Origin of the sequence: Streptomyces sp. NPDC004732, assembly GCF_040609235.1 — a bacterium.
Lineage (GTDB): Bacteria > Actinomycetota > Actinomycetes > Streptomycetales > Streptomycetaceae > Streptomyces.
Window position 1 is genome coordinate 166,318 of sequence record NZ_JBEXJR010000010.1, and the last position, 55,920, is coordinate 222,237.

Annotated in this window: 51 protein-coding genes; 18 read left to right on the forward strand and 33 right to left on the reverse strand. The window is 71.3% G+C overall.

The window, feature by feature from the left end:
• Positions 1 to 84 precede the first annotated feature (84 nt).
• Positions 85 to 2,829, reverse strand: a complete 2,745-nt coding sequence (gene ppc, locus ABZV77_RS29530) for a phosphoenolpyruvate carboxylase (RefSeq protein WP_356263113.1) — start codon at positions 2,827 to 2,829, stop codon at positions 85 to 87.
• A gap of 290 nt (positions 2,830 to 3,119) precedes the next feature.
• Between ppc and ABZV77_RS29535 the strand changes: the two genes are divergently transcribed.
• Both ABZV77_RS29535 and ABZV77_RS29540 read left to right on the forward strand, forming a co-directional pair.
• Entirely contained in the window at positions 3,120 to 4,157 is a 1,038-nt protein-coding gene (locus ABZV77_RS29535) for a fatty acid desaturase (protein ID WP_356263116.1), read from the forward strand.
• A complete protein-coding gene (locus ABZV77_RS29540; protein WP_356263119.1) occupies positions 4,154 to 4,840 on the forward strand; it encodes a TetR/AcrR family transcriptional regulator in 687 nt (228 codons plus the stop codon). The genes ABZV77_RS29535 and ABZV77_RS29540 overlap by 4 nt, the downstream gene beginning before the upstream one ends.
• Positions 4,841 to 4,972: 132 nt before the next feature.
• Here ABZV77_RS29540 and ABZV77_RS29545 read toward each other — a convergent pair whose 3' ends face one another.
• Both ABZV77_RS29545 and ABZV77_RS29550 read right to left on the reverse strand, forming a co-directional pair.
• Positions 4,973 to 5,347 carry a VOC family protein gene (locus ABZV77_RS29545; RefSeq protein WP_356263121.1) on the reverse strand — a complete coding sequence of 125 codons (375 nt, stop codon included), beginning with the start codon at positions 5,345 to 5,347 and terminating at the stop codon, positions 4,973 to 4,975.
• Entirely contained in the window at positions 5,347 to 6,168 is an 822-nt protein-coding gene (locus ABZV77_RS29550; protein WP_356263124.1) for a trans-aconitate 2-methyltransferase, read from the reverse strand. Before ABZV77_RS29550 ends, ABZV77_RS29545 begins: the two co-directional genes overlap by 1 nt.
• Before the next feature lie 96 nt (positions 6,169 to 6,264).
• Between ABZV77_RS29550 and tamR the strand changes: the two genes are divergently transcribed.
• The gene (tamR, locus tag ABZV77_RS29555; protein ID WP_356263126.1) at positions 6,265 to 6,762 is read left to right on the forward strand and encodes a MarR family transcriptional regulator TamR; all 498 of its coding nucleotides are present in this window, start codon (positions 6,265 to 6,267) and stop codon (positions 6,760 to 6,762) included.
• Here tamR and ABZV77_RS29560 read toward each other — a convergent pair.
• On the reverse strand, positions 6,721 to 7,506 hold the full coding sequence (locus tag ABZV77_RS29560) for a response regulator transcription factor (protein ID WP_356263129.1): 786 nt from the start codon (positions 7,504 to 7,506) through the stop codon (positions 6,721 to 6,723). The two genes, tamR and ABZV77_RS29560, sit on opposite strands and share 42 nt — an antisense overlap.
• A 263-nt stretch (positions 7,507 to 7,769) precedes the next feature.
• On the opposite strand from ABZV77_RS29560, the gene ABZV77_RS29565 reads away from it, so the two are divergent.
• Entirely contained in the window at positions 7,770 to 8,225 is a 456-nt protein-coding gene (locus ABZV77_RS29565) for a GNAT family N-acetyltransferase (protein WP_356263610.1), read from the forward strand.
• Between the two features lie 22 nt (positions 8,226 to 8,247).
• On the opposite strand, the gene ABZV77_RS29570 is transcribed toward ABZV77_RS29565, so the two are convergent.
• From ABZV77_RS29570 to galT, 4 genes are all read right to left on the reverse strand, one after another.
• On the reverse strand, positions 8,248 to 8,595 hold the full coding sequence (locus tag ABZV77_RS29570) for a DoxX family protein (protein ID WP_356263132.1): 348 nt from the start codon (positions 8,593 to 8,595) through the stop codon (positions 8,248 to 8,250).
• 141 nt (positions 8,596 to 8,736) lie between these two features.
• Positions 8,737 to 9,891 (reverse strand): galactokinase, encoded by a 1,155-nt coding sequence (gene galK / locus ABZV77_RS29575; RefSeq protein ID WP_356263135.1) that lies wholly within the window; start codon positions 9,889 to 9,891, stop codon positions 8,737 to 8,739.
• A 20-nt stretch (positions 9,892 to 9,911) separates the two neighbouring features.
• Positions 9,912 to 10,865: a UDP-glucose 4-epimerase GalE gene (gene galE / locus ABZV77_RS29580; RefSeq protein ID WP_356263138.1), complete on the reverse strand. Its 954-nt coding sequence runs from the start codon at positions 10,863 to 10,865 to the stop codon at positions 9,912 to 9,914.
• The gene (galT, locus tag ABZV77_RS29585; protein ID WP_356263141.1) at positions 10,862 to 11,923 is read right to left on the reverse strand and encodes a galactose-1-phosphate uridylyltransferase; all 1,062 of its coding nucleotides are present in this window, start codon (positions 11,921 to 11,923) and stop codon (positions 10,862 to 10,864) included. Before galT ends, galE begins: the two co-directional genes overlap by 4 nt.
• A 213-nt stretch (positions 11,924 to 12,136) precedes the next feature.
• Here galT and ABZV77_RS29590 point away from each other — a divergent pair, with 213 nt between their 5' ends.
• Both ABZV77_RS29590 and ABZV77_RS29595 read left to right on the forward strand, forming a co-directional pair.
• Positions 12,137 to 13,810, forward strand: a complete 1,674-nt coding sequence (locus tag ABZV77_RS29590) for a sodium:solute symporter family protein (RefSeq protein ID WP_356263144.1) — start codon at positions 12,137 to 12,139, stop codon at positions 13,808 to 13,810.
• 30 nt (positions 13,811 to 13,840) lie between these two features.
• On the forward strand, positions 13,841 to 14,122 hold the full coding sequence (locus ABZV77_RS29595) for a hypothetical protein (RefSeq protein ID WP_356263612.1): 282 nt from the start codon (positions 13,841 to 13,843) through the stop codon (positions 14,120 to 14,122).
• 30 nt (positions 14,123 to 14,152) lie between these two features.
• Here the strand turns inward: ABZV77_RS29595 and ABZV77_RS29600 are convergent, their stop codons facing one another.
• From ABZV77_RS29600 to rsmI, 10 genes are all read right to left on the reverse strand, one after another.
• Complete coding sequence (locus tag ABZV77_RS29600; RefSeq protein ID WP_356263147.1) at positions 14,153 to 14,893, reverse strand: LuxR C-terminal-related transcriptional regulator; 741 nt, start codon at positions 14,891 to 14,893, stop codon at positions 14,153 to 14,155.
• 234 nt (positions 14,894 to 15,127) lie between these two features.
• Positions 15,128 to 17,017, reverse strand: coding sequence for a PQQ-binding-like beta-propeller repeat protein (locus ABZV77_RS29605; protein WP_356263150.1), 1,890 nt, complete (start codon positions 17,015 to 17,017; stop codon positions 15,128 to 15,130).
• 57 nt (positions 17,018 to 17,074) lie between these two features.
• Positions 17,075 to 18,886 (reverse strand): PQQ-binding-like beta-propeller repeat protein, encoded by a 1,812-nt coding sequence (locus ABZV77_RS29610; RefSeq protein ID WP_356263153.1) that lies wholly within the window; start codon positions 18,884 to 18,886, stop codon positions 17,075 to 17,077.
• 159 nt (positions 18,887 to 19,045) lie between these two features.
• Complete coding sequence (locus ABZV77_RS29615; protein WP_356263156.1) at positions 19,046 to 20,860, reverse strand: ABC-F family ATP-binding cassette domain-containing protein; 1,815 nt, start codon at positions 20,858 to 20,860, stop codon at positions 19,046 to 19,048.
• 81 nt (positions 20,861 to 20,941) lie between these two features.
• Positions 20,942 to 21,829 carry a 4-(cytidine 5'-diphospho)-2-C-methyl-D-erythritol kinase gene (locus ABZV77_RS29620; protein WP_356263159.1) on the reverse strand — a complete coding sequence of 296 codons (888 nt, stop codon included), beginning with the start codon at positions 21,827 to 21,829 and terminating at the stop codon, positions 20,942 to 20,944.
• Positions 21,826 to 22,692, reverse strand: coding sequence for a 16S rRNA (adenine(1518)-N(6)/adenine(1519)-N(6))-dimethyltransferase RsmA (rsmA, locus tag ABZV77_RS29625; RefSeq protein ID WP_356263161.1), 867 nt, complete (start codon positions 22,690 to 22,692; stop codon positions 21,826 to 21,828). Before rsmA ends, ABZV77_RS29620 begins: the two co-directional genes overlap by 4 nt.
• A gap of 25 nt (positions 22,693 to 22,717) precedes the next feature.
• Positions 22,718 to 24,091 (reverse strand): ubiquitin-like domain-containing protein, encoded by a 1,374-nt coding sequence (locus ABZV77_RS29630; RefSeq protein WP_356263164.1) that lies wholly within the window; start codon positions 24,089 to 24,091, stop codon positions 22,718 to 22,720.
• 133 nt (positions 24,092 to 24,224) lie between these two features.
• Positions 24,225 to 25,100, reverse strand: a complete 876-nt coding sequence (locus ABZV77_RS29635) for a TatD family hydrolase (RefSeq protein ID WP_356263167.1) — start codon at positions 25,098 to 25,100, stop codon at positions 24,225 to 24,227.
• A 53-nt stretch (positions 25,101 to 25,153) separates the two neighbouring features.
• A complete protein-coding gene (locus ABZV77_RS29640; protein ID WP_356263170.1) occupies positions 25,154 to 25,573 on the reverse strand; it encodes a hypothetical protein in 420 nt (139 codons plus the stop codon).
• A 209-nt stretch (positions 25,574 to 25,782) separates the two neighbouring features.
• Positions 25,783 to 26,646, reverse strand: a complete 864-nt coding sequence (gene rsmI, locus ABZV77_RS29645; RefSeq protein ID WP_356263615.1) for a 16S rRNA (cytidine(1402)-2'-O)-methyltransferase — start codon at positions 26,644 to 26,646, stop codon at positions 25,783 to 25,785.
• Between the two features lie 95 nt (positions 26,647 to 26,741).
• On the opposite strand from rsmI, the gene ABZV77_RS29650 reads away from it, so the two are divergent.
• From ABZV77_RS29650 to ABZV77_RS29670, 5 genes are all read left to right on the forward strand, one after another.
• Entirely contained in the window at positions 26,742 to 28,481 is a 1,740-nt protein-coding gene (locus ABZV77_RS29650) for a phospholipid carrier-dependent glycosyltransferase (protein WP_356263172.1), read from the forward strand.
• Between the two features lie 168 nt (positions 28,482 to 28,649).
• Complete coding sequence (locus ABZV77_RS29655; protein WP_356263175.1) at positions 28,650 to 30,281, forward strand: penicillin-binding transpeptidase domain-containing protein; 1,632 nt, start codon at positions 28,650 to 28,652, stop codon at positions 30,279 to 30,281.
• A 173-nt stretch (positions 30,282 to 30,454) separates the two neighbouring features.
• Positions 30,455 to 32,122, forward strand: coding sequence for a penicillin-binding transpeptidase domain-containing protein (locus ABZV77_RS29660; RefSeq protein WP_356263178.1), 1,668 nt, complete (start codon positions 30,455 to 30,457; stop codon positions 32,120 to 32,122).
• 129 nt (positions 32,123 to 32,251) lie between these two features.
• Positions 32,252 to 32,860: a YbaK/EbsC family protein gene (locus ABZV77_RS29665; RefSeq protein ID WP_356263180.1), complete on the forward strand. Its 609-nt coding sequence runs from the start codon at positions 32,252 to 32,254 to the stop codon at positions 32,858 to 32,860.
• Positions 32,857 to 33,708, forward strand: coding sequence for a DMT family transporter (locus ABZV77_RS29670; RefSeq protein ID WP_356263182.1), 852 nt, complete (start codon positions 32,857 to 32,859; stop codon positions 33,706 to 33,708). The genes ABZV77_RS29665 and ABZV77_RS29670 overlap by 4 nt, the downstream gene beginning before the upstream one ends.
• 36 nt (positions 33,709 to 33,744) lie before the next feature.
• On the opposite strand, the gene ABZV77_RS29675 is transcribed toward ABZV77_RS29670, so the two are convergent.
• A complete protein-coding gene (locus ABZV77_RS29675) occupies positions 33,745 to 34,401 on the reverse strand; it encodes a permease prefix domain 1-containing protein (RefSeq protein WP_356263185.1) in 657 nt (218 codons plus the stop codon).
• Positions 34,398 to 34,754, reverse strand: a complete 357-nt coding sequence (locus ABZV77_RS29680; RefSeq protein WP_356263187.1) for a helix-turn-helix transcriptional regulator — start codon at positions 34,752 to 34,754, stop codon at positions 34,398 to 34,400. The genes ABZV77_RS29675 and ABZV77_RS29680 overlap by 4 nt, the downstream gene beginning before the upstream one ends.
• Before the next feature lie 85 nt (positions 34,755 to 34,839).
• Here ABZV77_RS29680 and ABZV77_RS29685 point away from each other — a divergent pair, with 85 nt between their 5' ends.
• Positions 34,840 to 35,364, forward strand: a complete 525-nt coding sequence (locus tag ABZV77_RS29685) for a hypothetical protein (RefSeq protein ID WP_356263190.1) — start codon at positions 34,840 to 34,842, stop codon at positions 35,362 to 35,364.
• Complete coding sequence (locus tag ABZV77_RS29690) at positions 35,361 to 35,636, forward strand: hypothetical protein (RefSeq protein ID WP_356263193.1); 276 nt, start codon at positions 35,361 to 35,363, stop codon at positions 35,634 to 35,636. The genes ABZV77_RS29685 and ABZV77_RS29690 overlap by 4 nt, the downstream gene beginning before the upstream one ends.
• Before the next feature lie 353 nt (positions 35,637 to 35,989).
• Here ABZV77_RS29690 and ABZV77_RS29695 read toward each other — a convergent pair whose 3' ends face one another.
• Genes ABZV77_RS29695 through ABZV77_RS29710 form a run of 4 tightly spaced genes read right to left on the reverse strand, consistent with a single transcriptional unit; the run spans position 35,990 to position 39,831 of the window.
• A complete protein-coding gene (locus ABZV77_RS29695) occupies positions 35,990 to 37,177 on the reverse strand; it encodes a serine hydrolase domain-containing protein (protein ID WP_356263196.1) in 1,188 nt (395 codons plus the stop codon).
• 47 nt (positions 37,178 to 37,224) lie between these two features.
• Positions 37,225 to 38,025: an ABC transporter ATP-binding protein gene (locus ABZV77_RS29700; protein WP_356263199.1), complete on the reverse strand. Its 801-nt coding sequence runs from the start codon at positions 38,023 to 38,025 to the stop codon at positions 37,225 to 37,227.
• Entirely contained in the window at positions 38,013 to 38,774 is a 762-nt protein-coding gene (cbiQ, locus tag ABZV77_RS29705; protein WP_356263201.1) for a cobalt ECF transporter T component CbiQ, read from the reverse strand. Before cbiQ ends, ABZV77_RS29700 begins: the two co-directional genes overlap by 13 nt.
• A gap of 1 nt (position 38,775) precedes the next feature.
• Positions 38,776 to 39,831, reverse strand: a complete 1,056-nt coding sequence (locus tag ABZV77_RS29710; RefSeq protein ID WP_356263204.1) for an energy-coupling factor ABC transporter permease — start codon at positions 39,829 to 39,831, stop codon at positions 38,776 to 38,778.
• A gap of 197 nt (positions 39,832 to 40,028) precedes the next feature.
• On the opposite strand from ABZV77_RS29710, the gene ABZV77_RS29715 reads away from it, so the two are divergent.
• Positions 40,029 to 40,373, forward strand: a complete 345-nt coding sequence (locus ABZV77_RS29715; protein WP_356263206.1) for an SsgA family sporulation/cell division regulator — start codon at positions 40,029 to 40,031, stop codon at positions 40,371 to 40,373.
• Between the two features lie 36 nt (positions 40,374 to 40,409).
• Here the strand turns inward: ABZV77_RS29715 and ABZV77_RS29720 are convergent, their stop codons facing one another.
• Both ABZV77_RS29720 and ABZV77_RS29725 read right to left on the reverse strand, forming a co-directional pair.
• Positions 40,410 to 42,644, reverse strand: coding sequence for an MMPL family transporter (locus ABZV77_RS29720; RefSeq protein ID WP_356263208.1), 2,235 nt, complete (start codon positions 42,642 to 42,644; stop codon positions 40,410 to 40,412).
• A gap of 100 nt (positions 42,645 to 42,744) precedes the next feature.
• A complete protein-coding gene (locus tag ABZV77_RS29725; RefSeq protein ID WP_055568358.1) occupies positions 42,745 to 43,344 on the reverse strand; it encodes a TetR/AcrR family transcriptional regulator in 600 nt (199 codons plus the stop codon).
• A 177-nt stretch (positions 43,345 to 43,521) separates the two neighbouring features.
• Here ABZV77_RS29725 and ABZV77_RS29730 point away from each other — a divergent pair, with 177 nt between their 5' ends.
• Positions 43,522 to 46,824, forward strand: coding sequence for a S41 family peptidase (locus ABZV77_RS29730; RefSeq protein ID WP_356263211.1), 3,303 nt, complete (start codon positions 43,522 to 43,524; stop codon positions 46,822 to 46,824).
• A 103-nt stretch (positions 46,825 to 46,927) separates the two neighbouring features.
• Entirely contained in the window at positions 46,928 to 47,134 is a 207-nt protein-coding gene (locus ABZV77_RS29735; RefSeq protein WP_055568349.1) for a hypothetical protein, read from the forward strand.
• A 71-nt stretch (positions 47,135 to 47,205) separates the two neighbouring features.
• Here the strand turns inward: ABZV77_RS29735 and ABZV77_RS29740 are convergent, their stop codons facing one another.
• Genes ABZV77_RS29740 through ABZV77_RS29750 form a run of 3 tightly spaced genes read right to left on the reverse strand, consistent with a single transcriptional unit; the run spans position 47,206 to position 50,581 of the window.
• On the reverse strand, positions 47,206 to 48,084 hold the full coding sequence (locus ABZV77_RS29740) for an SDR family oxidoreductase (RefSeq protein WP_356263213.1): 879 nt from the start codon (positions 48,082 to 48,084) through the stop codon (positions 47,206 to 47,208).
• Positions 48,081 to 49,007: an alpha/beta hydrolase gene (locus ABZV77_RS29745; protein ID WP_356263216.1), complete on the reverse strand. Its 927-nt coding sequence runs from the start codon at positions 49,005 to 49,007 to the stop codon at positions 48,081 to 48,083. Before ABZV77_RS29745 ends, ABZV77_RS29740 begins: the two co-directional genes overlap by 4 nt.
• On the reverse strand, positions 49,004 to 50,581 hold the full coding sequence (locus tag ABZV77_RS29750) for an NAD(P)/FAD-dependent oxidoreductase (protein ID WP_356263219.1): 1,578 nt from the start codon (positions 50,579 to 50,581) through the stop codon (positions 49,004 to 49,006). Before ABZV77_RS29750 ends, ABZV77_RS29745 begins: the two co-directional genes overlap by 4 nt.
• Before the next feature lie 231 nt (positions 50,582 to 50,812).
• Here ABZV77_RS29750 and ABZV77_RS29755 point away from each other — a divergent pair, with 231 nt between their 5' ends.
• Complete coding sequence (locus ABZV77_RS29755; protein ID WP_356263617.1) at positions 50,813 to 51,439, forward strand: MerR family transcriptional regulator; 627 nt, start codon at positions 50,813 to 50,815, stop codon at positions 51,437 to 51,439.
• Between the two features lie 18 nt (positions 51,440 to 51,457).
• Here ABZV77_RS29755 and ABZV77_RS29760 read toward each other — a convergent pair whose 3' ends face one another.
• Positions 51,458 to 52,477: a DUF6528 family protein gene (locus tag ABZV77_RS29760; protein WP_356263222.1), complete on the reverse strand. Its 1,020-nt coding sequence runs from the start codon at positions 52,475 to 52,477 to the stop codon at positions 51,458 to 51,460.
• A 184-nt stretch (positions 52,478 to 52,661) separates the two neighbouring features.
• Positions 52,662 to 53,453 carry an exodeoxyribonuclease III gene (locus ABZV77_RS29765; RefSeq protein WP_356263224.1) on the reverse strand — a complete coding sequence of 264 codons (792 nt, stop codon included), beginning with the start codon at positions 53,451 to 53,453 and terminating at the stop codon, positions 52,662 to 52,664.
• 92 nt (positions 53,454 to 53,545) lie between these two features.
• On the opposite strand from ABZV77_RS29765, the gene ABZV77_RS29770 reads away from it, so the two are divergent.
• Entirely contained in the window at positions 53,546 to 54,109 is a 564-nt protein-coding gene (locus ABZV77_RS29770) for a GNAT family N-acetyltransferase (RefSeq protein ID WP_356263227.1), read from the forward strand.
• Positions 54,110 to 54,162: 53 nt separating this feature from the next.
• Here the strand turns inward: ABZV77_RS29770 and ABZV77_RS29775 are convergent, their stop codons facing one another.
• Together ABZV77_RS29775 and ABZV77_RS29780 are read right to left on the reverse strand one after the other, a co-directional pair.
• On the reverse strand, positions 54,163 to 55,374 hold the full coding sequence (locus tag ABZV77_RS29775; protein WP_356263230.1) for a HAMP domain-containing sensor histidine kinase: 1,212 nt from the start codon (positions 55,372 to 55,374) through the stop codon (positions 54,163 to 54,165).
• Between the two features lie 16 nt (positions 55,375 to 55,390).
• A complete protein-coding gene (locus ABZV77_RS29780; RefSeq protein WP_356263233.1) occupies positions 55,391 to 55,852 on the reverse strand; it encodes a hypothetical protein in 462 nt (153 codons plus the stop codon).
• Between the last annotated feature and the right edge of the window lie 68 nt (positions 55,853 to 55,920).

The window sequence follows — 55,920 nt, forward strand, 5'->3', positions numbered from 1 at the left end:
AGGCGGGACGCGAGGCGGGACCGGACGGCGAAGGGCCCCGCGCCGCCGGAGCGGTGCGGGGCCCTTCGCGGAGTGCCTGCCGGGTCAGCCGGTGTTGCGCAGTCCCGCCGCGACACCGTTGACGGTGAGCAGCAGGGCCCGCCCGAGCAGCGGGTCGGGCTCGGTGCCCGCGGCCGCCTCGTCGCGCTGGCGCTTGAGGAGGGCGACCTGGAGGTACGAGATCGGGTCCAGGTAGGCGTCGCGGATCGCGAAGGTCTGCTGCAGGGCCGGAGAAGAGCCGAGGAGCTCTTCCCCGCCGGTGATGCGCAGGACCTCGCGGACGGTCAGCTCGTGCTCTTCCTCGATCATGGTGAAGACGTGCTTGAGCTCGTCCGGCACCAGGGTGTCCACGTAGTGCCTGGCGATCCGCAGGTCCGTCTTCGCGAGCGTCATCTCGACGTTGGAGACGAAGTTCTGGAAGAAGTGCCAGTGCTCGTGCATCTCGTCGAGGACGGTGTCCAGGCCCGCCTCGCGCAGCGCCTTGAGACCGGAACCCACGCCGAACCAGCCCGGCACGATCTGCCGCGACTGGGTCCAGCCGAACACCCACGGGATGGCGCGCAGGCCGTCCAGCGAGACGCCCGAGCCGGGGCGGCGGGAGGGCCGGGAGCCGAGGTGCAGGTCGGCGAGCTGGTCGACCGGCGTCGACGCGAGGAAGTACGTCGGCAGGTCCGGGTCCTCGACCAGCTTGCGGTACGCGGAGTGCGCGGCGTCGGAGACGACGTCCATCGCGGCGTCCCAGCGGGCGAGCGCCTCGTCGGACTGGCGCGGGGCGGTGTGCAGGGCGGAGGCCTGCAGCGTCGCCGCGACGGTCAGTTCCAGGTTCTCGCGGGCCAGCGAAGGCACGAGGTACTTGTCGGAGATGACCTCGCCCTGCTCGGTCACCTTGATCTCGCCCTCCAGCGTGCCCCACGGCTGCGCGAGGATCGCGTCGTGCGAGGGGCCGCCGCCGCGGCCGACGGTGCCGCCGCGGCCGTGGAAGAGGCGCAGGCGCACGCCGTAGCGGTGCGCGACGTCACGGAGCCTGCGCTGGGCGCGGTGGATCTCCCACTGGGAGGTGGTGATGCCGCCGAACTTGGAGGAGTCCGAGTAGCCGAGCATGACCTCCTGCACGTCGCCGCGCAGGGCCACGAGACGGCGGTACGACGGGTCGGCGAGCATCTCGTCGAGGATGACGTCGGCGGCGCGCAGCTCGTCGGTGGTCTCCAGGAGCGGCACGATGCCGATCTTCGCCCAGCCCGCGTGCAGGTCGATGAGGCCCGCCTCGCGCGCGAGGACCGCCGCGGCGAACACGTCGTCCGCGCCCTGGCACATCGAGATGATGTACGACTCGATGACCTCGGGCCCGAAGACCTGAAGGGCCTTCTTCACGGTGAGGAAGACGCCGAGGGTCTTCTCGCCCGCGGCGTCGACCGGCGCCGGGGACGGGCCGAGCGGGCGCCGGGACCTGAGCTCCTTGGCGAGCAGCTTCTGGCGGTAGTCGCGGGGCATGTCCGCGTACCGCCAGGACTCCTCGCCGAGCCGGTCGAAGAGCTGGCCGAGCGCGTGGTGGTGGGCGTCGGCGTGCTCGCGTACGTCCATCGTGGCCAGCTGCAGACCGAAGGCCGCCAGCGTGCGGATGGTGCGGTTCATCCGGCCGTCGGCGAAGAGGGCGCCCTTGTGCTCGCGCAGCGAGGTCTGGATGAGCGTGAGGTCGTGCAGGAGCTCGGCGGTGCCGAGGTAGTCGCGGCCTTCCTCGTGCGGGACTCCCTTGGCCAGGCGCTCCTTGGTGTTCTCCAGCTTCTGCCGGATGCAGGTGGCCTTGAGGCGGTAGGGCTCCTCGGAGTTGAGGCGCTTGTAGCGGGGGCTGATCTCGGGCAGCCGCTCCAGGTCGCACTGGAGGGAGGCCTTCAGCTCCTCGGTGGCTCCGGTGTAGCGGATGGAGTTGGAGAGGAAGCCGCGCAGCTCGTCGATCATGTCGAGCGCGTCGTTGATGCCGTGCTCGTGCTGGAGGATCAGGACGTCCCAGGTGACCTGCGGGGTCACGTTGGGGTTGCCGTCGCGGTCGCCGCCGATCCAGGTGCCGAAGCTGAGCGGGCGGGTGCCCTCGGGCAGCTCGACGCCGACGCGCTCCAGCTCCGCGGTGAGGTCCTCCAGGACGTCGCCGACGGCGCCCGCGTGCAGCTCGTCGAGGTAGTAGATGGCGTTGCGGGCCTCGTCGGCGGGCTCGGGGCGCACCACGCGGAGCTCGTCGGTCTGCCACACCAGGTCGATGTTCTCGGCCAGGCGGATGTCGTGGCGGCGCCGGTCGGACTCGATGACCGGCGTCTCCAGGAGCTCGGCGACGCGGCGGAGCTTGTTGAGCACGGAGCGGCGGGCCGCCTCGGTGGGGTGCGCGGTGAAGACGGGGCGCACGTTGAGGTTCTGCACGGTCTGGCGCAGGTGCTCCGGGTCGGCGTCCTTGAGACGGTCCGCGGTGCGCGCGAGCAGGCCGCCCTCGGCGGCGCGCCTGGTGCGCAGCTCGCGGCCGCGGTGGACCTGCTCGGTCACGTTGGCCAGGTGGAAGTACGTGGAGAAGGCGCGGACCAGCTTGGCCGCGGTCTCCAGTTCCGTACCGCCGAGGAGGTTGGCTGCTGCCTCGCCGTCCTCGCGCGTCAGGCGGCGGACCTTTTCGACCAGTTCGAGGAGCTCGGGGCCCTCCTGGCGTACGAGGGTCTCGCCGAGCAGGTCGCCGAGGCGGCGGATGTCGGCGCGCAGCTCGGTGCTGGCGGTGCTGGTGGCCTGCTGGCTCTGGTCGTCGGCACTGCTCACAGGTGCGGCTCCTTGCAGTGTTGAAGCGCTTCAAGACTGGGAGGGGTCCCCGGTGGGGATACCGGGGGAGATACAGAGCGGACCGCGCTGTCCGACCGTCTCCAAGGATAGGTGTCACATCGGGCACGGAGCTCGCGGCCTCTTGCCGCGGGGCTCCGCACTGCCATACTTACGTCGCCGTAGGTTACGGAACCGTAGGAAACGCGGCATTGCAGCCATTGCGGCCGTTGCAGGAACCGTGCCCGTGCACTGCTCCCACCTCAACCCTCGACCCCACAGGGGACGTGCCCATGACGACAACCTCCGATGCGTACTCCGACTCCGATGTGATCGAAGACGCTTCACCGGCGGGCGTGAGCTCCGCCGCCCCGGCGCCCATGGCGACGCTGGGCGGCGAGCAGAAACGCTCGCTCGAACAGGTCGCCCTGCTGCTGTTCATCACCGTCCCCTTCCTCGCCCTGGTCGCCGCGGTGCCGCTGGCCTGGGGCTGGGGCGTGAGCTGGCTGGACCTGGGCCTGCTCGTCTTCATGTACTACCTGGGGTGCCACGGCATCACGATCGGCTTCCACCGCTATTTCACGCACGGCTCCTTCAAGGCGAAGCGGCCGCTGCGGATCGCGCTGGCCGTCGCGGGCAGCATGGCGGTCGAGGGGCCTCTGGTCCGCTGGGTGGCCGACCACCGCAAGCACCACAAGTTCTCGGACGCCGAGGGCGACCCGCACTCCCCCTGGCGCTTCGGTGAGACGGTCCCCGCCCTGATGAAGGGCCTGTGGTGGGCGCACATCGGATGGATGTTCGATGAGGAGCAGACGTCACAGGAGAAGTACGCACCGGACCTGGTCAAGGACCCGGCGATCCGCCGGATCTCGCGGCAGTTCCTGCTCTGGACGATCGTGTCGCTGGCGATCCCGCCGGTGGTCGGCGGTCTGGTGACGATGTCGTGGTGGGGCGCGTGCACGGCCTTCTTCTGGGGGTCGCTGGTCCGCGTCGCGCTGCTGCACCACGTCACGTGGTCGATCAACTCGATCTGCCACGCGGTGGGCAAGCGCCCCTTCAAGTCCCGTGACCGCTCGGGCAACGTGTGGTGGCTCGCGGTGCTGTCCTGCGGCGAGTCCTGGCACAACCTGCACCACGCCGACCCGACGTCGGCGCGGCACGGGGTGATGAAGGGCCAGGTCGACTCGTCGGCGCGGATCATCCGCTGGTGCGAGCAGCTGGGCTGGGCCTCCGACGTGCGGTGGCCTTCGCAGTCGCGCATCGACGCGCGCCGCAAGCCGGAGGGCGAGGCCGAGTCCCGCCGCGGGGCCACCGCCTCCGAGGCGGCATGATTGACGACGTGGCGACCGACTCCAGCAATTCAAGCCCCTCCAGCAAAGAGAAGCAGCCCCGGCGTGCCCGGCGGACCCGGATGACGGGTGCCGAGCGCCGGGAACAGCTGCTGGACATCGGCCGCACCCTGTTCGCCGCGAAGGGCTTCGAGGGCACGTCGGTGGAGGAGATCGCCGCGAAGGCGGGGGTCTCCAAGCCGGTCGTGTACGAGCACTTCGGCGGGAAGGAGGGGCTGTACGCGGTCGTGGTGGACCGCGAGATGCGGCAGCTCCTGGACATGGTGACGAGCGCGCTCACCGCCGGGCATCCCCGGGAGCTCCTCGAACAGGCGGCGTTCGCCCTGCTCGACTACATCGAGACGTACACGGACGGCTTCCGCATCCTGGTCCGCGACTCCCCGGTGGCCCAGTCCACCGGCACCTTCGCGTCCCTGATCTCCGACATCGCGACGCAGGTCGAGGACATCCTGGGCCAGGAGTTCAAGGGCCGCGGCTTCGACCAGAAGCTGGCTCCCCTGTACGCGCAGGCGCTGGTCGGCATGGTCGCGCTGACGGGCCAGTGGTGGCTGGACGCCCGCAAGCCGAAGAAGGCGGAGGTGGCCGCGCACCTGGTCAACCTGGCCTGGCACGGCCTGGACGGCCTGGAACCGAAACCCCGCCTGATAGGCCACCGCAAGAGCTGACCCCCGGGGGCCAGCCTCTCTCCTGCCGCCCCCGTGCCTGCTGTGAGTACGGTCGCCCGTCCGGCCGGGTCCCCACACCGCACCCTGCCCCGCCGCTCCGCGGCGGCCATTCCCACCCGCCCACCCACCCGTTTACCCCGCACCGCGAGGTGCGCCCTCCAGGAACTCCAGCCTGTTCCCCACCGGATCCTCCGAGTAGAAGCGGCGGTGACCGGGGAGGTTCGTGTCCCAGGTGACCTTCGCCCCGCGGGCGGTGAGGCGTTGCGCGTACGCCTCGATTCCCGTGACCCCCAGGCCGGGGTGCGCCTTGCGGGCCGGGCGGAAGTCCGTCTCGACGCCCAAGTGCAGGCGCACGCCGTCCGCCTCGAACCAGCAGCCGCCCCGCGCCGCGAGCACCGGCGGCTTCGGCGCCTCCGTCATGCCGAGCACGTCGACGTAGTACGCGCGCAGCGCGGGCTCGCTGCCCGGGGGCGCCGCCAGCTGGACGTGGTCGATGGCCGTCAGCATCAGGCGTCCCCCCTGCGCGCCACCGCGAACACCCTGCGGAACGGGAACACCGTGCCGTGGGCGGTGGGTGGGTATGCCTTGCGGAGGAGGGTTCCGTACTCCGTCAGGAACGTCTCCGTCGCTGCCTCGTCATCCGCCAAGGTGGTGAGGACCGGGCGCAGGCCCGTGCCCTTCACCCAGTCCAGGACCGGGGCCTCGCCCGTCAGGAGGTGCTGGTACGTGGTCTCCCAGGCGTCGACCTCGCAGCCCAGGTCCGCGAGCTGTGCCAGGTAGGACCCCGGCGACAGCACCGCGTCCGCGTGGCGCAGGACGTGGCCCAGGCGGTCGTGCCAGCGGGGGGAGGCGGCCAGCTCGCGCATGAGTACGTGGCTCGGGGCGTCGAAGTTGCCCGGCACCTGGAAGGCGAACGTGCCGCCGGGGGCCAGCGCCTCGATCCACGCGGGGAAGGAGTCCGAGTGGCCCGGCACCCATTGGAGGGTGGCGTTGGAGAGGATCAGGTCGTACGTGCCGGGGGGCGGCGTCCACGTCGACGCGTCGGCGGGGGCGAAGTCGAGGCGGCCGCCGCCCGCCGTGGGGCCCGCCAGCTCGTCCGCCCTGGCCAGCATCGCCGGGGAGTTGTCGAAGCCGGTGACGTGCGCGGTGGGCCAGCGGTCGGTGAGGAGGCGGGTGGTGTTGCCGGGGCCGCAGCCCAGGTCGGCGATGCGGGGCGGGCGGCCCGCGGCGGGGAGTTCGGGGACGCGGGCGAGCAGGTCGACGAAGGGGCGGGAGCGGTGGTCCGCGTGGCGCAGGTACTGCTGGGGATCCCAGGTGGCGGCGGGCATGTGGCCTCCTCAGGCGACGGTGTCGGCACCATCCTGAACCCGAGGTATCTTGACGTCAAGAGACTTCATGTCGACAGACCCCCTACACTGATCGCCATGGAGGACGAGGTCGATCGGCTGGTTGCAGCGTGGCGCCGGGAGCGCCCTGACCTCGACGTGGAACCACTCGAGGTGCTCAGCCGCGTGAGCAGGCTCGCGCGGCATCTGGACCGGGCCCGCAGGCTCGCCTTCTCCGAGCACAACCTGGAGCCGTGGGAGTTCGACGTCCTGACGTCGCTGCGCCGCGCGGGCGCGCCCTACCAGCTCTCCCCCGGCCAGCTCCTGACCCAGACCCTCGTGACGTCCGGCACGATGACGAACCGCATCGACCGCCTCGCGAAGAAGGGCCTCGTCGAGCGTCTGCCCGATCCGAGCGACCGCCGCGGCGTCCTCGTGCGCCTCACCCCCGAGGGCCGGGACCGCGCGGACCAGGCCCTCGCCGGGCTGCTCGAACAGGAGCGGGCGATCCTCGCGGAGCTCTCCCGGGCACAGCGCGGCGAACTGGCCGGGCTGCTACGCCAGTTGACCGCCCCGTTCGACAACATCCCCGGCTAGGTCGGCCGGGCCGACGCCCGCGCGCCGGGCGAGCGCCACGGCGGCGAGGGTGGAGTGGACGCCCAGCTTTCCCAGCACGTTCTGCATGTGCGTACGCACCGTGTGCGGGGAGAGGAAGAGGCGCTCGGCGACCGCCTTGCGGCCCAGGCCCGCCACCATGCAGCGCAGGACCTCGCGCTCGCGCGGGGTCAGCGACTCCACGAGCCGCTCGGACTCGGTGCGGTGCTTCCGGGCGGCGGTCAGCTCACGCAGGACGCCGGTGAGCAGGGCGGGCGGCAGGTGGGTCTCGTCGCGCAGCACGCCCCGTATCACCGTGAGGAGCCGGGACAGGGAACAGTCCTTGGCGACCCAGCCGGAGGCGCCCGCCTGCAGCGCGAGGGCCGCGCGGCGCGGGTCGTCCTTCTCGGCGAGCACGACGGTGCGCACGGCGGGCTGCCCCGAACGCACGCCCGCCACCAGGGAGATGCCGTCGACGAGCCCGTCGGCGTTCCCTTCCTGAACGGGAACGGCGGTGACGGCGGGGCGGACGCCCTGCAACGCGCTTGCCGTGCTGCCGAGGTCGGCGTCGACGAGCAGCACGTCGTATCTGCGGCCTTCGTTCACCGCCCGCTCCAGGCAGCGCAGCGCGGCGGGACCACTGCCGGCCGCGGACACGTCGACGTCCGGCTCGGCCGCGAGCGCGGCGGCCAGCGACTCGGCGAAAATGCGATGGTCGTCGACGACCAGGACTCGAATGCGAACCACAGAAACCCCCTTCCCCACGCTCCCTCAAGGAGCAGGGGATACCCCATCATCGGAGAACGGCTGGTGCGGGTACGGCGCACGGAGCGGGAGCCGACGCGGTCGCACGGCCGCCGCCGTGCTGTGACCACCACCCCCACGCCGGGCGCCGTACCCGACTGTCTCGCCCCCTGATCAGTACCGGCCCCCACCGGCACTGCCCTTCAGAGTAGGGCCGGACGCCGGGAGCGGAAGCTGATTTGCAGAACTGGTTGGCCAGCGCGTTTATGGTGAGCCATATGTTTCGTATTGAGACGGGAGTCGACAAAGAGCGGCTCGGTCTGCTTCGCTCGCGGCTGAGCGAGACGAACACGGCGGCGTCACCGGAGCTCAGAGCCCTGCGCGGGACGCCTGAGGACCAGGAAGTACCGCTGGCGGTCTGGGCGTTGGACGGGCGGGGCGGCCTCGCGGCGGGCCTCGCCGCGCACACCTGGGCCCGCTGGCTCCACGTGAACCATCTCTGGGTCGACGACCGGCACCGCGGCGCGGGCCTCGGCTCCCGCCTCTTGGCCGAGGCGGAGCGGGTGGCCCGCGAGGACCGGGGGTGCCTCAACTCCCGTGTGGAGACGTGGGACTTCCAGGCCCCCGGCTTCTACCGGAACCAGGGATACGAGCTGGTGAGCGTGATCCCCGACTACCCCGAGGGCGTCAAGGAATTCACGCTCACCAAGCGGCTGGGCTGAGACTGCCGGGACCTCCGGGGGGTCAGGCGGCGAGCCCCAGGGCCAGGGCGCCGACCACCGGCGCCGCGTACATCAGCGGGAACGGGATGTGCGTGTACCAGCGCGCCCGCACCACGGTGACGACGGCCCCGGCGAAGTACACCACCAGGGCGATGCCCGCCACGCCCCCGACGACCGGCACGAACAGGCCCGCGACCAGGCCCGCGGCGCCCGCCGCCTTGGCGGCGCCGAGCCAGGGCAGCCACGCCATGGGGATGCCGTAGTCGGCGATGGGCCGCACCACCCACTCGGCGCGCAGGAAGACGGAGACGGCGGAGAAGCCCACCATCGCGGCGGCGATCAGCGTGACGACTGCACAGGTTGTGGACATGGCGGGTGCTCCTCATCGGGCGGCGGCTTTTCACTGCCCTGACGGAACCGGCCACGGGAGTGTGACCGGTCCACGGCACCTTTTTCCGGGAACTTTCCCAGGAACTTTTCCAGGAGCTCTTCCAGGAGCTCTGCCGGGCGCTCAGGCCTCCCGGCGTGCCCCCGCCGACGCCTCCGCGGGAAACACCCGCGGCGCCGTGAAGCCCGCCGCGGCGAAGGCCTCAAGGACCGACTTCGTCACCGTGTCCTCGTCCGCCGACTCCACCAGGACGACCGCCGAGCCGCCGAAGCCGCCGCCGGTCATCCGGGCGCCGAGCGCGCCCGCCGCGTTCGCGGAGCCCACCACCAGGTCCAGCTCCGGGCAGGAGATGCGCAGGTCGTCGCGGAGCGAGGCGTGGCCCTCGGTGAGGACGGGTCCCGTCGCGCGGACGTCACCCGCGTCCAGGAGGGCGATGACCTGCTCGACGCGGTGGTCGTCCGACACGATGTGGCGCACGTACCGGCGGATCTTCTCGTCCGTCAGCCGCTCCAGCGCCGCCGGGAGTTGGTCGTACGCCACGTCCCGCAGATGGGAGACGCCCAGGATGCGCGCGCCCTCCTCGCACCCGGCCCGCCGCTCCGCGTACGCCCCGTCGCCCAGCTCGTGCTTGACCCGGGTGTCGACGACGAGCAGCCGCAGGCCGTGGGCGGCGAGGTCGAAGGGAACCTGCCGTATCGCCAGGTCCCGGCAGTCCAGGTGCAGGGCGTGGCCCTCCGTGGCGCACGCGGAGGCCATCTGGTCCATCACTCCGCACGGCACGCCGACGAAGGCGTTCTCGGCGCGCTGGGCGAGGACCGCGAGGCGCGGCCGGTCCAGGCCGAGTCCGTACAGGTCGTTCATGGCGAGTGCCGTGACGACTTCGAGGGCCGCCGACGAGGACAGGCCCGCCCCGGTCGGCACGGTCGAGGCGAGATGGATGTCGGCGCCCCCGGAGACGTCGTGGCCCGCGTCCCTGAGCGCCCACACCACACCGGCGGGGTAGGCGGCCCAGCCGCCCTGCCCGTACTTCGAAAGGGGCGTCAGCTCGTCGACGCGCAGTTCGGCGACGGGCGCGTCGATGTCCGCCGAGTGGAGCCGCAGGACGCCGTCGGTGCGGCGCGCCACCGCCGCCACCGCGGTGTGCGGCAGCGCGAGCGGCAGCACGAAGCCCTCGTTGAAGTCCGTGTACTCGCCGATCAGGTTGACCCGGCCGGGGGCCGACCAGACCCCGTCCGCCGCGTACCCGTACAGCTCGGCGAACTTCCCCGCTACGTCCATCAGTTACCCCTTGATCCCGGTCAGCGCTGGGCGAACGCCCATGCGTCGGCGACGATGCCCGCGAGGTCCGCGCGGGACGGATTCCAGCCGAGCCGGTCCCGCGCGGTGGCCGCGGACGCGACGAGGACCGCCGGGTCGCCGCCGCGGCGCGGGGCCATGACCTCGGGGATCGGGTGTCCGGTGACCTGGCGGACGGTCTCGATGACCTCGCGGACGGAGAAGCCGTTGCCGTTGCCGAGGTTGCAGATGAGGTGCTCGCCGGGGGTGGCGGCCGCGACGGCGAGGAGGTGCGCCTCCGCGAGGTCGGCGACGTGGATGTAGTCGCGGACGCAGGTCCCGTCGGGGGTCGGGTAGTCGTCGCCGAAGACGCTGATCGCCTCGCGCCTGCTCTGCGCGACCTGGAGGACGAGCGGGATGAGGTGCGACTCGGGGTCGTGGCGCTCGCCGCAGTCGCCGTACGCGCCCGCGACGTTGAAGTAGCGCAGCGAGACGGCGGCCAGGCCGTGCGCGGCCGCCTCGCCGGTGATCATGTGGTCGACGGCGAGCTTGGAGGCGCCGTAGGGCGAGGTGGGCGCGGTGGGGTCGGTCTCCGTGATGGGGGTGTTCACGGGCTCGCCGTACGTCGCGGCCGTCGAGGAGAAGACGAGCCTGCGCACATCGGCGTCGCGCATCGCGGCGAGCAGCGCCATGGTGCCGCCGACGTTGTTGTCCCAGTACTTCTCGGGCTTGACGACGGACTCGCCGACCTGCGAGAAGGCGGCGAAGTGCAGCACGGCGTCGAAGGAGGAGTCCAGCCACTTGGCGGCATCGCGGATGTCGCCCTCGATGAACGAGGCGCCCGCGGGGACGCCTTCGCGGAAGCCGGTCGAGAGGTTGTCGAGGACCGTCACCTCGTGCCCGGCCTCGAGCAGATGCTGGGCCACCACACTTCCCACATAGCCCGCCCCGCCGGTGACCAGGTACTTACCGCTCATGAACTCGCTACCTCTCGCAGTCGCTGGGCCGCGGCTTCCGGCGGCACGTCGTTGATGAACACGCTCATACCGGATTCGGAACCCGCGAGGAACTTCAGCTTGCCCGAAGTGCGGCGAATCGTGAAAAGTTCGAGATGGAGGGCGAAGTCGTCCCGGTTGATCCCGTCATGTCCCTCCAGCGTCCCGAAGGGCGCCTGGTGCCATGCGGCGATGTAGGGCGTCGACGGCTGGCCTTCCCCGAAGATCCGGTCGAAGCGCCTCAAGAGTTCCAGATAGATCTGTGGGAACTCCGTGCGTGCCGCCTCGTCGAGCGCGAGCAGGTCGGGCACCCGGCGCTTGGGGTAGAGGTGCACCTCGTAGGGCCAGTGCGCGGCGTACGGCACGAAGGCGATCCAGTGCTCACCCTCAAGGACGACCCGCTCCCCCTTGCTCTCCCTGGCGACGACGTCGTCGAACAGGTTCTGGCCGCCCGACGCCTCCTTGAACTCCGCGAGCGAGCGGAGCATCAGGTTCGTGCGCGGGGTGACGAAGGGGTACGCGTAGATCTGCCCGTGCGGGTGGCCGAGGGTCACGCCGATCTCGGCGCCGCGGTTCTCGAAGCAGAACACCTGCGCCACGGAGGGCAGGTGGGAGAGCTCGGCGGTCCGGTCGGTCCAGGCCTCCAGGACGAGCGCGGCCTGCTCGGGGGTGAGGTCCGCGAAGGACGCGGCGTGGTCGGAGGTGAAGCAGACGACCTCGCAGCGGCCCGCGTCGCCCGCGAGCGAGGGGAAGCGGTTCTCGAAGACCACGACGTCGTACGAGGAGTCGGGGATCTCGCTGAGCCGGTCACCGGCCGAGGGGCACAGGGGGCACTCGTCGGCCGGCGGGTGGTAGGTGCGCCCCTGGCGGTGCGAGGCGATGGCCACGGAGTCGCCCAGGAGGGGGTCCTTGCGGACCTCCGACGTCGTCGAGACGGGCCCGAGCGGGCGCCGGTCGACGGCGTCGCGCACGGTGTCGTCGCGCACGTCGTAGTAGATGAGCTCACGACCGTCGGCGAGACGGGTCGAGGTCTTCTTCACGTTCAGGGCTCCTCACCAACACCCACCAAACAGAACCGCACATAACAAACCACGACCGACCAGGCCAGTCAAGGGATCACCCGCTCACCGTGGGCGACCACGGCGAGGTTCCGGTCACAATCAAACAAAGAACATCACGAGAACTGTTCACTTATTGAAAAGTGAGGCGTAGGTTCCCGTCTGATTCAGTTCGCGCAACGAAGCGAGTTCCCCATGCAAACCCTCGCCGAAGGGCTTCGGCTCCCCACCAACGGGCTCGATTACGCGATCCTGGCGATCTACTTCGTGGTCGTCCTCGGTATCGGCTTCGCCGCCCGGCGCTCCGTGAAGACGAGCCTCGACTTCTTCCTCTCGGGCCGCTCACTGCCCGCCTGGGTCACCGGTCTCGCCTTCGTCGCCGCGAACCTGGGCGCCACCGAGATCCTGGGCATGGCCGCAACCGGCGCGCAGTACGGCGTCGCGGTCGTCCACTGGTACTGGATCGGCGCCATCCCGGCCATGGTCTTCCTCGGCCTGGTCATGATGCCGTTCTACTACCGCAGCAAGGTCCGTTCCGTCCCCGAGTTCCTGCTCCAGCGCTTCGACAAGTCGGCGCACGTGCTCAGCTCGGCGCTCTTCGCCTTCGCGGCGATCCTCATCGCGGGCGTGAACCTCTACGCCCTCTCGATCGTCGTCGAGGCGCTGCTCGGCTGGCCGCAGTGGGTGGCGATCGTCGTCGCAGGGCTCTTCGTCCTCGCGTACATCACGATCGGCGGACTGTCCTCGGCGATCTACAACGAGGTCCTGCAGTTCTTCGTGATCCTCGCGGCGCTGATCCCGATCTGCGTCATCGGCCTCAAGAAGGTCGGCGGCTGGGACGGGCTCACCGGCTCGATCGAGAAGCAGCACGGCGAGAACTTCATGACCGCCTGGGGCGGCACCGGCATCGGTGACGCCAACCCGCTCGGCGCCAACTGGCTGACGATCATCCTCGGCCTGGGCTTCGTGCTCTCCTTCGGCTACTGGACGACGAACTTCGCCGAGGTCCAGCGCGCACTCTCCGCGAAGAACCTCTCCGCCGCCCAGCGCACCCCGCTGATCGCCGCCTTCCCGAAGATCTTCATCGTGTTCCTGGTGATGATCCCGGGCCTGGTCGCCGCCGTCCTCGTCCCGAAGATCGGCACGGCGGGCTCCGATCTGACGTACAACGACGCGATCCCTTACCTGATGCAGGAGTTGCTGCCCAACGGTGTGCTCGGCATCGCGGTCACCGGTCTGCTCGCCGCCTTCATGGCGGGCATGGCGGCGAACGTCTCGTCCTTCAACACCGTGTTCACGTACGACATCTGGGCGCGGTACGTGGTCAAGGACCGCGAGGACGGCTACTACCTGAACTTCGGACGGCTGATCACCGCGATCGGCGTGCTCGCCTCGGTCGGCACGGCGTTCATCGCCTCCTCGTTCTCGAACATCATGGGGTACCTGCAGACCCTCTTCTCCTTCTTCAACGTCCCGATGTTCGTGGTCTTCATCATCGGCATGTTCTGGAAGCGGGCCTCGATGAAGTCCGGCGTGTGGGGCCTGCTCGCGGGCACCTCCGCCGCGATGGTCAACTACTTCTGGATCTACAAGCAGGGCGTCATCGACATCCCGACCGACCAGGGCGCCAACTTCGTCTCGGCGATCGTCGGCTTCGTCGCCGGTGCCGTCGTGATGGTCGTCGTCACGCTCTTCACCGCGCCCAAGCCCGAGGCCGAGCTGGCCGGTCTGGTCTACGGGACGGCCTCGCCCGGCCTGGAGGACGACGGGGTTGAAGAGGGGGACGACGCCTGGTACCGCAAGCCCGCCCTGCTCGGCTGGGGTGCCATCGTGCTCGCCGCGGCCTGCTACCTGCCGTACTCGCTCTAGACCCGATCGGAGGACAAAGACATGTCTGACCTGCCCGACCTGCACAACGAAGTCTCCGAGCTGGAGCGCAAGTCCGCGACAGCCGCACGCCTCTTCGACATCCGGCGCATCATCGGCGGCCTGTTCGTCGTCTACGGAATCATCGTGACGATCGCCGGGATCACCGCGTCCGACGCCGACCTGAAGAAGGCGGAGGACATCAACATCAACCTCTGGACGGGCCTCGCGATGCTCGCCCTCGGGCTCTTCTTCCTGGGCTGGCTCTGGCTGCGCCCGGCGGTGACGCCCGCCGAGGAACCGGCGGACGACTGACCCGCGGACGAACGACGACGGGGTCCGGGCTCACCGCGGTGGCTCGGGCCCCGTCGTCATGTCGGCGCCCCCGGCGGCGTTCGCATGGTGCGCATAGGCGGACGCGGGCCGCTCGGCACGCTCCAGGAGACCCGTGCGCGCGGCGAGGGCGGCCGCCTCAAGCCGTGACCCGACGCCCAGCTTCATCAGCACCCGCTGCACATGCGTGCGCGCGGTGCTCGGGGCTATCCCCATCCCCGCGGCGATCAGCCGGGTGTCCTCGCCGTCGGCGACCCGCACCAGGACCTCGACCTCGCGGGGCGTGAGCATCTGCAGCAGCCGCTGGCCCTCGTCGTCGGGCTGCGCGGCCGGATTGAGCAGTTCGCTGAAGGCGCCCTGCAGCAGCTGGGGCGCGACGGCGGCCTCCCCGGCACGCGCCTTCATGATGGCGCGCTCCACTCCTTCTATGCGCTCGTCATGGCGTACGTAACCGGAGGCGCCGGAGGCGAAGGCCGCGGCGATCCCGCGCGGGCTCGGCACCGGGCCGAGCACCACGACCGCCACCTGCGGACGCTCCCGCTTGATCTTCACCACCGGGTCGAACATGCCCGGTTCGGCCGGTGTGGCCGTCCCCAGGAGGCAGACCTCCGGAGCCCTGCTGATGACCAGCTCCGCCGCGCCCGCGGCGGGCGCGGCCGCGGCGAGCACCCGGTGCCCGCGCAGTTTCAGTGCCGAGGCGAGGGCCTCGGCGAGCAGTCGGTGATCGTCGACCACCATGAGCCGCACACCCATAGCAACCCCCCCAGTTCCCCGCGGGCCCCCCGACCCTTCATCCCCCGGAAGCTACACGCTTGTTCGAGGTTACGCGCCCCCTCCCGGTCAGAAGCGGCACGGAATGCCGAAATCCGAGCCATTCAGGGGGCGTTGGGAACGGTCGGGTGGTACGCGAACGGCGGCGGCCGCCCCCCGTTGCGCGAGGGGGCGCCCGCCGCCGTTCATGGCGCCGCGGAACGCACGGTTCCGGCGTTACTTCGCCAGGAAGCCGATCGCCACGTACTCCTTGTCGTCCTCCGAGTAGGGCTTGCTGAGCAGCTTCTTGCCCAGGAACAAGTGCCCGTTGCCGTAGAGGAGTTCGTTCGACTTGGGGACCATGCCGCTGATCGCCTCGGTGACCGACTCGGTCCCCGGGGTCTCCAGGAGCTTGGTCTCCTTCATCGTCTTGCCGTCGAGCGAGACGACCTGGGCACCCTGCTTGTAGCTGTGCGCCTTGTACGCGAGGACGTTGCCGCCGTCCATGCGGATCGGGAAGATCTCGCCGTTCTCACCGGCGTCCGCGCGGTCGCTGGTGGGCTTGCCGGTGGCCAGCGAGAAGGACACGATCTCGTTGGTGCGGTTGTAGCTGTCGCCGCTGCCGTCGTGCGGGCGCGTCGGGACGTAGAGCCGGTCGTTGCCGACCGCGATCGCCTTGCAGGCGTTGACCATGTTCACACCGCAGTCATGGTCGTACTTCCCGTCCTCCAGGGAGATCTTGGCGCGCAGCTTGCCGTTGCTGCCGAGCGAGAAGACGTCCGTGACGCCGGAGGCCGTGATCTTCGTGGTGTCCTGGCCGAAGACGACCGGGTTCGTCGAGATGATCTTGGCGTTGTCGATGCCGGGGGCGATCGGGTACGTCCACTTGTCGTCGCCGGTCTTCGGGTCGAGGAGCTGGACCTTCAGCGTCTCGTCGCCGTACGTGCCGCACTTGCGGACCGCGACGAGCTGGTCGCCACCGGCGTAGCCGACGTCCTTGCACTTGCCGACCTTCGGCGCCCACAGGGACTTGCCCGTGACGTCCCAGGCGGCGCCGCCGCTGGAGGTGCCCGCACCCGCGGCGATCGTGGTGCCCGAGATGGTGACTTCCTTGAACGTCGCCTTCATGCCGTTGGTCTCGGCACTCTCGGTCCAGAGCTTCTTGCCGGACTTCAGGTCGACCGCGGAGACGTTGCTGCAGTCCTCGTAGTCGCCCTTCTTGTTCCGCTTGGCCTCTTCGGTGACGATCGCGGCGATGCCGTCATCGGTGACCTCGGGCGACATCGCGCAGGCCATGCCGGAGAGCGGGATCGTCCACTTCTTCTTGCCGGTGTCCGGGTCGTAGCCGTTCAGCTCGTTGACGCCCGCCTTGGCGTAGACGTCATCGGTGAGCGCGGATCCGGTGGCGTTCCAGATCTGGTCCTTGGGGACCTTGGGCTGCGGGAGCTGCATGAGCACCTTGGCCGAGGCGTCGGCCGGGGCCTTCTCCTTGGCCGGGCCCTGCTCGGGCAGGGCGTTGCCGCCCTCCTTGCCGCCCTTCCCGCCCTTGCCGCCCTTGCCGTTCTTGCCGCCGGACTCCTGCGCGGTGTTCTTGGAGTCGTCGTCCTTCGTCGAGGCGTAGAAGACACCGCCGCCGACGATCAGCGCGATCGCGGCGACCGCCGCGATGATGATCGTCGTCTGGCTGCTGATCTTCTTGCCGCCACCGCCGGAACCGGAGTCGCCGGGCTGCGGCTGCATCGGCATGGTGGGCGGCTGCTGGTAGCCCTGCTGGTACTGCTGCTGGTAGCCCTGCTGCTGATACTGCGGCTGGGCGGGCTGGGTCGGGTAGCCGTAGCTCTGCGGGGCCTGGGGGGCCTGCGGGGCCGGAGGCGTCTGCGGGTAGCCGTAGTTGGGCTGCCCGGCCGGGGGCGCCGGAGGTGCCGCGGGCGGCGGGGCCTGCGGGGGCTGGCCGGGGGGCGTCGGCGGGGCCACGGGAGGCGCCGCGGGCGGCGGCGTCTGCGGGTAGCCGTACGACGGGTCGGGGGCCTTGCCGAAGCCTCCGGGCGGAGGGTCCTGCGGGGCGCCGAATCCGCCCTGCGAGGGCCCGTTCGGTGGCTGCTGAGGTGGCTGGGGCGGCTGGGTCATGACGTCGTCAATTCCTTGGGACGAGAGCGGTCGAGCGAATGACTGGGTGGGGGCGCGTCACTTGCCGAAGGCGAGCATCAGCTTCGCCTGCGTGGTGGTGCGCATGATGTTGGTGGTCGAGATGTAGAAGCGACCGTCCACGTAGTCGACGTCCTTCGAGTAGAAGCCGCTCTCGATCCGCGACGTGCCCTTGGGGTGCTGCAGAAGGGTCTTGGGCTGGTGCGAACCGGACGTCGCGATGGAGACCACGCGGCCGCCGGAGTCGTACGACGGCTTCACGTACGCGATCAGCGAGCCGTCCTCCATCTTCAGCGGAAGCATCGTTTCGTCCATCGGCGACTTGACCCGCCAGGCCTCCTTGCCGGTGGCCAGACTGAACGCGACGATCTCGTTGGCGCCGCTCTTCTTGTCGGTCGGCAGGTAGATGTACTGGTCGTCCGTCGTCACGCCCAGGCAGCCCGCCAGCTCACGGCCGAGGATCGCGGTGTCGCACTCCGGCGCGTAGTTCTCGTCGGTGATGACCTCGGAACGGGTCTCGTCGCTGTTCTCCTTCAGCACCGAGACGTTCCACTTCTTCTTGCTCTCATTGGTGAGGTACACGACCGTGGGGCTGACCGAGTAGACCTTCTCGACCCGCCAGCCCTTGGGGAACTTCTTGGTCCACAGGGCGCGCCCGGTCTTCGGGTCGAGCTGCTGGAGCTCGTCGTGCTCGGTGGGCGTGCTCGCGCCGCAGGACAGGGCCATGATGAGCTTCTTGCCACCGGCGAAGCCGTTGGGGAAGCAGGTGCCCTCGTCCTTCTTCTTCGCGACATAGAGCTTCTTGCCGTCGCTCATCCGCAGCGCCGTGCCGGACTGGTCGCGGCCGACCATCAGCACGTCGCCGACGAGCTCCAGGTTGCTGGAGAGGGCCGAGTCGAACAGCCCCTCCTTCTTGACCGGCTTGCCCCAGCCCTTGTCACCGGTCTTCAGGTCGACGACCTGCATCTGGTTGCACTCGGCGCCGCTCTGCGAGCCGTCCTTGTACGCGACGACGATCTTGCCGTCATCGGTGGCCGTCTCGGTCGCGGCGCAGATCTTCTCCGGGAACTCGATGGCCTTCCAAGCGGTCCTGCCGGTCTGCACGTTGTAGGCGAGGAGCTGCTTGTACGCGGCCTTGACCACGATGTCGCCCTGGATCCACATGCCCGGGGCGTCGCCGCCGGAGCCGGGCACCTTGGGCGCTTCCTTGTACCAGAGGACCTTCGCCTCACCGGCCTTGCGGCCCGCGTTGAGGTTCTCCTTGCCCTCGTGGCCGTCGCCGCTGCCGTTGCCCGGGTTGACCGGGGCGGAGGCGGTGGGCTTTGGATCCTTGTTCTTCGCCTCGGGCTTCTTCTCGCCGCCGTCGTCACCGCTGACGACGGCATACGTGACACCGCCCGCGACGAGCAGCGCGGCCACGGCCGCGGCAACGATCACCACGAGCTTGTTGCGCTTGCCGTTGCCGTTGCCGCCGCCGGGCGGGGTGCCGGGGCCGGGGAACTGCGGCTGCGTCGGCGCCTGCGGATATCCGTACTGCGGCTGGTTGCCGTACGGACCGGGCTGCGTCGGCTGGTCGTAGGGGCCGGGCTGCTGCGGCTGGCCGTAGGGGCCCGGCTGCTGCGGCTGGGCGTAGGGGCCCTGCTGCGTCGGCTGGCCGTACGGGCCGGGCTGCTGGGGATAGCCGTAACCCGGCTGGGGCTGCTGCGGGTAGCCGTATCCCGGCTGGGGCTGCTGCGGCGGCTGGCCCGGTGGCTGTGGTGGCTGACCGGGTGGCTGCTGCGCACCTGCCTGGCCTGGATCCTGCGGTGCTCCGAAACCGCCGGACGACGGCTGGTTGGGCGGCTGAGTCATCAGCGCTCCCCCCTTCACTGATTTTTCGGCACGCCAAAGGGTGCTTTCAGGTCAGCCTTTCTATCACCTTGCACCCGTACCACACGGGGCCGGTCCTGTCCCTGTACCCAAGGGAGGACCGGCCCGTGATGCGTCCGTTACGCGAGCTCCACGGGAGCTCTACGCGTCCTCCGCCAGCTCCAACCAGCGCATTTCCAACTCGTCGCGCTCGCCGATCAGTTCACGGAGCTCGGCGTCCAGTTTAGCGACCTTCGCGAAGTCCGTGGCGTTGTCGGCGATTTGTGCGTGGAGCTTGGTCTCCTTTTCGGAGACCTTGTCCAGCTGCCGCTCGATCTTCTGCAGTTCCTTTTTGGCCGCACGGGCGTCCGCGGAGGAGACCGTCTTCGCCGCCGCGGACTGCGCGGGGGCGGCCGCGGGAGCCGACGGGGCCGCGGCCGCCGCCATCCGCTTCCTGCGCTCCAGGTACTCGTCGATGCCGCGCGGCAGCATCCGCATCGTGGCGTCACCCAGAAGCGCGAACACCTTGTCCGTCGTCCGCTCGACGAAGAACCGGTCGTGGGAGATCACGACCATGGAGCCCGGCCACCCGTCGAGCACGTCCTCCAACTGCGTCAGGGTCTCGATGTCGAGGTCGTTGGTGGGCTCGTCGAGGAAGAGGACGTTCGGCTCGTCCATCAGGAGGCGGAGCAGCTGCAGCCTGCGCCGCTCACCGCCGGAGAGGTCGCCGACCGGCGTCCACTGCTTCTCCTTGTTGAACCCGAACGTCTCGCAGAGCTGCCCCGCGGTCATCTCCCGGCCCTTGCCCAGGTCGACGCGCTCGCGGATCTGCTGCACGGCTTCGAGGACCCGCAGCGTCGGCCGCAGCTCGGCGACCTCCTGCGAGAGGTAGGCCAGCTTCACCGTCTTGCCGACGACGACCTTGCCGTCCGCGGGCTGCACGTCGCCCTCGCTGCGGGCGGCCTCGGCCATGGCGCGCAGCAGCGACGTCTTGCCCGCGCCGTTCACACCGACCAGGCCGATGCGGTCGCCGGGGCCGAGCTGCCAGGTCAGGTGCTTCAGGAGCAGCTTGGGCCCGGCCTGGACGGTGACGTCCTCCAGGTCGAACACGGTCTTGCCGAGCCGCGTCGTCGCGAACTTCATCAGCTCGCTGGTGTCCCGCGGCGGCGGCACGTCCGCGATCAGTTCGTTCGCCGCCTCGATGCGGAACTTCGGCTTGCTGGTGCGGGCCGGAGCGCCGCGGCGCAGCCAGGCCAGCTCCTTGCGCATCAGGTTCTGCCGCTTGGTCTCCTCGGTGGCGGCGATGCGCTCACGCTCCGCGCGCGCGAAGACGTAGTCGGAGTACCCGCCCTCGTACTCGAAGACGGAACCCCGCTGCACGTCCCACATGCGGGTGCACACCTGGTCGAGGAACCAGCGGTCGTGCGTCACGCAGACGAGCGCCGAGCGCCGCGTCCGCAGGTGCTCGGCCAGCCACGAGATGCCCTCGACGTCGAGGTGGTTGGTCGGCTCGTCGAGCACGATCAGGTCCGGCTCCGCGATGAGCAGCTTCGCGAGCGCGATGCGCCGCCGCTCGCCGCCGGAGAGCGGGCCGATGACGGTGTCGAGCCCCTGCGGGAAGCCCGGCATGTCGAGCCCGCCGAAGAGCCCGGTCAGCACGTCCCTGATCTTGGCGCTGCCCGCCCACTCGTGGTCGGCCATGTCGCCGATGACCTCGTGCCGGACGGTGGCGGCCGGGTCGAGTGAGTCGTGCTGCGTCAGCACGCCGAGCCGCAGCCCGCCGTTGTGCGTGACGCGGCCGGTGTCCGCGTCCTCCAGCTTGGCGAGCATCCGGATCAGGGTCGTCTTCCCGTCGCCGTTGCGCCCCACGACGCCGATCCGGTCCCCCTCGGACACACCGAGCGAGACACCGTCGAGCAGGGCACGGGTGCCGTACACCTTGCTGACTGCCTCGACATTGACCAGATTGACGGCCATTTCACTCCTGACAGGGGGGACGATCGACTTTCCAGCGTAGTCGCCCGCGCGAGTGACCCTTCGGCCGTCCGCCCGGAGGGATCAGAGCAGCATCGCGCCCGGTGCGGGCGACTGGGCGACGCGTGCCGCACGGCAGGTGCCGGATGCCCGCAGCGCGTCCGCCACCCGCTCCGCGGAGTCCAGGTCCCGGGCGAGGAACGCCGTGGTCGGGCCCGATCCGGAGACCAGCGCGGCGAGGGCGCCCGCCGCCGTGCCCGCCGCGAGGGTGTCGTGCAGGGCGGGGAAGAGGGACAGGGCCGCGGGCTGCAGGTCGTTGCTGACCGCGGCGGCGAGGGCGTCGACGTCACCGTCGCGCAGGGCGGCGATCAGGGCGGGCGAGGCCTCGGGGGCGGGCGCGGCCGGGGTGAGCCGGTCGAACTCGCGGTACACGGCGGGCGTGGAGAGGCCGCCGTCGGCGACGGCGAACACCCAGGAGAAGGCGCCCCCGACGTCCAGCACCTCCAGCTTCTCCCCGCGCCCGGTGCCGAGCGCGGCGCCCCCCAGCATGCTGAACGGCACGTCGCTGCCGAGCTCGGCGCAGATGTCGTTCAGTTCCCCGTAGCTGGCCCCGGTCCCCCACAGCGCGTCGCACGCCACGAGCGCGCCCGCGGCGTCCGCGCTGCCGCCCGCCATGCCACCGGCGACGGGAATGTCCTTGGCGATGTGCAGGTGCACGTCGGGGGCGATCCCGTGCCGGGCGGCCAGCAGCTCCGCGGCCCTGGCGGCCAGGTTCGTCCGGTCCAGGGGCACTTGGTCGGCGCCGGGCCCCTCGCAGGTCACCCGCAGCTCGTCGGCGGCCGTGACGGTGACGTCGTCGTAGAGCCCGACGGCGAGGAAGACGTTGGCGAGGTCGTGGAAGCCGTCGGGGCGCGCGGCGCCCACCGCGAGCTGGACGTTGACCTTCGCGGGAACCCGTACCGTCACGCTCACGCCCCGGCCCCCTTGTGCTCAGCGATCCGCGCGAACTCCTCCACGGTGAGCGCCTCGCCGCGCGCCTGCGGCGAGACCCCCGCGGCGACCAGCGCGGCCTCCGCGGCGGCGGCGGACCCGGCCCATCCGGCGAGGGCGGCCCGCAGCGTCTTCCTGCGCTGCGCGAAGGCGGCGTCGACGACGGCGAAGACCTCCCGCTTGGAGGCGCTGGTCTTGACCGGCTCGGCGCGCCGCACCAGGGAGACGAGCCCGGAGTCGACGTTGGGCGCGGGCCAGAAGACGTTGCGCCCGATGGACCCGGCGCGCTTCACGTCCGCGTACCAGTTGGCCTTCACGGACGGCACCCCGTACACCCGCGAGCCCGGTCCCGCGGCGAGCCGGTCGGCGACCTCGGCCTGCACCATCACCAGGGTGCGCTCGATGGTCGGGAAGGTGTCGAGCATGTGCAGCAGCACGGGCACGGCCACGTTGTACGGGAGGTTCGCGACCAGTGCGGTGGGCGCGGGGCCCGGCAGCTCGCCCACGAGCATGGCGTCGCTGTGCACGAGCCCGAAGGAGCCGGTCTTCTGCGGGAGGCGGGCCTGCACGGTCGCGGGCAGCGCCCCGGCGAGCACGTCGTCGATCTCGACGGCGGTGACGTGGGCCGCGGTCTCCAGCAGGGCCAGGGTCAGGGACCCCAGGCCCGGGCCGACCTCGACGACGACGTCGTCCGGGCGGACCTCCGCGGTGCGGACGATGCGCCGTACGGTGTTGGCGTCGATGACGAAGTTCTGGCCGCGCTGCTTGGTCGGGCGTACGCCCAGGGCAGCGGCCAGCTCGCGGATGTCGGCGGGGCCGAGGAGGGCGCCGTGCTCAGTGCTCACCGCACCAGGTTACGGGGGCAGGCACCTACAGCCGACCGCCGCAGTGCGGCCACGGGCTCGCGCCGCGTTGGACGTACAGCTTCTTCGCCCGGAACGTCTGTTCCGCCGCCGGTGCGTGCTGCGGGCTGCCCGAGCCGCCGAGCGCCTGCCACGTCCTCGTGTCGAACTGGTAGAGGCCGCCGTACGTCCCGGACGGATCCACCGCCCCGGCCCGCCCGCCCGACTCGCAGTGCGCGAGCGAACCCCAGTTGAGGTCGTCCGCCCCGGCCACCGACATGGGCATCTGCTTGGTGCCGACCTTCACCACCCGCTTCTGCGGCTCCCGCACCACCTCGGCCCCGACCCGTCTCGGCTTCTGCTTGACGCCGTTCACCGTCCGCACCGTGTACGTGACCCGTCTGACGCCCTCCTGCCCGGCCTGCGCCACCACCTCCGTGCCGCGGAAGAGCGACGGGTCCTCGGTCTTCTCCACCTCGAACGGGATCTGCTCCTCCCGCACCTCCTTGGTGCCGGTGACCCGCATGACGGTCACCGTCTGGCCGTCGCGCGGGAAGCTCTCGGGGGCGACCGACGTCGTGTCCTGCCCCCGCAGCGTCACCCCGGACTCGGCGACCGCCTCCTGCACGGTCGCCGCGTTCGTGCGGATGGTCCGCTCCCGGCCGTCCGCCATGATCGTGACGGTGCGTTCCGTGCGGACGTCGAGCGCCAGCCCGTCCCGCCCGATGCGGCTGCTGCGCGACGCCGACAGGTGTGCGCCCTCCGCGCGCACCCCGAGCTGCTGCAGCGCCCCGTCCACCGTGCGCGCCGTGGTCCACACCCGGCGGCGCTCCCCGTCGAGGGTGAGGTGGACGGGCCTGCCGTAGCGGACGGCGATCTCGTCGCCGCTGGCCAGGGCGGTACTGGAGGTGGGCGCGACGATGTCGTGGTCGCCGACGGCCACGCCCTCGTCGGCGAGGAGTTCACCGACGTCGTCCGCGAAGGTGTGCAGGGTGCGCGGCTTGCCGTCGACGATGAGCTGCACGGCCTTGTCGTTGGCGACGAACGCGGACGTGCCACCGGCGAGGAACGCCACGACGAGGGCCTGCGGCACCAGGCGCCGCATCGCGTCGTGCCGTTCGGGGGCCGCGGCCCCGCGGGAGGACTTCCTGCCGCGCCCGCCGCGCCGCGCCCCGGCCCGCCCGGGGGCGGGAATCTGCACGCAGTCCGGTTCGGGTTCAGGTTCTGGAGCCGGGTCCGGCCCCGGATCCGGTGCCTCGTAGGGGTACGGCACGTCCTGCCACTCGTCGTGCGAGGGCTCGTACGAGGGCTCGTACGACGGCGGGCTGTACCGCGGCTCGTACGCCGGGGCGTACGTCGTTTCGTACGCCGTCTCGTACGTCTCGTACTGCGAGTTGCTCACGATGACGCTCCAGGGGTCCGTACCGGGCGGACAGAACCTAGCGGAGCTCTCGTCACTCTCCAAAGCAGCACGGCTACGCTGTGTCGCCGCGTTGACCTGAGCTGCCCCCGTGCGGGGCCCGTGGCGTTATCGGTCAGTAAGCAAAGGCGCGCGCGGTGTTCGCGGAGACGGCCGTGGCCATGGCGTCCTCGTCGATGCCGCGAATTTCGGCCATGGCGCGCACCGTGACCGGAATGAGATACGGGGCGTTGGGCCGTCCGCGGTACGGGGCGGGCGTGAGGAACGGCGCGTCGGTCTCCACGAGGACCAGTTCGAGGGGGGCGACGGCCAGCGCGTCGCGCAGCCCCTGGGCGTTCTTGAAGGTGACGTTGCCCGCGAAGGACATGAAGTAGCCGTGCTCGGCGCAGATTTGGGCCATGGCGGCGTCGCCGGAGTAGCAGTGGAAGACGGTGCGCTCGGGGGCGCCCTCCTCCTTCAGGACGCGCAGCACATCGTCGTGGGCCTCGCGATCGTGGATGACGAGGGCCTTGCCGTGCCGCTTGGCGATCTCGATGTGGGCGCGGAACGACCGCTCCTGGGCGGCCATGCCCTCGGGGCCGGTGCGGAAGTGGTCGAGGCCCGTCTCGCCGACGCCGAGGACCTGCGGCAGGGCGGCGAGCCGGTCGATCTCGGCGAGCGCCTCGTCGAGGGCGGCGTCGCCGCCGGGCGCACGTTCGCCCTGGCGGGACCAGCCGTCGGGGTCGCCGAGGACGATGCGGGGCGCCTCGTTGGGGTGCAGGGCGACGGTGGCGTGCACGCTGTCGTGCGCGGCGGCGGTCTCGGCCGCCCACCGTGATCCGCGGACGTCGCAGCCCACCTGGACGACCGTCGTGACGCCGACCGACGCGGCCTTGGCGAGGCCCTCCTCCACCGTGCCCGACTGCATGTCGAGGTGGGTGTGGGAGTCGGCGACCGCCACCCGGAGCGGTGCGGGCAGGGGCGGCGGCACGTCGGCGTTCTTCGAAGGCATGCCCCGATCCTACGAAGGAGCCCGCGGACCGCCCCCGAAACCCCCCGCCGCCCTCAGTGCTCCCTGCGGTGCTGGAAGGGGTGCAGCAGGTCGGACAGGTGCCAGTGGTGACGCTCCGAGCCGTCGCCGTCACCGCCCGGCTCGACCGCGTCCACGGGCCCTGCCTGCTTCCCCACGCTCTTGCCCGCGTGCTGCCGCCGCATCATGTCCAGCACCGACGACACCTGCCCGGCCCGCATGATCCGCACGACGTGGCCACCGCAGTTCAGACACGTGGGCCGGGTCAGCGGCGACGGGACGCGCGCGCCGTCCGCGTGGTACAGCACGAATTCCTGGCCCTTGACGTCCACGTGGTGCTCTATCTCGTAGGACTGTTCCCAGCCGTGCCCGCACCGCATACAGGCGAAGGCATACGACTCGTGAACGACGTTTGTCGCCGTGGTGGGGTGGCCGGTGTCTGCGATCTCACTCATGCCAGCTGCTCCTCTTGCCCGAGGGACAAGCACTGCCGGAGTCCGGGAAGGATCCCGGACCGGAAGCGTGGGGACGGGTGCGTCCCTTCAACCAGTGGACGCCTTTCCCGGAGCGAGCGCATCAGACCTGTCGAGCATTGGAGCCGTTTTGGCCTTTCCTTAGGAAAGAGGCCTGAAAAGAGCCTGGTGCGCGGCCCGCGCTTTGCTTTTCACGATAGTCCTTTGCCTGCCGATGGGGCGCCTCGATCCGCATTCTTTGCCGCTACGACGGCATCGAAGACGTCGCGTTTGGGAAGGCCCGCTTCAGCGGCCACCGCGGCGATCGCCTCCTTGCGTCGCTCGCCCGCCTCCTCGCGCACCCGCACCCTGCGCACCAGCTCATCGGGGCCGAGATCCCCGGCGCTCTTCTCGGGCGCGCCCTCCACGACGACGGTGATCTCGCCACGTACGCCGTCGGCCGCCCACTCGGCGAGCTCCTTCAGCGAACCGCGCTTGACCTCCTCGTACGTCTTGGTCAGCTCGCGGCAGACCGCGGCCCTGCGCTCCTCGCCGAACGCCTCGGCCATGGCGACCAGCGTGTCGTCGATGCGGTGCGGCGCCTCGAAGTAGACGAGCGTCCTGCGGTCCTCCGCGACCTCCTTCAGGCGCGAGAGCCGCTCGCCCGCCTTGCGCGGCAGGAAGCCCTCGAAGCAGAAGCGGTCCACGGGCAGCCCCGACAGGGCGAGGGCGGTGAGCACGGCGGACGGGCCGGGCACGGCCGTCACCCGCACGTCCCGCTCCACGGCGGCCGCGACCAGGCGGTAGCCGGGGTCGGAGACGGACGGCATCCCCGCGTCCGTCACCAGCAGCACGCGCGCGCCGCCCACCAGTGCCTCGACCAGTTCGGGCGTGCGGGCGGTCTCGTTGCCCTCGAAGTACGAGACGACGCGCCCGCCCACCTGCACGCCGAGCGCCTGGGTGAGCCTGCGCAGCCGCCGCGTGTCCTCGGCGGCGACGACATCGGCCGACGCCAGCTCGGCGGCGAGCCGCGGCGGCGCGTCGGCGACATCGCCGATGGGGGTGCCTGCCAACACAAGGGTTCCGGGGGAATCAGCGCTTCCTGTCACGGATCCATCCTCGCAGGGCCCACGGGCGGGACTCGCACAGTCTGGTTCCCTACGATGGCGCGGTGACCAGTACCGCGTCTTCCCCGGACACCCGTGAGGGCCAGGCAGCCGAGGAGCAGCAGCCCCCGTGGCAGCGGCGGCTGCGCCGATTCGGCCATGTGGAGCGGCCGAGAGAAGACGTCGGGGCGCGCCTCGTGCCCGCCTACACACGGCCCAGCCCCCGCCTGTGGATGACGCTCGGTCTGTCGAGGCGGGCCGCGGACCAGGTGGTCCGGCTGTCCGGCTGGGTCGGTCCGCTGCTGATCACGCTCGTCGCCGGGGTGACCCGCTTCTGGAACCTCGGCAATCCGAAGGCCGTGATATTCGACGAGACGTACTACGCGAAGGACGCCTGGGCGCTCATCCACCGCGGCTACGAGGTCAACTGGCCGGAGAAGATCAACGGCGACGTCCTGAAGCAGGGCGGCGACATCGCGATCCCGCACGACGCGTCGTACGTGGTGCATCCGCCGGTCGGCAAGTACGTGATCGGCGTCGGCGAATGGATGTTCGGCTTCGACCCGTTCGGCTGGCGGTTCATGACGGCGGTGCTCGGCACGCTGTCGGTGCTGATGCTCTGCCGGATCGGGCGGCGGCTCTTCCGCTCCACGTTCCTCGGGTGTCTGGCGGGCGCGCTGCTCGCGGTGGACGGGCTGCACTTCGTGATGAGCCGCACGGCCCTGCTCGACCAGGTCCTGATGTTCTTCGTGCTCGCCGCGTTCGGGTGCTTCCTGATCGACCGGGACAAGGCGCGGGCGCGGCTCGCGGCCGCCCTGCCCGTCGACGAGAACGGGCGCGTGCGCCCCGACGCGGACATCGCACAGACGCTGCGCCTGGGGTGGCGGCCGTGGCGGTGGGCGGCCGGGCTCTGCCTGGGGCTCGCCTTCGGCACCAAGTGGAACGGCCTGTACGTCATGGTCTTCCTCTGTCTGATGACCGTCTTCTGGGACGTGGGCGCGCGCCGGGTGGCCGGGGCGGTGCGGCCCTACCGCGCGGTGCTGCGGCGGGACGTGCTCCCGGCGTTCGTGTCGACGGTGCCGGTGGCCCTGGCCACGTACGTGGTGTCCTGGCTCGGCTGGATCCTCTCGCCCGCGGACGGCAGCGGCGGCTACTACCGCGACTGGGCGGCGACGGCGGGCAAGGGCGGCGGCTGGACCTGGCTGCCGGACTGGGTGCGCAGCCTGTGGCACTACGAGCACGCGGTGTACGAGTTCCACGTGGGCCTCTCCTCGCCGCACACCTACCAGTCCAACCCGTGGAGCTGGATCGTCGACGGCCGGCCCGTCTCGTACTTCTACGAGTCGCCGCTGCCCGGCAGGGACGGCTGCCCCTCGGACACCACGGAGAAGTGCGCCCGCGAGGTCCTCGCGCTCGGCACGCCGATGCTGTGGTGGGCGGCGGGCTTCGCGCTCCTGTACGTCCTGTGGCGGTGGATGTTCCGCCGCGACTGGCGGGCGGGCGCGATCCTGTGCGGCGTCCTGGCGGGCTATCTGCCCTGGTTCTTCTACCAGGAGCGGACGATCTTCTACTTCTACGCGGTCGTCTTCGTGCCGTTCCTGTGTCTCGCGGTGGCGATGACGATCGGTGCGATGCTCGGGCCGCCGGGGTCGAGTGAGCGGCGCCGGGTCGTGGGCGCGGCCGCGTCGGGCGTTCTGGTGCTCCTCATCATGTGGAATTTCATCTACTTCTGGCCGATCTACACGGGCACCGCGATCCCCATCGATTCCTGGCGCTCCCGCATGTGGCTCGATACGTGGGTGTAATCCACCGCGCGCAATAGACCCCGCGTACACCCGGTGTAATACACATCTTGGACACCTTCGGATAACGACAGTCCCATACATCACCCTCGTCCCCCCGGGCCCTTTAGGGTTCAGGGCGAACGACCTTCCCGAATACGTTCGGGAGGGCTCCTGGGGAGGGGGCGCATCGTGCGCAAAGGAGTAAAGGCCGCGCTGGTCGGCGGGGTCTTCACGGTCATGGTGGGGGGCGCCGGATACGGCGCGTACAACCTGGTGAACGGCGTGACCGGGGACGGGGGTTCGCCGGGGTCCGAGTCCGCCGAGGTGAAGTCGGGGCCGCCCACGGACGACGAGGTCAGGGAGACGGCCGCGAAGTTCCTCGCGGCCTGGGCCGACGGCGACGCCCGGCAGGCCGCGGCGTACACGAACAACTCCGGGGAGGCCGCGGCCGCGCTGACCGGGTTCCGCGAGGACGCACACCTGACGAAGGCGAAGCTCGTGCCGGAGAAGGCGTCGGGCGCCCGCGTGCCGTTCTCCGTTTCGACAACGGTGTCGTACAAGGGGAAGAGCAAGCCCTTCGCGTACGACTCCCAGCTCACCGTCGTCCGCGGGAAGACCACCGGGCGCGCGCTCGTCGACTGGTCACCGGCCGTCGTCCATCCCTCGCTGGAGAAGGGCGACACCCTCGTCACGGGCGAGGCGGCCACCCCGCCCATCCAGGCCGTGGACCGCGCGGGCACCGTCCTGCGCAAGAAGGACTACCCCTCGCTCGTGCCTCTGCTGGACGCACTGCGCGAGAAGTACGGAGAGAGCGCGGGCGGCAAGCCGGGCGTGGAGCTGTACGTCGAGCGCGCGAACGAGGACGCGGGCTCCCGCACGCTGCTCACCCTCGCGCAGGGCAGGCCCGGCAAGCTGCGCACGACGCTCAGCGCGGGCACGCAGAAGGCGGCGGAGCAGGCGGTCCTGCGGAGCGACGAGTCCTCCGTGGTCGCGGTGAAGCCGAGCACCGGCGAGATCCTCGCGGTCGCCAACAACCGCAAGGACGCGTTCAACGCGGCGTTCCTCGGCACGAGTCCGCCCGGCTCGACGATGAAGATCGTGTCGGCGGCGATGCTCATCGACAAGGGCGTCACCAAGGCGAGCGGCCCCGCGCCCTGCCCCGCGTCCGCGACCTGGCAGAGCCAGACGTTCAACAACCTCAAGGGCATGACGCCGAACGAGTCCGCGACGTTCTCGGAGGACTTCGCGCGGTCCTGCAACACCGCGTTCGTGAAGCTCATCGACGAGGACGGCGTCTCGGACGCGTCGCTCTCCGAGCAGGCGCGGAACAACTTCGGTCTGGGCCGGGGCGACTGGAAGGTCGGTGTCCCGACCTTCGACGGCCGCATCCCCGAGTCCACCGGGCCCAACCGTGCGGCGAACGCCATCGGTCAGGGCGAGGTGCAGATGAACCCGCTGAACATGGCGTCGGTCACGGCGACGGCGATGACGGGCGCCTTCCACCAGCCCGTGATCGTGCCCGCGTCCCTCGACGACCGCGACCTGGCCACCGCGCAGGGCCTGCGCGCCTCCACCGTCCAGCAGCTGCGCCAGATGATGAACCGCACGGCGGTCAGCGGCACCGGCGCACGCGCCATGGCGGGGCTCGGCAGCGACGTCGGCGCGAAGACCGGATCGGCCGAGATCGACGGCCACGAGACGTCGGACAGCTGGTTCACGGGATACCGGGGCGACGTCGCGGCGGCCGCGATGGCGGAGCGGGGCGGGCACGGCGGCGACTCGGCGGGGCCGATCGTGGCGGCGGTGCTGGGCGCAGGGTAATAGGTCCGGGCGTGCGTCGCCCGGCCGGGCGACGAAGTGGTCAAGGGCTTCTCCGTACGCCTCTAAGGTGGCCTTCCGGTGAGGAGCCGGGGGTTCTGGGGAACTGCGGAGGGTTTGTGGGCAAGCGAAGGCGCGCCACGGAGCGCAAGAGTGCCGGCGTCGGCGTCGGAAACATGAAGGTGCACCCGGGTGTGCTCGGCGGGGCGGCTGCCGTGGTCGTGTGCGGCGTGGGGGCCGCCGCGTTCGCGCTGTCCGGCGGCTCGGGTTCCGGGGACGGTTCGAGCGTCGACGAGAAGCCGGTGGCCTCGGGCCCGCCGAAGCCCGCCGAAGTCCGCTCCACCGCGCGGGCGTTCCTGACCGCGTGGGCCGAGGGCGATGTGGCGCGGGCGGCCGCGCTCACGGACGACACCACGGCGGCGAAGCAGGCCCTGACGTCCTACCGCAAGGACGCCCACCTCACGAAGCCCGTCCTGACGCCGGGCAAGCGCGCGGGCGCCGACGTGCCGTTCAAGGCGGCGGCCACGGTCTCGTACGAGGGAAAGAGCAAGCCCCTCTCGTACGAGTCCGAACTCACCGTCGTCCGCAGGAAGAGCGACGGCAAGACGCTGGTCGGCTGGCAGCCCTCGGTGCTGCACCCGGAGCTGAAGCAGGGCGACCGGCTGGTCACCGGCGAGGCGGGCGACCCGCCGATCAAGGCGGTGGACCGGGACGGGGCGGAGCTGACGGCGGCGAAGTACCCGTCGCTGGGCACGGTCCTCGACGGGCTGCGCGAGAAGTACGGCAAGAAGGCGGGCGGCAAGGCGGGCGTCGAGCTGCGGGTGGTCCGCGCGGACAGCGGGAAGAAGTCCGGGTCCGCCACGGCGAAGAAGAAGGACGACGCGAAGTCGACGCCCGACAAGACGCTGCTCACGCTCTCCCCCGGCACGCCGGGGACGCTGAAGACGACGTTCAGCGGTTCGCTGCAGTCGGCCGCCGAGCGCGAGACCACCAAGCGGCAGCGGGCGTCCGTGGTCGTCGTGAAGCCCAGCACGGGCGAGATCCTGGCCGCCGCCAACTCCAGACCCGGCGGCTTCAACACGGCGTTCCAGGGGTCCATCGCGCCCGGCTCCACGATGAAGGTCATCAGCTCGTCGATGCTCCTGGAGAAGAAGCTCGCCGGGGTCGACAAGAAGCACCCGTGCCCCAAGTACGAGACGTACGGCGGCTGGAAGTTCCAGAACGACGACAAGTTCCAGATCAAGAACGGCACGTTCCGGGCGAGCTTCGCGCGGTCCTGCAACACGGCTTTCATCAGCCAGGCCAAGAAGCTGGAGAACGACTCCCTCACCAAGCAGGCCCAGGAGGTCTTCGGCCTCGGCCGCGACAACTGGTCGATCGGCGTCTCGTCCTTCGACGGAGCGGTGCCGGTGCAGAGCGACGCCCAGATGGCGGCCTCGCTCATCGGGCAGGGCGGGGTGCGGATGAACCCCCTCAACATGGCGTCGGTCGCGGCGACGGTGAAGTCGGGCACGTTCAGGCAGCCCTACTTGGTCTCGCCGGACGTCGACGACCGCGAGCTGGCGACCGCGTCGCGCAAGATGTCGGGCTCGACGGCGTCGGCGCTGCGGGACCTGATGCACTACACGGCGGTCGCGGGCACGGCGGTCGAGCCGATGTCGGGCCTCGGCTCCGACATGGGCGCGAAGACCGGCTCGGCGGAGGTCGACGGCCAGAAGAAGCCCAACGGCTGGTTCACGGCGTACCGGGGCGACCTGGCGTCGGCGGCGGTCGTCCAGGAGGGCGGCCACGGCGGGGACTCGGCGGGGCCTGTGGTGCGGGCGATGCTGCAGGCGGGCGGTTGATGCTCCCGGCCGGGGGCTGAGGTCACTCGGCGGACGGTCACTCGACGGACGCTCACTCGGTGGACGCCGCTGTCCGCTATGCGGATACATGGTCGCGTGCCTCGTACACGGACCGCTAGCGTGCCGGGCATGAGCGCTGAAGCACCCGGTGCGCCCGACGCACCCGACGCCCCTGAACCGTCACCGTCACCGTCCCCATCCGCATCCGCATCCCCGTCCGACGCCCACCCCCGATTCGCCGAGGCCCTGCTGGAACTGGGCCTCGGCGATCTGCTTCCCCGGGTCCGCCGCTTCCCGGAGCAGACGCGCACCGCGGCGGAGGCGGCAGCGGCCATCGGCTGCGAGCTGAGCGAGATCTGCAAGTCGCTCATCTTCGCGGCATGGGGGTCCCCCCTGCTCGAGCAAGGTCGAGAGCTTGGGGGAGGCGTCCCCGTCCTGGTCCTGATGGACGGCTCCTCGCGAGTGGACCTGGATCTCGTACGCCAGGAACTGGGCGCGGAGAAGGTGACCCGGGCCAGGGCGGACCTCGTCCGCGAGACCACTGGGTACGCGATCGGCGGCGTGCCGCCCTTCGGTCACGCCACGAGGACCCGCGTCCTCGCCGACCGCTCGCTCCTGGACCACGAGGTGGTGTGGGCGGCGGCAGGTACGCCCTATGCGGTCTTCCCGATGGCACCCAAGACGCTGATCGCCCACGCGGGCGGCACGCTGGTGGACGTGCGCGAGACCGCGAAGTGACCCCCCTGGTAGCGGCGGCCGTCCTGCTCGCCGCCGTCACGCACGCGTGCTGGAACGCGATAGCCCACCACATCACCGACAAGCTGGTCGGCTTCACCCTCATATCCGGCGGCGGCACGCTGATCGGCCTGCTCCTGGCCCCCTTCGTCCCGATCCCGGACGCGGAGGCCTGGCCGTACCTGATCTTCTCGGCACTCCTCCACGTCGCCTACTACGCCCTGCTCATGCGGTCGTTCAAGCTCGGCGACTTCGGCCAGGCCTACCCCATCGCGCGCGGCACGGCGCCCCTGGTCGTCACCGTCCTCGCGGCGCTCTTCGCGGGCGAGGTCCCGGACAGCTGGCAGGCGGCGGGCGTCGCCGTCTCGTGCGCGGGCCTGACGGGCCTCGCCCTGTGGGGCATCCGGGGCTCGGGCCGCCGCCCCGACTGGGCGGCGATCGGCGCGGCGCTGGCGACGGGCGTCTCCATCGCGGCGTACACGGTGGTGGACGGCCTCGGCGTACGGGCCTCCGGCTCCTCCATGGGCTACATCGCGTGGCTGATGATCATGGAGGGCATCGCGGTCCCGGTGTACGCGGCGTACCGCTGGCGCGGCGAACTGATCCCGCGCCTGCGCCCGTTCGCCCTCGTCGGCCTCTGCGGCGCGGCCCTCTCGGTCTCCGCGTACGGCCTGGTCCTGTGGGCCCAGACGAGAGCGGACCTGGCACCGATCTCCGCACTCCGCGAGTCCTCGATCATCGTCGGCGCGGCGATCGGCGCGATCTTCTTCAAGGAACGGTTCGGGGCACCGCGGTTGGTGGCGGCGGGGCTGATGGTGGCGGGGATCGGGTTGATGTTGCATGCGGGGTAGTGGGGGCTTGGCGTAGGGGGCCAGGCAGTCCCCGGGTCAGCCCGCCGCCGGTTGTGCTGGGCTCAGTCCCACACAGCGGCGGCACGCCCTCACCGATGTCGCCACCACCGCGTGGGACGCCGCCGCCAGGACGCCCGCCGCTGCCAGCAGGAGCCAGTTCGTGGCGAGGACCGCCGCGACGGTCAGGGAGAGGGCCGCCACCGCCATGGCCGCGCTGGCCGTCGTGCCGACCCATGCGACCGTCAGCGGCAGGCGGTGCGGGGTGGGCAGGCGGCGGGCCAGGGCGCCCGTGGCCGCCAGCGTTGCCGCCGCCAGCAGGGCGGCCAGCGTGGCGATCAGGGCCAGGTGCGCTGCCAGTTGCTGCCAGAGCAGGTCGCCCCGCGCCAGATACCAACAGGCCAGCAGGAACGGGACCGTCAGCGTGAGCGTCCGGGCCGTGTGCCGCGCCTGGGCGATGGTCAGTTCATGCTGGCAGGCGGGGGCCAGCTCCTCGACCGTGCCGAAGTCCCGTACCGCGAGGCGGGCCGCCTCCGCCTCCGGTACGCCCGACTCCACGAGCGCCTCCGCCGTGCCCAGCAAGCCGTCCCGCATTTCCTCCAGGAGGCGGGACTTGGCCCTGGGCGGGCCCAGCAGGGTCGCACTCAGCCTCGCCACGTGCTCCTCGACGGGGTCCCGGGGCGCCGCGACGCTCATGTGGCCAGGCCCGGCTGCGTACCCGGCTGCGTGCCCGGATTCAGGACCGCGCCGATCGCCGTCGTGAACTCCGTCCACGCCGCCCGTTCACCGGTCAGCGAAGCCCGTCCCGCGTCGGTCAACTCGTACGCCCTGCGGCGCCGCTCACCGGACGCCGACTCCCAGCTGCTGCTCAGCAGACCGAGCCGCTCCAGGCGGTTCAGCGCCGGATAGATCGTGCCCGTACGCAACTCCAGCGCGCCGCCGCTGCGGCGCTGCACCGCGGTGATGATCGCGTACCCGTGCAGCGGGCCCGGCTCCAGCACGGCCAGCAGCAGTCCGTCGAGGTGCCCTCGCACCGCATCCGCCTTCATGAGTAGGCAGCCTACACAAAGGAGGCGTTGGCAGTGTATGTATTGGCAGCCAACATATTTGCGTCCTGGAGGTCGAGGTCCCGCCGTGACGAAATTCCTGCTGTCCGTACATGTCCTCGCGGCGATCCTGGCCGTCGGGTCGATCACCGTCGCCGCGTCGATGTTTCCGCGCTACGCGCTGCGGGCGCTGGGGGTCGACGGGGAGTCGGGTGACGGCGACCGGGCACCCGGAATCGCCGCGCTCCTGCACCGCGTCTGCCGCGCCTACGCCGTCGCAGGCCTCGCCGTACCCGTATTCGGCATCGCCACGGCCGCGCAGCTCGGCGTCCTCACCGACGCCTGGCTGATCGCGTCGCTCCTCCTGACGACGATCGCCGCGGCGCTCCTGGCGCTGGCCATCCTTCCGGGCCAGCGAAGCCTGCTGGACATGGCGGACGTGCGGGATCCGGCGGAGCGGGGCGATGGGAGGCAGCCCGTGCCCGTGCCCGTGCCGGACACCGCGCGCCCGACGGCGGCCCGCCTCACGATGCTGACCGGCATCTTCAACGTCCTCTGGGCTGCGGTCACCGTCCTGATGATCGTCCGCCCCGGCTCCACGACGGGGGCGTGACCGCCGTGCGCACGCTCCGCATCGCGGCGGTGGTCGAGGCCGCGTCCTTGATCCTCCTCTTCGCCAACCTGCTCACGGTCCACGCCCGTCCACTCTCGGGACTGCTGGGCCCGCTGCACGGCACGGCGTACTTGGTGGTCATCGCGGCCACGTGGCTGCTGCCGTCCACGGCGTCACCGGGGACGCGGTGGCGCGCTGTCGTACCGGGCGTCGGGGGGCTGTTGGTCCTGCGTGGGGTCGAGAGGGCGGGGAGGGTGGAGAGGACTGGCTGAGCGGGGGCGGGCCGAGGGCTCCGGCCGGGCCGGGGGGAAAGGGGGGCCTGCCCGGTGGCTCCGACCGGCAGCCGGTGGCGGGGGCGGTGCCGAGGGATGAGGTGCGGTCGGGTGCGAGGTCGCCGGGCGGGGCGGAGCGGCGGGAGGTTGGGGCTCCTACGTCTGCGGGGCGGTGCGGGGCAAACGGGTGGGCGGGTGGGATAGATCCGCCGCGAAGCGGCGGGGTTGGGGCTCCTGCGTCCGCGGGGCGGTGCGGGGCAAACGGGTGGGTGGGTGGGATGGATCCGCCGCGGAGCGGTGGGGTTGGGGCTCCTGCCCCGCAGAGCGTCGCGGAGGACCGGGGCCCCCGACGGTTACAGGGAGTCTCGGAGGGCCCGGACCAGGGACTGGGCCCGCGGGTCCGCCGTCACGCCCTTGTTCATGCCGTTCGTGACGTAGCCGAAGGCCAGCCCCGACTCCGGGTCGGCGAAGCCGAGGGCGCCGCCACGGCCGGGGTGGCCGAAGGAGCCGGGACCGAGGAGCGGCGACGCCGCCCCGTGGAGCATGTAGCCGAGGCCGAAGCGCGTGCCGACGACAAGGACGCGGTCCGGCCCCGCGGACGCCTCCGCCCGCGCCAGCTCGACCGTGGCAGGAGTGAACAGGCGCCGCCCACCCTCCACGTCACCGATCAGCCCCGCGTAGAAGCGGGCCAGGCCGTCCGCCGTAGCGACACCGTTGGACGCAGGCAGCGCCGCCGCCCGGTAGGCCGGGTCGTTCTCGTCCGGCGTGGGGTCGATCGCGCCGAACGCACGACGGGTCAGCGAGTCCGCGTCCGCATACGCCTCCGCCACGTTCCGCTTGGGCCGCACCCGGAGCCCGCCCGGCCCCGCCGGAGCCTCGATGCGGCCCAGCCGACCGGCCCGGCCCGCCTCCGCTTCCGGCACTCCCAGCCACAGGTCGAGCCCGAGCGGCCGCGCGATCTCGGCCGCGATCCACTCCCCGACGGGCCTGCCCGTCACGCGCCGCACCAGTTCGCCGGTGAGCCAGCTGTACGTCTGGGCGTGGTAGCCGTGGTCCTCGCCGGGTTCCCAGAAGGGGGCCTGCGCCGCGACCACCGCGGCGGAGAGGTCCGGGTCGAGCGCCTCGGCGGGCGTCAGCGGGCGGTCCAGGGCGGGCACACCGGCACGGTGCGCGAGGACGTGACGTACGAGAACACGCTCCTTGCCGCGCGCCTTGAACTCCGGCCAGTAGGAGCCGACCGGCGCGTCCAGGTCCAGTTCGCCCCGCTGGTGCAGCAGGAGCAGCGCGGCCGCCGCGACGCCCTTGGTCGCCGAGCGGACGATCTGCGCGGTGCCCCGCTCCCAAGGGGCGCCCCCGGAGGAAGCAAGGTCCCCGTCGACGTCCTTCGTACCGCCCCACAGATCCACGACCCGACGCCCGTCGCGGTACACGGTCACCGCCGCGCCCCGCTCCCCGCGCTCGCCGAAGTTGCGCACGAACGCGTCCCGCACCGGCTCAAAACCGGCGGCCACCGTGCCGTGCACCCCACCTATTACGTCCATGACGTCGTCCATAACAAGGGCAACAGCGACTTCTCGCCGTCGATTCCCTAGCCCGTCACCCTCACCGACTTCGGATCGAAGCCAAAGGGAAGTTCCAAGCGATGCGCCCCCATCAGCTCCTCGTCGGAGAGCAGCTCACCCGTGGAGCCGTCCGCCGCGATGGCGCCCTCGCTGAGGATCAGCGCGCGGGGGCACAGCTCCAGCGCGTACGGCAGGTCGTGCGTGACCATCAGGACCGTCACGTCCAGCGACCGCAGGATGTCCGCGAGTTCGCGGCGCGAGGCCGGGTCGAGGTTGGAGGACGGCTCGTCCAGGACGAGGATCTCCGGCTCCATCGCGAGCACCGTCGCGACCGCCACCCTGCGCCGCTGCCCGAAGGAGAGGTGGTGCGGCGGGCGGTCCGCGAACTCCGCCATGCCCACCTGCCCCAGCGCCTTGTGCACCCGCGCCTCCAGCTCGGGCCCCCGCATCCCGGCCGCCGCGGGCCCGAAGGCCACGTCCTCGCGCACGGTCGGCATGAACAGCTGGTCGTCCGGGTCCTGGAAGACGATGCCGACCATGCGCCTGATCTCCGCCATGTGCGTCTTGCCGACGGGCAGACCGGCGACCCGCACGCTGCCCGCGCCGCCGGTCAGGATGCCGTTCAGGTGCAGGACGAGCGTCGTCTTGCCCGCGCCGTTCGGCCCGAGCAGGGCGACGCGCTCGCCGCGCCCGACGGTGAAGTCGACGCCGAAGAGGGCCTGGTGACCGTCCGGATAGGCGAAGGCGAGGCCCGAGACCTCAAGAGACGCAGCGTCGGCCACATCGGCCACAGAAGTCACAGGGGGCACAGCGGTCACAGCGTCCATCCCAACAGGCATACGACGAGAGCGGTCAGGGGCAGAGTCAGCGCGTACGTCCACTGGGCGCGGGAAGCCGTGATGTCGTCGATGACCGGCATCGACCCCGCGTACCCCCGGCTGACCATCGCCAGGTGCACCCGCTCCCCCCTCTCGTACGAGCGGATGAAGAGCGCCCCCGCGGACTTGGCGAGGACGCCCCACTGCCGCACGCCCCGAGCCCGGAAGCCGCGCGACTCCCTGGCGATCTTCATGCGGCGCATCTCGTCGGTGATCACATCGCCGTACCGGATCATGAAGGAGGCGATCTGGACGAGCAGCGGCGGCAGCTTGAGCCGCTGGAGTCCGAGCAGGAGCTCGCGCAGCTCCGTCGTGGCGGCGAGCAGCACCGAAGCGGCGACGCCCAGCGTCCCCTTGGCCAGGACGTTCCAGGCGCCCCAGAGTCCGTTGACGCTGAGGGAGAGGCCGAGCACGTCGACGCGCTCGCCCTGGGCGACGAACGGCAGCAGCACGGCGAACGCCACGAACGGGATCTCGATCAGCAGCCGCTTCAGCACGAATCCGGCCGGGACACGGGCGGCGTACGCGACCACGCCGAGCAGCAGCGCGTAAAGACCGAAGGCCCACATCGCCTCGCGCGGCGTGGAGACCACGACGATCACGAAGCAGAGGACCGCGGCGAGCTTGGTGTGCGGAGGCAGGGTGTGCACCGGCGAGTGGCCGTGCCGGTAGAGCCGGTGGGCGTGGCCCGCGCCCATGTCAGACCTGTTCCGATTCCGGCACGGCGGTCGGGGAGGAGTCGCTCGTACGGCGGCGGCGCAGCCCCCAGAAGACCGCGGACCCCGCGACGACCGTGACGCCGACGCCGATCACGCCCGCGAGGCCGCCGGAGATGCGGGCGTCGGTGATGTCCTTGACGCCGTAGTCGGCGAGCGGAGAGTCCGCGGAGGCGTGCTCCTCGGCCTTCTTGTCGATGCCCTTGTCGTGGGCGACCTTCTCCAGGCCGTCGGGGTCGGCCGAGGCATAGAAGCTGACGAAGCCCGCGAGGACGAGGGAGGCGACGATGCCCGCGATCCACACCTTGCGGGTGGACCGGGCGGCGACGGGCGCCGGTTCGGCGGCGGGTGCGTCCACCAGCTCCCCGGCGACGCGCAGCTTGAGCGGCTGGGTCAGGCCCCGGGCCCCGTACACCAGGTCAGGTCGTACGGCGACGACCGCGCCGACGGTGAGGGCGGTGATGGCGGCCTCGCCGATGCCGATGAGGACGTGGACGCCGACCATCGCGGTGGCGACCTTGCCGATGGGGACGTCGGTGGTGCCGCCGAGGGCGTAGATGAAGGTGAAGGCGACCGCGGCGGCGGGCACCGAAAGCAGGGCGGCGGCGAAGGAGGCGACGGTGATCGAGCGGCGGCCGCGGGGCAGCACCTTCACCAGGCCGCGGAAGACGAGGTAGGCGACGACGGTCGTGACGAGCGCCATGTCCGATATGTTCACGCCGAGCGCGGTCAGGCCGCCGTCCGCGAAGAGCACGCCCTGCATGAGCAGGACGACGGAGACGCAGAGGATCCCGGTGAAGGGTCCGACGAGGATCGCCGCGAGCGCGCCGCCGAGGAGGTGCCCGCTGGTGCCCGCCGCGACGGGGAAGTTCAGCATCTGCACGGCGAAGATGAAGGCGGCGACGAGACCGGCGAGCGGGGCGGTCCGCTCGTCCAGTTCGCGCCGGGCGCCCTTGAGGCTGACGGCGACGGCGCCGGCGGCGACGACCCCGGCGGCGGCGGAGACCGGGACGTTGATGAACCCGTCGGGGACATGCATGCGCGCGCTCCTGGGCAGGGGCCCTGGGCAGGGCGGACGGCTCGTGAACCGTTCAATGATAGTGCTCTGTTGCAAACGGCTTGCAAGAGCGCGTCGGTCCCGATTCAACTACGCCGACCGCCACGACCGGCCGCGGCGAAGCATCGTACATATGGGACATTAGTGAGGAAGCGCCCGTAAGGATGAGGAGCCCAGCGATGTCCGCAGTCGAGCAGTACGCCCGCGCCCACCTCGTCACGGACTCCTCCGAGGGCCACCGCGCCGTCCCCGTCATCCTCCACTACGACGCGGAGGCCGACCCGCACGCGGTGCGGATCGGCCTCCCCGGAGCTCCTCATCGGGTCTTCGACCGGCAGCTCCTGGAGCGGGGGCTGCGGGCGCCCGTCACCTCGGGCAACGTGCACGTATGGCCGTGCGGACGGGTCCAGACCGTCGTGGAGTTCCACGAACCGGACGGGGTGACGGTCGTGCAGTTCGACGCGTCGGCCCTGATCCGCTTCCTGCGCCGCACCCACACGACCGCCACCCCGATCACCCACTAGGGCTCAGGTCCTGTACGGACCTGAGCCCCATGCGGATCAGACGCCTGCCAGTTCCCGGTCAGGGTCTGCTTTCTTCTCCTCCGCCGTGCGCAGGCCCTCTCCCTCGACGTCCACGTTCGGCAGCGCGCGGTCCAGCCACTTGGGCAGCCACCACGCCTTCTTGCCGAGCAGGGCGAGGACCGCGGGCACCAGTGCCATGCGGACCACGAACGCGTCGAAGAAGACCGCGATGGCCAGGCCGAAGCCGATCATCTTCACCATCTGCTCGGACGAGCCGATGAAGCCCGCGAAGACCGCGATCATGATGACGGCCGCCGCCGACACCACCCGGGCCCCGTGCCGGAAGCCGGTCACGATCGCCTGTCCCGGCCGCTCCCCGTGGACGTACGCCTCCCGCATGCGGGTCACGAGGAAGACCTCGTAGTCCATCGCGAGGCCGAAGACGACGCCCACCATGAAGATCGGCATCATCGACATGATCGGGCCGGTCTGCTCGACGCCGAAGAGCGAGCCGAGCCAGCCCCACTGGAAGACCGCGACGACCGCGCCGAGGGCCGCGAGGACCGAGAGCAGGAAGCCGAGGGCCGCCTTGAGCGGGACCAGGATCGAGCGGAAGACGATGATCAGGAGCAGGAACGCGAGGCCCACGACCAGTGCCAGATAGGGCAGCAGGGCGTCGTTGAGCTTCTGCGAGACGTCGATGTTCATGGCCGTGGTGCCGGTGACCATGATGTCGGCGCCGGAGTCGGACTTGATCTGCGCGCCGGTGTCGCGGATCGAGTGGACCAGGTCCTCGGTCTCGATGCCGCTGGGCTTGGAGGACGGGACGACGCTGATGATCGCGGTGTCCTTGTCCTTGTTGAGCATCGGCGGGGCGACGGTCAGGACGTCGTCGAGCTTGGAGATCGTCTTGGTGATCTCACCGGCCGCGGCCTTCGGGTCGTCGGCGCCCTTGAGGTCACCGACCACCATCAGCGGACCGTTGAAGCCGGGCCCGAAGCCCTCCGAGACCAGGTCGTACGCCTTGCGCTGGGTCGTGGACGTCGGCTGCGCGCCGTCGTCCGGCAGGCCGAGCTCCAGCTGCGAGACTGGGATGGCCGCGGCGCCGAGGCCCACGATGCCGACGAGCAGCACGGCGATGGGGCGGCGGACCACGAAGCGGGCCCAGCGGGTTCCCATGTTCTGCTTCGGCTCACCGGCCGACCCGCCGGCCTCGGCGGCCTTCTTCTTGCCGCCGCCGAACAGCTTGCTCTTCTCGCCCGCGGGCAGCACCCGCTTGCCCGCGTACCCGAGCAGGGCCGGGATGAGGGTGAGCGCGATGAGGACGGCGATGACGACCGTGCCTGCCGCGGCGAAGCCCATCTTGGTGAGCATCGGGATGTTGACCACGGCGAGGCCGACCAGCGCGATGACCACGGTGAGTCCGGCGAAGACGACCGCGGAGCCCGCGGTGCCGACGGCCCGTCCGGCCGCCTCCTCGCGGTCGCGGCCCTCGGCGAGTTCACCGCGGTAGCGCGAGACGATGAAGAGCGCGTAGTCGATGCCGACCGCGAGGCCGATCATCATGGCCAGCGTCGACGTGGTGGTGCCGAGGTCCAGCGCGTTGGCGAGCGCGGTGATCGACGAGACGCCGATGCCCACGCCGATCAGCGCGGTGATCAGCGGCAGTCCGGCCGCGATCAGCGAGCCGAAGGTGATGACGAGGACGACCGCCGCGATCGCGATGCCGATGATCTCGGTGGAGCCGGTCTCCGGCATGGCCTGCAGCGCGTCGCCGCCGACCTCGACCGTGAGCCCCGAATCGCGCGCGTTGTCGGTGGTCTTCTCCAGCGCGTCGCGGTCGTCGTCGGTCAGCTCCATCGAGGTGACCTTGTACGAGACGGAGGCGTACGCCGTGGAGCCGTCCTTGCTGACCGTCTTGGCCGCGAACGGGCTGTCCGCGCGGGCCACCTGGTCCGAGCCCGACTTGACGGCGGCGACGGTCTTCTCGATCTCGGCCTTGTTGGCCTTGTCGGTGACCTTCTCGCCGTCCGGTGCCTTGAAGACGACGCGGGCGCTCGCCCCGTCGGCGCTGGCTTCGGGGGCCCGCTTCTCCAGGAGGTCGAAGGCCTTCTGCGCCTCCGTGCCGGGAATGGAGAAGCTGCTGGAGGCGGCGGTGGGCGCGGACGCGGCGCCGACCCCGGCGAGCGTCAGGAGCGCCACCCATATGAGGGCGACGAAATGGCGTCGCCGGAAGGCGAGTTTGCCGAGTTTGTAGAGGAAAGTGGCCACGGGGGCGTACTCCCGGTCAGGTCGTGTGGTCCGGATTGGGCAGGGGAGATCAGCCCGACGACGTGAGCGGTGCGCGTCAGGAACAGGGGGGTCGGGCGGGTCAGATGCCGAGTGCGGGGAGGATCACGGCATCGATGTACGAGGCGAGGAACGCGCGGTCGACGGGACGGTCCTCGATGAGGTCCCGGGCGACGAAACCGCCGACCATCATGTGGACGACGTACTCGAGGGCCGGATTGTCCGCGGCGACTTCACCGCGCTCCACCGCCCGGCGCAACAGGTCGTTCAGGCCGGTGAGCTCTGGCTCGATGAGCAGGTTGCGCAGCGCCTGGTGGAGTTCGGGGTTGTCGTGGATGGCATGGAAGAGGCCCCGCATCAGCGCGGCGTCCTTCTCCATCTGACAGTCGTCCGAGCGGGCCACCATCTCGTTCAGGTCGCCGCGCAGGGAGCCGGTGTCGATGTCCGCGAGGGACGCCGGCTTGTTGTGCCGCAGTGCCTTGGCGATCAGCTCCGGCTTGCTCCCCCACTGGCGGTAGAGGGTGGCCTTGCTCGACCGGGTGCGGGCGGCGACGGCGTCCATGGTGAGGGCGTCGTAACCGACCTCGCGGAGCAGGTCGAGCACGGCCTCGTACAGCTCGGCCTCGCGCTCGGGGGTGATCCTGGTGCGCCGTGCCGTCGTCGACGCCGTCGTCTCGGCCACGATCTCCACCTCCTGCTCCACGTTCTGGAACCGCTCGGAACGAAACGGTTTCGTACGGCAGAACTGTACTCCCGGCGTCCAGCGAAACGAAACCGTTTCGTACGTGTGCTGCGTCACGCCCGTTTTCACCCCCGGGCACGAGTTGCCGCCGCCTGCGGAGCGGAAAAGCATGGGGAGGTGACCGACGCGCGCGACGATGCCCAGGACGCCAGCACCCCGGACGACCACGCCTACCTGCGTTTTCCACATCTCAGCGGCGACCGCCTCTGCTTCGCCGCCGAGGACGATCTCTGGGTGGCCCCCCTCACCCCGGAGGGCTCCCCCGCCGACCGGGCGTGGCGGCTCACCGTCGACCGGACCAAGGTGAGCCACCCCCGCTTCTCGCCCGACGGCCGCCACATCGCGTACACGACCTGGCGCAGCCTCGACCCGGAGATCCACCTGGCACCGGTGGACGGCGGACCCGCACGCCGCCTGACCTACTGGGGCTCCACCGACACCCGGGTCTGCGGCTGGTCCCCCGACGGCGACATCCTCGCCGTGTCCTCGCACGGCCAGCCGTTCTCCTACTTCTGCTGGGCCTACAGCGTGCCCACCGACGGCTCCCCCGGCGGCAAGCTGCCCTGGGGCCCGGTCTGGGACATCGCGATCACCGACTCCATCGCCGACGGCGACAGCGACCGCAAGACCCTCCTCCTCACGGGCAAGCCGCCGCACGAGCCCGCCGCCTGGAAGCGGTACCGGGGCGGCGCGACGGGCCGCCTGTGGGTGCACGGCGAGCAGATCCTCGCCGACCTCGACGGGCACCTCGACTCCCCCATGTTCGTCGCGGGACGCATCGCGTTCCTCTCCGACCACGAGGGCGTCGGCAACCTCTACTCCTGTCTGCCCGACGGCTCCGACCTGCGGCGTCACACCGACCACGACACCTTCTACGCCCGCCACGCGGCCAGCGACGGCACCCGTGTCGTCTACCAGTGCGCGGGCGACGTCTGGCTGGTCGACGGCCTCGCGCCGGACTCCGTGCCCCGCAGGCTCGACGTGCGGCTCGGCGGGCCGCGGGCCGGGCGGCGGATCTACCAGGTGCCCGCCGCCCAGCACATCGACTCGCTCTCCGTGGACACGACGGGCCGGGCCAGCGCCGTCGTCGTCCGCGGCTCCCTCTACTGGCTCACCCACCGGGACGGCCCCGCCCGCACCATCACCGACACCCCCGGCGTGCGCGTCCGGCTGCCCGAGATGCTCGGCACCGGCGGGCAGGTCGCCTACGTCACCGACGGCGACGGCGAGGACGCCGTCGAGATCGCCTATCTGCCGCGGGCCAGCGGCGCCCGCACGCCCCGCAGACTGGCGAGCGGACAGCTCGGCCGCGTCCAGGAACTGGTGGCCGACCGCGACGGCGAGCGCCTCGCCATCGCGTCCAACGACGGCCGCCTCCTGCTCATCGACGTCACGGAGGACTCCGACGGCGAGGTCACCGAGCTGATCCGCTCCCTCAACGGGCCCGTCCGCGACCTGGCCTTCTCGCCCGACGGCTGCTGGCTGACCTGGTCGCACCCGGGCATCGGCCGCTCGCTGCGCCAGATCAAGCTGGCCCGCATCGCGGGACCCGGCATGCGCGCGATCGCCGACGTCACCAACGGCCGCTTCGAGGACGAGAACCCCGTCTTCACCCGCGACGGCCGCTATCTCGCCTTCCTCTCCTGGCGCGGCTTCGACCCGGTCTACGACGTGCACACCGGCGACCTGTCCTTCCCCCTCGGCTGCCGCCCCTACCTCGTACCGCTGTCGTCGGCGACCCCGTCCCCGTTCGCCCTGCTGCCCGACGGTCGGCCCGCGGCGGGCGGCCTCGACCCGGCCGACGGCGGCGGGGGCGACGGCACCACCATCGTGGAGATCGAGGGCCTGGAGGCACGGGTCACGCCCTTCCCCGTAGCCGCGTCGAAGTACTCGGCGCTGCACCCCGTCAGCGGCGGCGGCCTGGTCTGGCTGCGCTGGCCCATCTCGGGCGCGCTCGGCGAGACCTTCGTGAACCCCGCCGACATGTCGGGCCGCCCCACCCTCGAATACTTCAACATCACCAAGGCCAAGAAGTCCCAGCTCGTCGACCACCTCGACTGGTTCGCGCCGAGCGGCGACGGCTCACGGCTCGTGGTCGTCGACGAGGGCGACCTGAGCGCCGTGCCCTCCACCGAGCAGGGCGACGGCGACACGACCGTCTGGATCGACCTGCGCCGCATCCTGCACGAGGTCGAACCGGCCGCCGAGTGGCGCCAGGCCTACGAGGAGGCGGGCCGGATCATCCGCGCCTACTTCTGGGACCCGGGGATGTCCGGCATCGACTGGGACGGGGTGCTCGCGCAGTACCGGCCGCTGGTCGAACGGATCGCGTCCCCCGACGAGTTCGCGGACCTGCTCCGCGAGGTCCTCGGCGAACTGGGCACCTCCCACGCCTACGTCTCCCCCGCCCGCCGCAACGAAGGCCCCCCGCACTACCAGCGCGCCATGGGCCTGCTCGGCGCCAACCTCGTGCGCAGGGACGACGGCTGGATGGTCAAGCGGATCCTGCCCGGCGACTCCTCCGACTCGAAGGCGCGCTCACCGCTGGCCGGTGCGGGCATCCGGGAGGGCGCCCTCCTCACGCACATCGACGGCCGCCCGGTCGACCCGGTGACCGGCCCCTATCCGCTGCTCTCGGCGGCGGGCGGCACGACGGTCGAGCTGACCTTCGAACCCGAGGGCGAGGGCCGGGCCCGCCGGGTCGCGATCGTCCCCCTCATCAACGAACGCCCCCTGCGCTACCAGGACTGGGTGGCCAAACGCCGGGGCGTCGTGCGGGAATTGAGCGGCGGCAAGTGCGGCTACCTGCATATCCCGGACATGGGCGGGTCGGGCTGGGCCCAGTTCAACCGGGACCTGCGCCTGGAGGTGTCGCGGCCCGCCCTGATCGTGGACGTGCGCGGCAACGCGGGCGGCCACATCAGCGAGCTGGTCATCGAGAAGCTGACGCGCACGATCCTCGGCTGGGACCTGACGCGGAACGCCCAGCCGGTGTCGTACGCGTCGAACGCGCCCCGTGGGCCCGTGGTGGCGCTCGCCGACGAGGCGACCTCCTCCGACGGCGACATGATCACGGCGGCCTTCAAGCTGCTCGGGCTCGGTCCCGTCGTGGGGCAGCGCACCTGGGGCGGCGTGGTCGGCATGACCGGGCGGCACGCGCTGGGCGACGGCACGGTGATCACGGTGCCGATGAACGCGGGCTGGTTCGACGCGTACGGCTGGACCGTGGAGAACCACGGCGTCAGCCCCGACCTCGACATCCTGCGCACCCCGCTGGACTGGGCGGAGGGCAGGCACGCCCAGCTCGACGACGCGGTGCAGCTCGCGCTCGACCTGCTGGCCCGGCACCCGGCGTCCGAGCCGCCGGACCACTCGGACGTGCCGGACCGCAGCAGGCCACCGCTGCCGCCCCGCCCGTGAAGCCCCTGCGGCGGCACCCCGCATGATCGAAATGCGCGGAATGTCCGACCGTGTAAATCTGGTCGAGGCCCAATCCCCTCACCCAAAACCGGGAGTGAATCGCATGGGCATCAAGGACCAGTTCCAGGACAAGGCTCAGGACCTCGCCAACAAGGCCAAGGACTCCATGGGCGGCGCCAAGGACGAGGCGAGCGAACGCGCCTCGCAGGCCCGGGACGAGGCGAGTGAGCGGTCTTCGCAGGCTCCGGACCAGGCCCAGGAGGCCGCGCAGGAGCAGCAGGACAAGTTCGACCGGGACTACGACGCCTGACGTGTAGCTCGTGCGAGGAGGCCCCCGGGACGCCGGGGGCCTCTGTCATGCCCGAGCTGGTCCGCGGCCGGTCAACCCACCACGCGCGCCTGCTCGTCCGCCGATCCGCCCGCCCCGACGAGCCCCGTCGAGACCGTGCCGAGCCGCGGCTCGAAGCGCTTCATCTCGCGCTGGCCGACCGCCCCGATGACCGACGGCAGATAGCCGCGGATGCCCTGCATGCCCCGCAGCCACCACTGCGCGTACACATGGCTTGAGCGGCGCTCGATGCCCGCCACGATCCGGTCCACCGCGGGACCCAGCGGGTACGTCTTGTTGGACGGCCACGGCAGCCGCTGCCGCAGCTCCCGCATCACGTCGTCCTGGTCGGCGCCCCGCACCATGTCCGTGTCGGTCCACGACAGATAGCCGACGCCGACCTTGACGCCCTTGTAGCCGACCTCGGCGCGCAGCGCGTGCGCATACGCCTCGACGCCCGACTTCGACGCGCAGTACGCCGTCATCATCGGCGCCGGTGTGATCGCGGCCAGCGACGCTATCTGCAGCAGATAGCCGCGGCTCTCCATGAGCACGGGCAGGAAGGCCCGGCCCGTCACCGCGCTGCCTATGAGGTTGACCTCGATGACGCGGCGCCACGCGTCCGGGTCGGACTCCAGGAACGGTCCGCCGCTGGCCACACCCGCGTTGGCGACGACGATGTCGACCTTGCCGAAGTGCTGCTTGACCTCCTGCGCGACCTGCGCGAGCGCCACGTGGTCGGTGACGTCCGCGTGCCAGTGCGCGGACTCGGTGTGCAGCCGCTCCGAGACCTTCTTCAGCTCGTCCGGCTCCAGGCCGACGAGCGCGATCTTCGCGCCGCGCGCCGACAGCTTGCGCGCGAGCAGCTCACCGACTCCGCGCGCCGCGCCCGTGACGACCGCGACCTGCCCCTCCAGGCTGACCCTGCTCATGCGCCCTCCTTGACCTGTATGTACGTTCCGGCGAGCGCCCTGATCCGTCCGGTGACGGCCTCCGGCGCCTCGATGGGTGTCATGTGTCCGATCCCGGCGAGCTCGGTGAGCCCCAGGCACTCGGGCAGGGCGGCCGCGATCCGCCGTGCGTGCACGACGGGCGTGAGCCGGTCGGCCGTCCCGGCGATGATGGCCGTGGGCACCTTCAACCCGCCCAGTTCCGCGTCCAGTTGGAGGCCGTCGAGGACGTGCGACCAGCCGTGGCGGACACCCCTGGGGCAGGCGTGCACGATCCGCGCGCAGGCCTCGACCCTCTCGGGCGCCGAACCGGGGCCCATCGTGGCGTACTTGAGGACGCGCCTGGCCAGCGGCGTGACGGGACCGAGCGGGGCGCGCGAGCCGAGCACCGACCGCGTGATCCTGGTCCGCGCCCGTCCGGCCCGCAGCGGCACGACCCGCGCCTCGGCGACCAGGTCCGAACTCCCCGTGCTGCACAGCAGAACGGCTCCGGCATGCTCCCGCACCCCGGCCCGGCCGCCCGCGGCCATGATCGTCATGCCGCCCATGGAGTGCCCCACGAGCACGGCCTTCTCGCCCGGCGCGAGCGTCGCCGCAAGCACCGCTTCGAGGTCGTCGGCGAGCGCCCGCGTGCTGTACCCCTCGGCGGCCGCGGGCGCTTCGCTGCGCCCGTGCCCCCGCTGGTCGTACGCGATGACGCGGTGGTCGGTACAGAGGTCGCGCATCTGCGCGGCCCAGAAGGCCGTCGAGCAGGTCCAGCCGTGTGCGAGCAGCACGGCGGGCGCTCCCTCGGGGCCGTGCACCTCGACGTGGAGGCGCGCCCCGTCGGCGGAGACCGCGGTCACTTCGCGTGCGGCGGCGGGCGGCGCGTAGGGGCCGCTCGTCACATGGGTCAGTCGGCTCATGCCCCGGCCTCGACCTTCTTGGTCCCGGGCTTCTTCTTCGTGCCCTTCGCCTCGGAACCGGCAGCGGAACCGGAACCGGAACCGGCCGCGGCCTCCGGCGGCTTGGGGGCGCGCAGCACCTCGTACTCGGAGAGGTCCACCCGCCGTGTCGCCGCCCTGAACTCGGTGGTCGTGCCGGGCCAGACCGTCGTGTTGACGCCGTTCTCGTCGAGGTACCAGCTGTTGCAGCCGCCGGTGTTCCACACGGTGCGCTTCATCCGCTCCTGCACCCGGCGGTTCCAGGCGCTGACGGAGTCGGGCCGGACGGCGAGGGCGGCGCTGCCGCCGAGGACGTCCAGCTGCCGCAGGTAGTCGGCCATGTAGTTCAGCTGCGACTCGATCATCAGGATCATGGAGGAGTTCCCGAGCCCGGTATTCGGGCCGATGATCGTCATCCAGTTGGGGAACCCGGCCGCGGTCGCGCCGCGCAGCGCGTTCATGCCGTCCTTCCAGGTCTCCATGAGCGTGAGCCCCTCGTCGCCCACGACGCGGTCGGCGATCGGCATGTCCGTCACGTGGAACCCGGTGCCGAAGATGATCGCGTCGACCTCGGTCTCGGTGCCGTCCGCGGCGACGACGGTGTTGCCGCGCACCTCGGTCAGACCGCTGGCGACGACGTCGACATTGGGCTTGGCGAGCGCCGGGTAGTACGCGTTGGAGAGCAGGATGCGCTTGCAGCCGATGCGGTACGTCGGGGTGAGCTTGGCCCGTAGCGCCGGGTCCTTGATGGCCCGGTACATGTTCCGCTTGGCGATCTGCTCGACCATGCCGAGCTCGTTGGGCCGCTTGGTGAACGCCTGGACCTGAAGTTCCCTGATGCCCCACAGGAGGCCGCGGCGGGCCTGGGTGGTGAAGGGGAGCTGCTTGTGCAGCCAGCGCTCGGCGCCGGTGATGGCGCGGTCGGCGCGCGGCATCACCCAGGGGGGCGTGCGCTGGAAGAGGGTGAGCTTGCCGACCGTCTTCTGGATCTCGGGCACGATCTGGATGGCGGAGGCGCCGGTGCCGATCATCGCGACGCGCTTGCCGCGCAGGTCGTAGTCGTGGTCCCAGCGGGCCGAGTGGAAGACCTTGCCGGGGAAGGTGTCGATGCCGGGGATGTCCGGGGTCTTGGGGTCGGAGAGCGGCCCGGTGGCGGAGACGACGACGTCGGCGCTGTAGGTGCCGTTGCTGGTCTCGATCACCCAGCGGAGCCGGTCGGCGTCCCAGGTCATCAGTTTGACCTCGGTGTCGAGGCGCAGGTGCGGGCGGAGCCGGAAGGTGTCGGCGACGTGCTCCAGGTACTCCCGGATGTGCTCCTGGCCGGAGAAGGTGCGCGGCCAGTCCGGGTTGGGCGCGAAGGAGAACGAGTACAGGTGCGAGGGCACGTCGCAGGCACAGCCCGGATAGCTGTTGTCCCGCCAGGTGCCGCCCACGGCTCCGGCCCGCTCCAGGACGACGAAGTCGGTGATGCCCTCGCGGCGCAGCCGCACGGCGGCACCGAGGCCGCCGAAGCCGGATCCGATCACCGCCACCCGTACGTGCTCGTGCTCTGTCATTCCGCCGCCTCCCGGAAGTACCTGAACCCTGCCAGTGACTACTGGCGCAATTGGGAGAGTAAGCCAGTCCCGTACTCATGGGTAGGGGTTGGGCGGGGGAAAGTTACCGGGGGTATCACCGGCCACCGAGCAGGCGGCCGCCGACCGCCGCCCGGATAGGCTTCCCACGTGGCAGACGAACGAGAAGGCGGACGCGGGAGCGCACCGGACGGCGGCGTACGCGAATTCCGCATGGAGGCGCTGGCCGCGGAGGCGGGCATCACCGTGCGCACCGTGCGCTTCTACCGCGAGCGCGGGCTGATCCCGCCGCCCCGCCGCGAGGGCCGCATCGCCTGGTACGACGAGCACCACCTGGCCAGACTCCGCACGATCGCCGCCCTCCTGGAGCGCGGCCACACCCTGAACGGCATCGCCGAGCTCTCCGACGCCTTCGACAAGGGCCGTGACGTCGGCGAACTCCTCGGCCTCGGCGAGCCGACCGAGGAGCAGCCGGTCCGCCTCACCCCCGAGGAGCTCGCCGACCACTTCGCGGGCGAGGTCACCCCCGAGAACCTCGTCGCCGCCCTGGACCTCGGCTACCTCGGCACGGACGGCGACGAACTCGTCCACATCAGCCGCCGTCTGCTCGACGCCTCATCCACCCTGGTGCGCAAGGGAGTTCCGCTGGCCGCGGTCCTGGAGGCGGGCCAGCGCGTGCGTGAACACGCCGACGCACTCGCGGAGTTGTTCATCACCGTCATGCGCACCCACACGCCGGACACCGCCGAGGTCGACATCGACCAGCTGCGCCCGGTCGCCAAGAGCGTGGTGGAGGCGGAGCTCTCCATGGCCCTGGACCGCCGCCTCAAGGAATCCTGACGCCCACGGTTCGCGCGCTCAGACCGGCAGCCACCAACGCGCCTTGTAGATACCGCCGTTGACCATCTTGTAGCTCGACTCGGGCCGGTGCACGCTCACCGTCGTGGTCCACCAGGTCTCCCCGAGACCGGCCTCCGGGACGGTGGTCACGACCTGCCCGGTGCGCGGATCGTTGCCGACGGCCTTCACCGACTTGCGGGAGATCTCCGTGGCCCCCGCGAAGTCCTGCACGAAGATGCGGCCCTTCTTCTCGTACTGGAAGACGGCCGCGTTGGTCGTCACCCACAGCCGCCCCGGCCGCCCGCAGACCGGGAAGAGATCGTGCCCGCCGGGCGTCTTCCCCGGCGTGCCGACCGGCAGCCCGATCCCGTACGTCCGCTCCAGGGTGGGCCGCGCGGCCGTCCCGCCCACCTCGTACGTCACCAACTCGTCGTCCCCGAGGGCCCAGAGCACCTCGCGCGCCTCGTCCCAGTGCAGCGCGTGCGCTCCCTTGAGCTCCGCCTCCGCGTACCGCGTGGCGCGCGGCCCCTGCGACGCCGCGTACAGCCGCACCCGCGCGCCCGTGCTGCACGCGACGGCCACGTTGCCGTCGGGCAGGATCTCGGCGCTGTGCGGGTTGAACAGATCGTCGCCGGGGCCGATCGCCGTGCCCCAGTACCGCCTGCCGGTCGGGTGCTCGACGACGGCCACGAAGCCGAACGACGCCGTCGTCAGGACGTACGTGCGCCGCCGGTGCACCCGCACCTTCGCCTCGCACGGGTACACCCAGCTCACGTCCGGCAGCAGGTCCCGGTAGCGGGGGTCGCCCACCGGCGAGAACTCCCAGCGCACGACGGACGGGTCGGCGGCCGGGTCCCAGACGCGGCGCCCCGGGTCGAGCACGAGGATGCGCCTGCTCGCCTGCTCGGTCAGCAGCACGGGCGGCGTACCGGCGGGAGCCCCGCCGCCCACCGCGTACGCCCGGGTGGCGGGCAGCGCCGCTACGATCCCGGCGCCCGCCGCGCCCAGCAGAGCGGCGCGTCTCGAAGGCAGACGCATCGACGGCATGAAATCCCCCCGGAACCTTGGCAGTTGGTCATGTACGCGACGCAACGCGCGCGCGACCGCAATCTGCCATGGCGTCCGGGCCGGGGACAGCCTTCTACCGGACTTTGTGCCCGTGTCCCGCCGGGGACCACCCCGACGGGGGACGCAGGGCGAGGGGACGAGAGGACGAGGGGGCCTACAGGTCGTAGACCACCGTGACGGGCGCGTGGTCGCTCCACCGCTCCGCGTGGCTCGCGGCCCGCTCCACGTACGCCTTCAGCGCGCGCTCGGCGAGCCCCGCCGTCGCGACGTGGTAGTCGATGCGCCAGCCCGTGTCGTTGTCGAAGGCGCGCCCGCGGTAGGACCACCACGAGTAGGGGCCCTCGACGTTCGGGTGCTGCGCCCGCACGACGTCCTCGTACTCCGCGAAGACCTCGTCCAGCCAGGCACGCTCCTCGGGCAGGAACCCGGAGTTCTTCTTGTTGCCCTTCCAGTTCTTGAGGTCCGCCTCCTGGTGGGCGATGTTCCAGTCGCCGCAGACGACGACGTTGCGCCCCTCGGCGGCGGCCCGGACCTTGAGCTCCTTCAGGTAGGCGAGGAACTCCCCCATGAAGCGGATCTTCTCGTCCTGGCGCTCGGTGCCGACCTCGCCGGAGGGCAGATAGAGGCTGGCCACGGTCACGCCGGGCAGGTCCGCCTCGACGTACCTGCCGCTGCCGTCGAACTCCTGCGACCCGAATCCGACCTGCACCCGGTCCGGCTCACGGCGCGTGTACAGCGAGACACCGGCGCGCCCCTTGGCGGCGGCGGGCGCGTGCACGACGTGCCAGCCCTCGGGGGCCCGCACCTCGTCCGGCAACTGGTGCTCCTCGGCGCGCACCTCCTGGAGGCACACCACATCGGCCGAGGTCTCGCCGAGCCACTCCACGAAGCCCTTCTTGGCGGCGGCGCGCAGCCCGTTCACATTCACGCTGGTCACAGTGAGCATCCCGGCACGATACCGGCCCTTACCGGCACACTGGTCCGGCACCACGGTCCTCACACCCACCACTGGTCACGCATAGAAGTACGATGGAGCGCATGACTATCCAAAATGCCGCCGCCACCGCCTCCGGCACCGCCGCCGGGATACACCTGCGCACCGTCACCTTCGCGCACCCCGACGCGGTCCGGCTCAGCGACCGCGTCCAGCTCGAATACGCGGAGCGCTACGGCGACGAGGGGGACGTCACCTTTCTCGACGCCACCATGTTCGAGCCGCCACGCGGCCGCTACTTCATCGCGTACGACGAACACGGCACCGCACTGGCGACGGGCGGCTGGCGCAGCATGGACAAGACCCCCGAGACCCCCGAGAACGCCTCGCCCCCCGAGAACGACGAGAACTACCGGGACGGCGACGCCGAGCTGAAGCGGATGTACGTCACCCCGGAGGCCCGCGGCCTGGGCCTCGCCCGCCGCATACTCGCGGCCCTGGAGGACGACGCGAAGGCGGCGGGCCGGGCCCGCATGGTCCTGGAGACGGGCACGAAGCAGCCGGAGGCGATAGCCCTCTACATCTCCAGCGGCTACACCCTCGCCGAGGAGAAGTTCGGCCACTACCGCTTCGACGACCTGAGCCGCTGCTACGAGAAGTTCCTGTAAGGGCCTGCGCCATACCCCCACCCGGCCGGGGTTACGACACAGGCTCTAAGGGCCTACTCCCGCACGGCCGACCGCAGATCGAACTCGGCCTCCGCTCCGCCCCCGGCCGGATTGCCGAACCGCAGCCCGGCCCCCAGGACCTGCGCCTGCCCCTGCGCGATCGTCAGCCCGAGCCCGAGACCCACCCCCTTCTCCCCGGCCCCGCTCCGGAACCGCTGCGGCCCGCCGGACACCAGGGACTCCGGAAATCCGCCCCCGGAGTCCCGCACCCGCACCACCCCACCGTCGACCACGACCGTCACCGGCGCCGCCCCGTGCCGCAGCGCGTTGCTGACGAGGTTGGCGACCACCCGCTCCACCCGCCGCGGGTCCGTCACCACCTCCACGTCCCGCACCACGTCGACCGTCACACCGCCCGCGCCCGCGGCCCCCGCGGCGGCCGACCTGCGCACCAGCGCCCCCAGCTCGCACGCCTCGGCCACGGCCTGCTCCCCCGCCCCGTCGAGCCGCGCCACCTCGATGACGTCGTCGACGAGCTCCCGCAGCCGCCCCGCGGACTCCTGCACCAGTTCGGCGGGGCGCCCCGGCGGCAGCAGCCCGGCCGCCGTCACCATCCCGGCCACCGGGGTGCGCAGCTCGTGCGCGATGTTCGCCGTCACCTCGCGCTCGGCCTGCAGCCGGGCGGCGAGCGCGTCGGCCATGGTGTTCACGGCCGCCGCGAGCTGGGTGATCTCGTCCTTGCCGTGCAGCGGCAGCCGCGCCGTCAGGTCCCCCTCCGCGATGCGCTGCGCCGCCCCGGCCTTCCTCTTGAGACGCCGCCCGAGCCGGGTGGCGACGAGCAGCCCCGCCACACAGGCGAGCGCCGTCCCGAAGCCGCCCGAGATCCACAGCACCCGGTCCAGGTCCCGTACGGTCGCCGCCTCCCTGTCGTACGGCCGCTTCAGCGCGACGACCTCCTTGCCGTACTTGCTCGCCGCCCACAGCTGCGGAATGCGCCCGCCCCGGTCCAGATAGACGCCCCACCGCCCGTTCGCCACGGCCCCGGCGAGCGGCCCCGGCAGGTCGACGGGGTCGATGAGGGTGCGGTCCCCGTCGACCCCGGCCGCGTGGTCCTGCACGGCAGTCTGCAGCCGGTCCCCGATCTGGCTGCGCGCACCCGCGTACTGCGCCTCGACGGTGCGATGGTGGACGAGCAGCCCCATCACCACGGACACCAGGGCCGCGGTGCCCGCGATGGCGATACCGATCTTGGTACGCAGTCCCATGCCGCTCCCCGCGCCCTCAGAGATCCGGGATCGACAGCCGGATCCCCTGGAACTGCACGTTCACCGCCGCCGCGGGGAGCTCCTCCGCCTTCTTCGGCTCGACGGTGGCCCGCCGGTAGTACGCCATGCGCTCCTGCTGCTCCAGGCCGCTGAGCGTCAGCGTGGCGTCGTAGGGCCTGCCGGAGCACTTGGGGCGGCACCACGGGCCGCCGAGCTTCCCGGTGGCCCGCGCGGTCGGCCCGCCCCAGTCCCGCCAGCTCAACTCCGAGAGCACGACGTCCTCGGTGAGCTGCGCCGACGTCGGCTGCTGCAGCGGAAGCCCGGTCGCGTCCGCGAGGTAGACGGGCCCGGCCACCCGCGAGGGCTGCAGCGCGGGCCCCTCCACCCGCAGCCCCCGAGGCCCGGCGGCGCACCCGCCCGCCAGCACGGTGGCCAGCGCGGCGCCGCAGCACACGGCAGCCCTCAAAGGGGATGGCATGGATCAAATGTATACAGAGCGGCGCACATCACACGTGGGGAGCAACCACACGTGGAGAGCGACCGCAC

What these genes read in the sequence shown, in the direction of transcription:
- ABZV77_RS29535 (WP_356263116.1), top strand. Translation starts at nt 3,120, where the DNA reads ATGACGACAACCTCCGATGCGTACTCCGACTCCGATGTGATCGAAGAC.
- ABZV77_RS29540 (WP_356263119.1), top strand. Translation starts at nt 4,154, where the DNA reads ATGATTGACGACGTGGCGACCGACTCCAGCAATTCAAGCCCCTCCAGC.
- ABZV77_RS29545 (WP_356263121.1), bottom strand. Translation starts at nt 5,347, where the DNA reads ATGCTGACGGCCATCGACCACGTCCAGCTGGCGGCGCCCCCGGGCAGC.
- ABZV77_RS29550 (WP_356263124.1), bottom strand. Translation starts at nt 6,168, where the DNA reads ATGCCCGCCGCCACCTGGGATCCCCAGCAGTACCTGCGCCACGCGGAC.
- tamR (WP_356263126.1), top strand. Translation starts at nt 6,265, where the DNA reads ATGGAGGACGAGGTCGATCGGCTGGTTGCAGCGTGGCGCCGGGAGCGC.
- ABZV77_RS29565 (WP_356263610.1), top strand. Translation starts at nt 7,770, where the DNA reads ATGGTGAGCCATATGTTTCGTATTGAGACGGGAGTCGACAAAGAGCGG.
- ABZV77_RS29570 (WP_356263132.1), bottom strand. Translation starts at nt 8,595, where the DNA reads ATGTCCACAACCTGTGCAGTCGTCACGCTGATCGCCGCCGCGATGGTG.
- galK (WP_356263135.1), bottom strand. Translation starts at nt 9,891, where the DNA reads ATGGACGTAGCGGGGAAGTTCGCCGAGCTGTACGGGTACGCGGCGGAC.
- galE (WP_356263138.1), bottom strand. Translation starts at nt 10,865, where the DNA reads ATGAGCGGTAAGTACCTGGTCACCGGCGGGGCGGGCTATGTGGGAAGT.
- ABZV77_RS29590 (WP_356263144.1), top strand. Translation starts at nt 12,137, where the DNA reads ATGCAAACCCTCGCCGAAGGGCTTCGGCTCCCCACCAACGGGCTCGAT.
- ABZV77_RS29600 (WP_356263147.1), bottom strand. Translation starts at nt 14,893, where the DNA reads ATGGGTGTGCGGCTCATGGTGGTCGACGATCACCGACTGCTCGCCGAG.
- ABZV77_RS29605 (WP_356263150.1), bottom strand. Translation starts at nt 17,017, where the DNA reads ATGACCCAGCCGCCCCAGCCACCTCAGCAGCCACCGAACGGGCCCTCG.
- ABZV77_RS29610 (WP_356263153.1), bottom strand. Translation starts at nt 18,886, where the DNA reads ATGACTCAGCCGCCCAACCAGCCGTCGTCCGGCGGTTTCGGAGCACCG.
- ABZV77_RS29615 (WP_356263156.1), bottom strand. Translation starts at nt 20,860, where the DNA reads ATGGCCGTCAATCTGGTCAATGTCGAGGCAGTCAGCAAGGTGTACGGC.
- ABZV77_RS29635 (WP_356263167.1), bottom strand. Translation starts at nt 25,100, where the DNA reads ATGCCTTCGAAGAACGCCGACGTGCCGCCGCCCCTGCCCGCACCGCTC.
- ABZV77_RS29640 (WP_356263170.1), bottom strand. Translation starts at nt 25,573, where the DNA reads ATGAGTGAGATCGCAGACACCGGCCACCCCACCACGGCGACAAACGTC.
- ABZV77_RS29660 (WP_356263178.1), top strand. Translation starts at nt 30,455, where the DNA reads ATGAAGGTGCACCCGGGTGTGCTCGGCGGGGCGGCTGCCGTGGTCGTG.
- ABZV77_RS29665 (WP_356263180.1), top strand. Translation starts at nt 32,252, where the DNA reads ATGAGCGCTGAAGCACCCGGTGCGCCCGACGCACCCGACGCCCCTGAA.
- ABZV77_RS29675 (WP_356263185.1), bottom strand. Translation starts at nt 34,401, where the DNA reads ATGAGCGTCGCGGCGCCCCGGGACCCCGTCGAGGAGCACGTGGCGAGG.
- ABZV77_RS29680 (WP_356263187.1), bottom strand. Translation starts at nt 34,754, where the DNA reads ATGAAGGCGGATGCGGTGCGAGGGCACCTCGACGGACTGCTGCTGGCC.
- ABZV77_RS29695 (WP_356263196.1), bottom strand. Translation starts at nt 37,177, where the DNA reads ATGGACGTAATAGGTGGGGTGCACGGCACGGTGGCCGCCGGTTTTGAG.
- ABZV77_RS29700 (WP_356263199.1), bottom strand. Translation starts at nt 38,025, where the DNA reads ATGGACGCTGTGACCGCTGTGCCCCCTGTGACTTCTGTGGCCGATGTG.
- cbiQ (WP_356263201.1), bottom strand. Translation starts at nt 38,774, where the DNA reads ATGGGCGCGGGCCACGCCCACCGGCTCTACCGGCACGGCCACTCGCCG.
- ABZV77_RS29710 (WP_356263204.1), bottom strand. Translation starts at nt 39,831, where the DNA reads ATGCATGTCCCCGACGGGTTCATCAACGTCCCGGTCTCCGCCGCCGCC.
- ABZV77_RS29715 (WP_356263206.1), top strand. Translation starts at nt 40,029, where the DNA reads ATGTCCGCAGTCGAGCAGTACGCCCGCGCCCACCTCGTCACGGACTCC.
- ABZV77_RS29735 (WP_055568349.1), top strand. Translation starts at nt 46,928, where the DNA reads ATGGGCATCAAGGACCAGTTCCAGGACAAGGCTCAGGACCTCGCCAAC.
- ABZV77_RS29740 (WP_356263213.1), bottom strand. Translation starts at nt 48,084, where the DNA reads ATGAGCAGGGTCAGCCTGGAGGGGCAGGTCGCGGTCGTCACGGGCGCG.
- ABZV77_RS29745 (WP_356263216.1), bottom strand. Translation starts at nt 49,007, where the DNA reads ATGAGCCGACTGACCCATGTGACGAGCGGCCCCTACGCGCCGCCCGCC.
- ABZV77_RS29750 (WP_356263219.1), bottom strand. Translation starts at nt 50,581, where the DNA reads ATGACAGAGCACGAGCACGTACGGGTGGCGGTGATCGGATCCGGCTTC.
- ABZV77_RS29755 (WP_356263617.1), top strand. Translation starts at nt 50,813, where the DNA reads ATGGAGGCGCTGGCCGCGGAGGCGGGCATCACCGTGCGCACCGTGCGC.
- ABZV77_RS29760 (WP_356263222.1), bottom strand. Translation starts at nt 52,477, where the DNA reads ATGCGTCTGCCTTCGAGACGCGCCGCTCTGCTGGGCGCGGCGGGCGCC.
- ABZV77_RS29765 (WP_356263224.1), bottom strand. Translation starts at nt 53,453, where the DNA reads ATGCTCACTGTGACCAGCGTGAATGTGAACGGGCTGCGCGCCGCCGCC.
- ABZV77_RS29770 (WP_356263227.1), top strand. Translation starts at nt 53,546, where the DNA reads ATGACTATCCAAAATGCCGCCGCCACCGCCTCCGGCACCGCCGCCGGG.
- ABZV77_RS29775 (WP_356263230.1), bottom strand. Translation starts at nt 55,374, where the DNA reads ATGGGACTGCGTACCAAGATCGGTATCGCCATCGCGGGCACCGCGGCC.
- ABZV77_RS29780 (WP_356263233.1), bottom strand. Translation starts at nt 55,852, where the DNA reads ATGCCATCCCCTTTGAGGGCTGCCGTGTGCTGCGGCGCCGCGCTGGCC.